The following is a 50,108-nucleotide window of genomic DNA, read 5'->3' as shown; positions in this document are numbered from 1 at the left end:
GATCTCGGGTGGTCAGGTCAAGAGCGTGGAAATCCTCTCCGGCCCACGCGTATTCCATGCGGCTGTACGCCAGGCGATGATGCAGTACAAGTGCACCAACGATGGCTCCGGTGATGTCATTGCCACCCAGGAGTTCAACTTCAAGGTGGAGTAAGCAGCACTGCGTGCCAGCAGGCACTACCAAAAAGGGCCCTCCGAGGGCCCTTTTTTATTGCTTGAAATAAATACCTATTGGTCATTAGGCGGGAAAGCAGATTTCTCCCTTTTTGTGCCGGGCAGACCCGCTTTTAACGGGTGATGTATTTCAGCGACACAACGCCAAAAAAATGGACCCATTGAATGGGTCGCGACCCAAATTTACGGGTTGTTACCTTACAGTTACTGACACGAAATGGAGGCTGCGCACAAGGCTTGTGTTTGGTCGTCGATAACGGCGCAAATTTTGCTCCAATTTCCAATGTTTTAAAGGATCACCATGGAACTGAAATCGCAAAGCAGAGCACTTCTGCTGAAGAAAACAGTAGTTGCGCGAGCATTGACTGTTGCCTTCGGCGCACTGGCTCTGAATGTTGCAGTTGGCACTAACGCTTTCGCACAATCCAATGCTACAGGTACTATCTTCGGACAGGTTGCCCCAGGTACTACGGTTCACATTGAAAACGCATCTGGCGTCAAACGCACTATTACCCCAGACGCAAATGGCCGATTCACTGCTACATCGCTGCCTCCTGGTGTCTACAAGGCACAGTTGGTCAAGGGTGATGCCGTTACCAGCACCACGGAAGTGGAAGTCTTGCTGGGTCAAGGTTCTGAAGTTCGCTTCGCGTCGGCAGGTTTGGCTGCAGTGGAAGTGACTGGCCGTCGTCAGGCGATTGACGTATCTACCGCCAATAGCGGTGCAACCTTCACCGCCAAGCAACTGGAGTCTTTGCCTATTGCGAAGACTGTTGCCTCCATCGTTCAGTTGGCGCCCAACACGACAAAGGCTGATTTCCGCTACGGCGCCAATGCAGCAAGCTTCGGTGGTTCCGGCTCTTCCGAAAACGCCGTGTTCATTAACGGTTTTACCGTTACTAACGGCCTGTACCAAGTCGGTTATCCATCCACCCCGTTTGGCGCCATTGCCCAAGCCCAGGTGATTACCGGTGGCTACGGCGCTGAGTTTGGTCGCTCCACAGGTGGTGTCATCAACTTGACCACCAAGAGCGGATCCAATGAATTCGAAATGAGCACTGGTTTCTCCATTGCTCCGAATAGCTTGCGCTCTGCCCAAAAGAACATCATGTATGCAAATACTGGCGCTGCAAGCAACGCCGGTACGGATGGCAAGGTGTTCTATTACAACCAGGACAACAAGCGTGATGAGAAGTCGATTAATTTCGCAATCAGCGGCCCGATCATCAAGGACACGCTGTTTTTCTATTACGGTGCTGAGAAAAACACTTACACCCAAGAGTCCACCCGTTTGGCGTCTTCTGCGCCGACCGCAGGTAGCTTGGGCTGGTTGGAGCAAGAATCCAATGTTCCTCGCCAGTTGCTGAAGCTGGACTGGAATATTACTGACGATCACCACCTTGAGTTCACAGGTATGCGTGACCGTTCTGAAGTCAATGAGTCGTACTACGGTTTCAATTACGCCACGCTGACCCGCAACAACATCAAGGCTGGCGGAGCTTCTTTCGTTAACTACGGCGCTGGTGTCCCATTCCTGTCTGCTACGGGTGCAGCTGTTGCAGCCGCGCAAGGTGCTGACATCAATATCCTGAAGTACACAGGCTACATCACACCCGACGTTACTGTTCAAGCGCTGATGGGTAAATCCAAGACCCTTCGTTCGCAAATCCCTTCTGGTTATATTCCAGGGCAATACCCGATCACTGCGGCACCAGCCAACCGCGCTCCGGGCTTTAACTACACACCGACATCAGTTCAGGGTTTCACATCCAGCCTGTTGCGTGATGATGCTTACGATTCGAACGACGGTTATCGTTTCGACGTTGAGTGGAAACTCAATGACAAGCACACTTTGCGTGTTGGTATCGACTCCAACCACATCCAGGCAACTAACGGCAGTTCGTCTGCTGGCGGTGGCGGCTGGACCTACCTGAAGGCAGCAAACCCCGGTGAAGTCCTGGCTGGCATGACTGCTGCGCCTAACAGCACAGGCAGCCCGCTGGGTGCACAAGGTTACTACGTGGACGAGACCCACCAAGTGACTGGTGCTACACCACAAGTGCGTCAAGCAGCGCAATACATTGAAGACAAATTCCAGGTCACCAAAGATCTGTTGTTGACATTGGGTCTGCGTAATGAACAGTTCCGCAATACCAACTCGCTGGATCAAACCATCATCGAGAAGACAACCCAAATTGCGCCTCGCGCAGCGATTGCCTGGGACGTGAATGGTGACTCCTCCTTCAAGGTGTTCGGTACAGCAGGCCGTTACCACCTGCCAGTGCCTGCCAATCTGGCAGTTCGCTTCGCTGGTGGTTCTTTGAATACTGAGCGCTACTACACCTATACCGGTGTGGATGCTGCAACTGGTGCACCTACTGGCCTGGTTCCAATCGGCAACCTGTATTCGCCTAACAACGAGTTTGGTGTTCCTCCAAACCCCGCTGCTTTGGCTGCAACCGACATCGAGTCCAATACGCAAGACGAGTTCACCATCGGCTTTGAAAAGGCACTGTCTTCCAAGTGGAATGTTGGTGCGCGATTCAACTACCGCAAGCTGATCAGCTCTATTGATGACGTGTCTGATCCACGTCCGGTCATGGCAAAGCTGACAAGCCAAGCCGAGAAGGACTATGTTGAAGGCCATTGGGCTGGTTCGCTGTTCAACCCAGGTAAGTCTTCCAACACCTTCATCGTCCCAGTGGATGCCGCAGGCACACTGCGTACTGTGACCGTTGATTGGAAGGATTGGGGTTTCCCAGAGACCATGAAGCGTGACTATTTCGCTTTGGATTTCATGGCGGAACACCCATTGGCTGACGGTTGGTACGGCAAGTTCAACTACACGTACTCGAAGAGCGAAGGCAACACTGAAGGTCAGCAAAAGTCTGACAACGGTCAAGCCGACGTGAGCTTCACCTCCGTGTGGGACTTCCCTGAGCTGATGATTAACAGCTCGGGTGCATTGCCTAACCAGCGTACCCATCAGTTCAAGGCATTCGGTTTGCTGGAGCTGAACAAAGAGTGGGCAATTTCCGCAAATGCATTGATTGCATCCGGTCGCCCACGTTCGTGCACGCAGAATCTGCCTACCGCGCAAGACTCGTTCGGTATTGGTGGCGGCTACGGCTCGATTTTCTTTGTCTGCCCAGGTGCAGAAGGCCGTGGCGGCATGGGCTTCCTGCCAACAGAATCCCGTTTCGATCTGGCTTTCATGTACAAGCCAGAGTTGATCAAGGGCCTCTTGGTGAAGGCTGACATCTACAACCTGTTCAATCAACAAACAGTCACTTCTATTAACGAAGAGCTGAATGTTCGTGGCGCTGGTAGTACCGTCAATCCGCTGTCCCAGATGGAACAGAACTTCACTGCACCCCGTGCTGTGACTCTGTCTGTCCAGTACACACGCAAGTTCTAATTCAAGCTGATTTAGCTTGACTCAAAAGCCCGCAGGCGAGAGCCTGCGGGCTTTTTTCTTTGAATTTTGCAGAACGTAATTACTAAAAAAGACAATGAGAATTGTGGTGACGTATTTTCGCAACCAGAGCACAAAAGGCAGGGGATTAACTAATGACCTTCCGGTCATAGTTGGGTAAAGTCATGTCACGACTATGTAACAAACATGTGTTTTTTATGTTGGAACACATGTAACGTGGTCTAAATATTGCTCTTATCCAGAGTGTTCATCTATTTTTTGGAGTTAATGCATGAAAAGTGCTCTACACGCACCCGCAAGGGGCCTGGTAAGCGCGCAAGCTTTGCGCCGTACCTCTTTGTCTATCGCCGTAGGTCTGATGATTTCGTCCGTAGCCTATGCACAAAGTTCTGAGGGCACTCTTTACGGTCAAGCCAAGGCCAATGCCTCGGTCTCTATCACGAACGTTGATAACGGTTCCACCCGTACCGTGCAAACGGATGCAAGCGGCAAGTTCACACTGCCCAAAATGCAACCTGGCCGCTACAAGGTCACCTCTGCTGGGGTGACCCGTGAAGCTACGGTGGCAATCGGCTCCGGTACCCAAGTTGTGCTGGATGGCGCTTCCCTAGGTACAGTGGAAGTTTCCGGCACCCGTACCCGCTCTTCCATCGACGTGGCGAGTGTGGAGTCGAACACCGTGTTCACTCAAGAACAACTGCAAGCACTGCCGGTCCCCCGCAATGTGAACTCCGTGGCTTTGCTGGCTCCTGGTGTCGTCAAGGGTGATGCTGGCTTGGGCGCTGGTGGCGTGCCTTCTTTCGGCGGTGCGTCTGTTGCTGAAAACGGCTACTACATTAACGGCTTCGACGTTACCAACATCCGCAACTTCCTGTCATACGCAGAACTGCCTTTCGACGCGATTGCCGAGCAGCAGATCAAGACCGGTGGTTACGGTGCCGAATACGGCCGTTCGCTGGGTGGCGTGATCAGCTTGTCCACCAAGCGCGGTACCAACGAATGGAAGGGCGGCGCTTCTGTGTACTGGGAGCCAGCAACATTGCGCGCCAAGGGACAGAACGTCAAGGACAACGAACCTGAAGCAGCGGGCAAAGGTTATACGCTGTTCCAACAAGATGACACACGCTCTTCGCTGAGTACCAATGCCTACATTGGCGGCCCGATCATCAAGGACAAGTTGTTCTTCTTCGGTTTGGTGGAAGGGTTTAACGACCAGACCAACGACTTCAAAGAGAACCAAAGCACGGCCACTTCGTCGCGCAAGCCCAAGAGCCTGATCAAGATCGACTTCACGCCGACCGACAACCACCGCTTTGAAGTGACTGCGATTTCCAACAAGAAGGAAGTCGCCATCCTGGATTACACCAACGCATCACCGTACAGCACCAGCAACGATGGCGTGCCTACGGCCAGCCTGCAAACTTCCGGTGGCGACATCTTCATCGGTAAGTACACCGGCTACCTGACTGACAACCTGACCCTGTCGGCATTGATTGGTCAAGTGCGTGACCAACAACTGTTGACTTCTGGCGCGCGTACTTCCGCATCAACGTGCCCTGTGGTTTACGTTCTGCCAGGTACAACCTACGCTGGTTGCTGGGCGCAGCCCTTCCCCGGCGGCGGTGGCCGTGATCCTCTGGCTCCTCCGACCGATGACGACGTCCGCAAGGCGTTCCGTGTTGACGTGGATTACACGATTGGTTCGCACACCATCCGTGCTGGTATCGACAACCAGAAGTTCGATTCCTCCGAAGCAGGCGGCTCACCATATGACGGTGGTCAATACTGGCGTGAACTGCTGTCCACCGGCACCGTTGGCGGCGTTGCCGTTCCGGCTGGCACGCACTACGTGCGTCTGCGGACATCCAACAACACCAGCGGCACCTACGCTGTTGAAAATACTGCCTACTATGTGGAAGACAGCTGGAAGGTTCAAAACTTCACGCTGTATGGTGGTTTGCGTTGGGAGTCGTTCAACAACAAGAACGGCGATGGCGTTAGCTTCATCAAGAAAGACAACTTGCTGGCACCGCGCATTGGTGCTGCCTGGGACGTGAACAGCGATTCCTCATTGAAGGTCTACGCCAACGCCGGCCGTTATTACATCCCTGTGGCTTCCAACACCAACATCCGCGCGACCCGCGGCGAGTCGGTGACCGAATCCTACTGGCTGTTCAATGGCTTCGCACCTGGCACCTCCAGGCCGATCGTGACTTCCCAACTGGGTAGCACAGTTGTGTCCAGCGACGGTTCCCTGGCTCTGCCTGCGACCATCGCCGACACGAGCCTGCAGCCTATGAGCCAGGATGAATACATCCTCGGTTTCCAAAAGGCGATTGCCAAGGGTTGGACCGCTGGTGTGAAGTACACCCACCGTGTGATCAACAATGGTATGGACGATTGGTGCGACCCTGCATCCGTAGGGACCTATGTCAAAGCAAATGGTTACCCCAACTTTGACTATCACACGATGGCTGGCTGCCAACTGGTCAATCCTGGTCGTGACGTGACGCTGATGATGGATCTCAACAACGATGGTGTGTTGAAGTCGTTCACAATTCCGGCTTCAGCTACAAAGCTCGCTTTGTACACTCGCAAGTACGACTCTCTGGAGTTCTCGTTTGAGAAGGCCTTTGACGGCAAATGGGGTCTGGCTGGCTCGTACACCTGGTCGCAAAGCAAGGGTACGGCTGAAGGCTACGTGAACTCCACGATCGACCAAGAAGATGCGGGTGTTAGCCAGGACTTCGATTTCGGTACGTTCACCGATGGTAGCGACGGTTACCTGCCGAATGACCGCACGCACGCGATCAAACTGTTCGGAACCTATGCCATCAACGATACGTTGCGTATTGGCGCCAACCTGAACTCCACTTCGGGTCGTCCAATGAGCCGCATTGGTTTTGTGCCCAGCACAACTCCGGGTGATGCAACAGGGTACACCACTGCTTCCACCTACTATTACGTCAACGCCCAAGGCGTGACCGTTCTAGGTCAGCGTGGTACCGAAGGTCGTTCACCATGGACGCACACGCTGGATTTGCAAGTTGCTTACATGCCCAGAATTGGCAAGGACAAGCTGACACTGCAAGCCGACGTGTTTAACGTGTTCAACGCGCAGCAAGCCACCGAACTGAACGAAATCAACGACTTCAGCCGCGGTACATCCACGGTTGGCACCGTTGGTCGCGTCAGCCAAAACTACGGCAACGCAACCTCGTTCCAAACTCCCCGCACGGTTCGTCTGACCGCTCGCTACGAGTTTTGATAACAAAGTTAGGTAACTGACGATAAAAAGGACCGCCTCGGCGGTCCTTTTTTTGTCTGGGAGATTTAGACAACAAAAAGGGAGCAGAGCTCCCTTTTTATTTGATGCGACAGTGAGCCGCTTTCAGAGTCTTAAACTTTGGCCGGTTTGAAGGCACCCATGCAAGCCGTACGTGACTCATCGCCTTCAGGCAGCTTCGTGCAGATAGCATCAAGTTGTGATGCCAGCTTCTTGACCACCGCACCATGTTGCCCCTTGGCATTCCACGCATTGAGCTTGACGCCAATCTTTTGCAGGCTGCGACGGTTGCGTTCATAGAACGTGTCCGGCTTTGGCTCCAGATCGGCCAGGATGCCAGAAGCTGCTTTAGCAATACGGGCCTCATCCTGCGGTGACATGTCTATCAGTTTGGTCAGGTAGCCCGTACCCCATTGCAAACGCGTGGCGGGGCCTTGTGATTCGGTCCAGGCGCGTTCTGCCCAGTCCAACGACGCCTTGTTGTCGCCGCGTTCTTTCGCGTTGGAAGACAACACCAGCATGTGATAGTAGGGTGAGAGGGCTTTGGGCAACTCTGCTTTCAGCAGTGCATCGGATTCATCGAGCAAACCGGCCTTGCTGAGCAAATCGGCTGCGCCCGGTATCACTGCCTGGCGTTCGTATTGGTTGGTGATGGTTTTGTCGGCGTTGCTGGCAGCTGCGCGCACTTCGGCAAGCAAGGTGGGGGAGGGTGCAAATGGAGAGCCCTTAGAGGCTTCCAGTTTTGCCAGATCCAATTTTGCGTAGACAGCGCTCAGGCGGTCGGAGTTGGACAGAGAGGCATCCTTGGCCAACACATCCAGCGCGGCACTCCATTGTGACGACAACGTGGCACGTTCCGGACCCGCTTTGGGAGTCAATGCTGAAAGCATGTCTGCGCTGTAATTCACCAGGATGTCAAAGCTCTCACGCGCCAGCGCAGCATCACCAAGGATTTTCTGGGTCTGGGCTATAGCCTGTGCAGTGTCGGGCAGAGGGCGCTGCTCTTGCGCACTGGCAACTATGGCTTTGAGCGCAAGACGCGCTTTCGTGCCGTTGAGTTCTTGTGGGCAAGCAGCGGCCAACGCATTCAGCGTGTTCACTTTATCTTTGGCTGCAACCAGTTGGGCTTCATCTTGATCCCAGGAGTAGTAAGCCAATTGGCGCCAAGCCTGTGGCGTCATTTTGGACTTGTCTGCGCCTTGTGCCATTGCGAGAGACTCTTTGACAGAGACTCCAGAAGACACAGCCATGTCCAGCACTTCGACATAACGCTGGGCGTCTACCTCCCCGGGAAGGCGCGTGAGTTCTGTGCGGTCTGGCCGGAACAAAATCATCGTGGGATAGCCCTTCACCTTGAACTGGGCCCCCAACTTTTGCGCACCCGGCGTATCGCCATCCAGATAGACCGGTATCACCAGCTTGCTGCGCTCGATGAAGTCTTGTCGGTTGAAGACCGTGGCTTTCACCTGATTGCAAGGCGGGCACCAGACTGCGCCCCAGTAGAGGAATACAGGTTTATTGCTGGCCTTGGCTTGCGCAAAGATGGCGTCGATATTGGCGCCATCCGGTTTGCTCCATGCAACAGCGCTGGCATGGCTGGTGTTTTGTGCAACGGGTTCTGGCGCTTTGGAGCAGGCTTGCAGTAGCAGCGCAGTCACCGCAACACTGATCAATGTTTTTTTCATGCGTGCAGTCCTTTCGGAATGGCTCCCAGCAATTGTTTGGTGTACGGGTGTTGCGGGTTCGCGTAGATCGCATCTGAGCTGCCGTGCTCAACGATCTCGCCTTTGTTCATCACCAGAATGTCATCGGCCATGTACTTGACCACAGCCAGGTCGTGGCTGATGAAAACGTAGGTCAGACCGAATTCTTCCTGCAGGTCGAGCAAGAGATTCAGTACGGTGGCTTGCACGCTCACATCCAGCGCACTGACGCTTTCATCGCAGACGATGATTTCAGGCTTCATGGTCAGGCAACGCGCAATCGCGATACGCTGGCGCTGGCCACCCGAGAATTCGTGCGGGTACTTGCCAAACGCTTCACGCGGCAGACCTACTTTTTCGATCAATGCCACTGCGCGCTGCGCGCGCTCGTCATCGTTAGCGCCAATCCCGTGAATGCGCATGGGTTCCATCAAAATCTGGCCCACTTTGAAGCGCGGGTTCAGGCTCGCATATGGGTTCTGAAAAATGATTTGGATGCGGCTACGGTAGGCGCGCATTTGTGCAGCACTGAGTTTGGCCAGATCAATGCCTTCGAACATGATGCTACCGGCCGTGGCATCGGTGAGTCGGGTCAGCATCATGCCGATGGTTGTTTTCCCTGAGCCGGATTCACCCACCACGCCGAGCGTCCGTCCCTTGTGCAGGGTGAAGTCTGCATTCTTGACTGCGCTGAAAATATCCCGCTTGAACAATCCCGCTTTCAGCGAGTACTCTTTTTTCAAACCCTTGACTTCAATGAGCGCAGGGCCGGAGGCGGGCAGGGTGACACGCTGTTCCGTGACGACGGGTTTGTTGTTGATGATGTCGTCAATCACGGCCAGGCGGCGCGGCCGGTCGTCCAGTTTGGGGCGGCATGCCAGCAAGGCGCGGGTATAGGCATCCTTCGGCTGGGTAAACAGAGCTTCCGCATCACCGGCCTCGCGCACTTCGCCGTGGCGCATCACCACCACCTGGTCCGAAATCTCGCCCACCAATCCAAGGTCGTGGCTGATAAACAGCATGCTCATTTTGTGCCGCTCTTGCAAGCGGGCCATCAACTCAACCACTTGCCGTTGCACAGTCACGTCGAGTGCGGTGGTCGGCTCATCCGCAATGAGCAGCTTGGGCTCGCAGGCAATCGCAATCGCGATCATCACGCGCTGCTGCTGTCCACCCGATAGCTCGTGCGGATACGACTTCAGGCGCTCTTTGGGATTGGGGATGCCTACTTCGTTCATCAACTCCAGCGCCCGGTCCAGAGCTTGGCGCGCGTTCATGTTTTTGTGGATGCGCAGTACTTCTGCAATTTGCTCTCCGACCGTGAACACCGGGTTGAGCGAGCTCATGGGTTCCTGGAACACTACAGAAATGTCCTTGCCGCGCATGGACCGCAGTTCCTCGATCGGCGCCTTAAGCAGATCGCGGCCGTTGAACAATATCTTGCTGCTCGGGGCGATGACGGCGTTGTCTGGCAAGAGGCCAACGATGCTCATCGCGCTGACGGATTTGCCGCTGCCGGACTCTCCGACCAGAGCCACCGTGCTGTTGGCAGGGATGTCAAAGCTGACACCCTTGACCGCCTCGACGGTTTGGGTTTTGCTGATGCGAAATGCGACCCGCAGGTCTTGTACGCTGATCAATGGGTTCATGGTATTGTGTCCTGAATTAGCGCAACTTGGGGTCCAGCGCATCGCGCAGCGCGTCAGTGAGTAGCGCGAAGGCCATCACAAAGGTCGACATGAACACGGTCGCTGTCGCCATTTGCCACCACTTGCCTTGCACCAGCTCGTTTTGCGTTTCATTCAGCATCGTGCCCCAGCTGACGACCTCCAGCGGTACGCCCAAACCGAGGAAGGACAGGATCACTTCAGTCTTGATGAAGCTCACCACATGCAAGCTCAATTGCACCAGCACGACGTGGCTGATATTGGGCAGGATGTGCACAAACATCCGTGACATATGGGAGGCACCAATGGCCTCGGCCGCGCGTACATACTCGCGCGAACGGTGTTTGATGTACTCGGCGCGCACCAACCGGTAGATGCCAGTCCATCCGACCACGCCCAGAATAATGATCACGGACCAGACGCTGTTGCCGAGCGTAGCAGCCAGCGGGCCGAACTTCAGCACTGCTGCGAGCGCGAACAGCAGCAGGATGTAGGGGATGGACGTGAAGACGTTGTAGACCCACTCCAGAAAATCGCCTACGGGCCCACCGAAATAGCCGCCGACGGCGCCCAGCACGGTGCCGAGAATGGTGGCGAATATCGCCGCCAGAAGGCCGGCGGTGATAGACACCTGTGCGCCCTTGATTGCCTTGCTCAGCACATCGCGTCCCAACTGGTCTCCACCCAGTGCCAGCGTGTCTGATTTGTGGACTTCGACCACCTTCAACTTGGAGGCCGCTTCATCCCATTCCTTGTAGCGAGATGCCAAGGGGTCAATGTCGCTGATGTCGATGTTGGGGCCGCTGGCGCCTTCGACAATTGCGGTTTGTGAACCATCCACGATCTTGCCGACAAAGTGGGGTGGCGCAAACGGTGTGCCGACTTCCTTTTGCCAATCGCGGGCCAGTACACCGGCGTAGGCCAGCAGCACCATCAGAATGAACAGCAGCGTGACGGCCAAGGAGACCATGCCAACACGGTCGGCCTTGAGCCGCTTCCATGCCGACGCCCAGACGCCGGGGGACTGGGGGATTTCTTGCAAAGTAACCGCGCTCATTTCAGCACCACCCGTGGATCAACAAATTTGTACATGACATCGGTGACCAGATTGATCACCATCGTGAGCACGGCCAGATATACCGTGAATGCCTGGATCACCGGGTAGTCACCGCGGCTCACCGCCAAAATTACTTCCCGGCCCAAGCCGGGGATGGAGAAGAAGCTCTCGATCAGGAACGAGCCGACAAACACGCCGGGCAAGAGCGTCGCGATATTGGTAAGGATAGGAATCATCGCGTTGCGCAGCACATGCTTGAACAGAATAGTGTTCTCTGCCACGCCCTTGGCGCGCGCAGTGCGTACATAGTCGTGGCCCAGTTCATCCAGGAAGAAGCTGCGATACAAACGCGTTTGCGGGGCCAGCGCGACGAACACTGCGAGCATCACCGGTAGCGGTGCGTAGGTCACCAGGTTTTTCCAGTAGCTGTTGCTCCATCCCTGCACCGGGAACCAGCCCAGCAGAAAACCAAACACATACTGGCCCAGCACGACGTAGACCAGCAAGCTGATCGACATTGCGATGGTGGTGATCATCATCACCGAACGGTCGGTCAGACTGCCGCGCACGCGCGCTACGGCCATGCCGGCAACGATTGCCAGCCCGACTTCCAGCACCAGTATCGGCACCATGATGGTCAGCGTGGCCGGCAGTCGGCTGTTAAAGATGGAGGAAATTGCTTCCTTGGTGACCCAACTGGTGCCCCAGTTGAACGTGAAGATCTGTTTGACGAAAATCCACAACTGTTCCCAGACCGGGAGGTGCAGGCCGAGTTGCACACGTATGGCCTCGATCTGCGCAGGCGTTGCGTTCATGCCGGCCATGATGTCGGCCGGGTCGCCGCCGAACCATTTGAACAGGAAGAAGATCAGCAAAATGACCCCAATAAGTGTGGGGACCATTTGCAGAATACGCCGCAAAATATAGGAAAGCATGATTTTTGACCGTGTCTAAGGTAAAACGCCCATCGTAAGGGCGTGCCGCGGGATTATGCTTGCAAGTTTTGTGCAAAGCATCAGTGTTTGTCTGAGGGTAAAAATGAAATTCGCGAAGTTGTTGTTGGGGGTAGCGCTATCGGTCCTGGGTGCACAGGCCAGTCAGGCGGCCGATCCGGCCCCCAAGGTGGAGAAGGTGTTTCGCTATTCCTTCCGTTCTGCTGAAACCGGTTTCGATGGGGCCCAGATCAACGATCTCTACTCGCGCACCATTACCGACAACATCTTCGAGTCGCTCTACAAGTACGACTACCTGTCAAAGCCGATTCAGATTGTCCCGGCACTGGCCGACGGTATGCCGGAGATCAAAGACAACTACAAGAGCTACACGATCAAGATCAAAAAGGGCATTTATTTTGCCGACGACGCAGCGTTCTGCGACAGCGAAGGCAAGAACTGCAAGAAGCGCGAAGTCACTGCGCACGATTTTGTTTACACGCTCAAACGCCTCTATGACCCAGTCAACAAGAGCCCTGCGTTCAGCGATTGGACGGAGCTCGGCATCATCGGCATGGCCGCATTGCGGACCCCAGCGGAAAAGCCGGGTGGCAAGTTCAATTACGACACCGAAGTCGAAGGCTTGCGCGCTTTGGACCGCTACACCTTGCAGATCAAGGTTGCGGAAACACGCCCACGCCTGATGTACAGAATTGCCGACGGTAGCGTTGCCGGTGTTGTCGCTCGGGAAGTGGTCGAAAAATACGGTGACAAGATCATGCAGCACCCGGTGGGCACCGGTGCCTTCAAGCTGGACCAATGGACACGCGGCACCAAGATCACATTTGTGCGCAATCCTAATTTCCGGGAAATGTATTACGACCCCAAGCCGGCACCCGACGATAAGGAGGCACAGGCCATCTACGAGCAAATGAAAGGCAAGCGACTGCCGATGGTGGACCGGGTTGAGGTTTCCATCATCGACCAAGAGCAGCCGCGATGGCTGGCCTTCCTCGGCTATGACCACGATTTCTACGAACGTCTGGCACCGACCTACGCCTATGAGGCGATTCCTGGAAACCACCTGGCTCCCAACCTGGTCAAGCGCGGCATCAAGATGAAGCGCACCGCGTCGCCAGACATGACGCTCTTCTATTTCAATATGGAAGATCCCATGGTCGGCGGCTACACGCCTGACAAGATCGCTTTGCGCCGTGCCATCGGTCTGGCTTACAACACCGACGAAGAAATCCGTATTCCGCGGCGCAACCAGGCGACCATGGCGCAAAGCATGGTGCAGCCTGCCGTCTATGGCTATGACCCGCTGTTGAAGACCGAGATGAGCGAATACAACCTGCCCAAGGCGATGGCTTTGCTGGATATGTACGGTTACACCGACAAGGACGGAGACGGTTGGCGCGACATGCCGGATGGCAGCCAGCTACAGCTCGACTACTTCACGATGGATGAAGCCCTCTACCGTGAATTGGCCGAAACGATGCGCAAGTCTATGACTGCGTTGGGCGTCAAGATTAAATTCACGATGCGCAAGTTCCCAGACAACCTCAAGGCCGCCCGCGCCGGCAAGATGCAGATGTGGACCTTGGCCTATAGCGCCAGCGACCCCGATGCCGATGGCGGTTTTGCGATTCTGTACGGCCCCTCCAAAGGTCTGCAGAACCTGCCGCGCTTTGACTTGCCAGCCTACAACGACCTGTATCTGCAGCAGCAAAGCTTGCCTGACGGTCCCGAGCGTTTGGCTGTAATGCGCAAGGCGGTCAAGTTGGCCGTCGCTTATATGCCCATCAAGTTCACAGCGCACCGCGTGATGACGGACATGTCGTATCCGTGGTTCCTGGGGTATCGCAGGCCTGTCGTTGGTCGTGACTTCTGGAAGTACATTGACATCGATACCGACATTCTTGCCAAGTATTCCAAGCAATAAATAGGGCTGTAGACCGCTTTCGATGTGCGTGAGCAGCTATAAAAATAATAGCAACCGGTGTCAAGCTCCGCTCAGTCTGGCGCGTCTTGCCGCGCCGTCACTGCGTTCCAGGTGCTTGAGTGGGAGCACGGTGCTGGACTTGATGCTTTGCAAAACAATGTTGGAGCGAATTGCACTGACGCCTTTTAGCCGCGTCAGCCGCTTCAACACCGAATCTGATAAATCCGTCAGGCTGGCCGCCATGATTTGCAGGATGTAGTCTGACTCACCCGTCACACTGAAACACTCCAATACTTCGGGGAACGCTGCAATGTCACGCTCAAACGCAGCGCCTTCATCGCCGCCATGGCGGGTCAGACTCACATACGTGACAGCCCGCACGCCCAAACCCACCAAAGCAGGGTCCAGCAGCGCAACGTAGCGGCGGATGATGCCGCAGGCCTGAAGGCGCTGGATGCGGCGGCTCACCTGCGATGCGGACAGGTGGATCTGTTCGCCCAGTTGTTGATGGGTCGCATGGGCATCTTGCTGCAATGCAGCCAGCAGGCTCACATCGAACCGATCTAGCAGCAAATCATCATTTTTCTCTTGATTCATGCATAAATTATGCACAAATGGCGTGCGTTCGGGGGAAATATGCATGCACTGTGCATGCGCAAATGCCCACAATCGAGACTTCAATTGTGGTTTTGAGGAGCATTGCTGTGGCGGATCTTTTTGACAATCCCATGGGGTTGATGGGTTTTGAGTTTGTTGAATTTGCGTCACCGACGCCCGGTCTGATCGAGCCCATCCTCGAGCAAATGGGCTTTACGCGTGTCGCCAAGCATCGCTCCAAAGATGTGGACCTGTTTCGTCAGGGCGGTATCAACTTCATCGTCAACCGCGAGCCGAAGAGCTTCGCGGCGTACTTCGCTGCCGAGCACGGCCCGTCGGCTTGCTCGATGGCGTTTCGTGTGAAGGATTCCCACAAGGCCTATGCCCGCGCGCTGGAGCTGGGTGCACAGCCGGTGGAATTTCCGACGGGCCCGATGGAGCTGCGCCTACCGGCGATCAAGGGCATTGGTGGCGCGCCGCTGTACCTGATTGACCGCTTTGAAGAAGGCAAGTCGATCTACGACATCGACTTTGAATTCCTGCCAGGCGTCGATCGCCATCCGGTGGGCCACGGCCTGAAGATCGTCGACCACCTGACACACAACGTCTACCGCGGTCGCATGGCCTATTGGGCTGCGTTCTATGAGCGTCTGTTCAACTTCCGCGAGATTCGCTACTTCGATATCAAGGGCGAATACACGGGCCTGACCAGCAAGGCGCTGACCGCACCGGATGGCATGATCCGCATCCCGCTCAACGAAGAAGCGGGCGGCAAGGGCGGCCAGATCGAAGAGTTTTTGATGCAGTTCAGTGGTGAGGGCATTCAGCACATTGCGATGCTGACCGACGACCTCATCGGCACACTGGACAAGATCAAACAGGCAGGCATTCCGCTGATGACGGCGCCACCCGAGACCTACTACGAAATGCTGTCCGAGCGCCTGCCGGATCATGGCGAAGATGTGGAAGCGCTGAAGTCGCGTGGCATTTTGCTGGACGGTGTGGCCAAGGGCGGTGAACGCCGCTTGTTGCTGCAAATTTTCTCGGCAACGCTGCTGGGCCCCGTGTTCTTCGAGTTCATTCAACGCAAGGGAGACGATGGATTTGGCGAAGGCAATTTCAAGGCTTTGTTCGAATCGATTGAACGCGACCAGGTGCGCCGCGGTGTGTTGGCTACTGCATAAACCCAGCGAAGGAGAAGCGCCATGAAGATTGAAAAAATCCACCATGTGGCCTACCGCTGCAAGGACGCGAAAGAGACCGTGCTGTGGTACCAGAAGATGCTGAAGATGGACTTCGTGCTGGCCATCGCCGAAGACGTCGTGCCTTCAACCAAGGCGCCGGACCCGTACATGCACATCTTTATGGACGCCGGGAACGGCAATGTGCTGGCGTTCTTTGAATTGCCAACCCAACCGCCGATGGGCCGCGACCCGAATACGCCGGAGTGGGTGCAGCACATTGCGTTCCGCGTCAAAGACCGCGCTGAGCTATTGGAGTTCAAGGCTCACCTGGAAGCGGAAGGCGTAGACGTTTTGGGCGTGACCGACCATGGCATGTTTCACTCGATTTATTTCTTTGACCCGAACGGCCACCGCTTGGAACTGGCCTGTCCGGACCCGGAAGAAATAGCACTTATCGCCCGCATGGACGCGGTCAAGTGGGACATGCTGGAAGACTGGAGCAAGACCAAACGCGCACCGCACCACGCGTCCTTTCTGCACGCCAAAGAGCTGGGCTCGCATTGATGCTGCGCGCGCTGGATGAAACCCACGATCCGGCCACACAAAGCTGGGTCGCCTCGGCCCATGCGGCCGACACCGATTTCCCAATCCAGAACCTGCCGTTTGGTCGCTTCCGTCGCCTCAACACCGAGCCCTGGCGCATAGGTGTTGCGATTGGTGATCAGGTGCTGGATCTGCATGCAGCAGGCTTGATTGACCATGCTGATATGCACGCATTGATGTCCGCCTCATCCGCAGCGCGCAAGGCGTTGCGCGTGACTTTGTGGCAAGGCCTGAAAGCTGGCTCCGCATTACAGGGCGTTTGGCAGGCTGCATTGCTGCCCATGAATGCGGTGGAGTTGGGCTTGCCGTGCGAGATCGGTGACTACACGGATTTCTACACCGGCATTCACCATGCGACCACCGTCGGAAAATTGTTCCGCCCTGACAACCCATTGCTACCCAACTACAAGTGGATACCCATCGGATACCACGGTCGCGCGTCCAGCGTGGGCGCAAGCGGGCAAAGCTTTCATCGTCCGCTGGGGCAGACCATGCCGCCCGGTGCCTCAGCGCCGAGTTTCGGCCCCAGCCAACGTATCGACTATGAAATGGAAGTGGCCGCGTGGATGGGCAAAGGCAATGCGGCTGGAACGGCGATTGATATGGAACGCGCCGAAGAACACATATTTGGCATCAGTCTGCTCAATGACTGGAGTGCACGTGATGTGCAGGCTTGGGAATACCAACCGCTTGGCCCGTTTTTATCCAAGAGCTTTGCAACCACCGTGTCCCCTTGGCTGGTGACGATGGAGGCACTGGCGCCGTTCCGTGCTGCGTTTACAAGGCCGGAGGGTGACCCTGCACCTTTGCCGTATCTGGATTCGCCCGCGAACCGCAGCGACGGCGCTATTGCTGTTGCGCTGGAGGTCTGGTTGCAAACTGCAGCGATGCGCGAAGCGGGCTCGCCAGGTCAGCGCCTGTCTACCTCAGGCCTGCAGGATGCCTACTGGACGCTGGCGCAATTGGTGACACACCACACCGTCAATGGCTGCAATCTGCGCACGGGTGACTTACTGGGCACTGGCACGCTGTCAGGTCCAGCACCAGAGCAGGGTGGTTCCCTGTTGGAGCTGACGCAAGGCGGCAAAGTTCCGCTGACTTTGAGCAACGGCGAGACGCGCACTTTCTTGCAGGATGGCGATACCGTGATTCTGCGCGGTAGCTGCAGTGCGCCCGGTGCGCGCCGCATTGGTTTCGGCGAATGCCGGGGTAGCGTGCTTGCAGCGCGCACGTTAAGCTAAAGCGTCATGAACGACTACATCATCGACCAGGGCTGGAAGAATTACAGCCAACAAGAGCACCAAGTCTGGCGCACGCTGTTTGACCGGCAAACACAACTGCTGCCTGAACTGGCCTGCGACGCGTTTGTGCAGGGCATGCAGGATTTGCCTATGGGCCCAGACCAGATTCCCGACTTTTGTGCGTTGAACGAAACGCTCAAACCGCGCACGGGTTGGGAAATTGTTGCCGTGCCAGGGCTGGTGCCCGACGACGTGTTCTTCACCCATCTGGCCAACCGCAGGTTTCCTGCCGGCAATTTCATCCGCAAGCCGCACGAGCTGGACTATCTGGAAGAGCCCGATGTTTTCCATGACGTGTTTGGCCATGTGCCGATGCTGATGCACCCGGTAATGGCGGACTTTATCCAGGCCTATGGCGAGGGCGGCCTGCGTGCGCAAAGCATTGGCAAACTGCAGGAGCTGGCTCGCGTGTATTGGTACACCGTGGAGTTCGGTTTGGTGCAAGAAGCTCAGGGCACGCGCATCTACGGTGCGGGCATTGCGTCTTCGTATTCCGAGAGCAAATTCGCAGTACAGGACGCATCGCCGAACCGCATCGGGTTTGAACTCGAGCGCGTAATGCGGACCAACTACCGCATCGACGACTTCCAGGAAACCTACTTTGTGCTGGACAAGCTGGACGACCTGCTTGCCTTGCAAAGCATTGACTTTGCGCCGGTATACGAGCGACTGAACCATGGGCCGCACTACGTGCCAGGCGACGTACTGCCACAGGACCGCGTTTTGCACCGAGGCACTGGCAGCTACCACCGCGCCAAGAAGGTCTGAAGAGACGGGCAAAATGCAGGAATGTCTGAACTGATTCCTGCTGAAATCGCCGGTCACTTGCTGGTGCAATGTCTGGTCGAACAGGGCGTGACCCACGCCTTTGGGGTGCCTGGCGAAAGTTATCTTGCTGTGCTGGATGGCTTTCACCGCTATCGCGACCACATCCGCTTCATCACAAACCGGCAAGAGGGCGGCGCCGCCTTCATGGCCGAAGCACACGGCAAGCTGACCGGGCGCCCCGGCATCTGCTTTGTGACGCGCGGGCCGGGCGCCACCAACGCCAGCATTGGCTTGCACACGGCATTTCAGGATTCCACACCGATGGTGCTGTTCGTCGGCGATGTGGCCAGCGACACGCGCGACCGCGAGGCGTTTCAAGAGTTGGACTACCGCGTGATGTTTGGCCCCAGCACGGGTGGTATGGCGAAGCGCGTGGAGCGTATTGATGATGCGCGTCGCATTCCGGAATACGTGGCGCGTGCTTTCGCCACCGCGATGAATGGCCGACCCGGCCCGGTGGTGCTGGTGTTGCCGGAAGACATGTTGACGCAAAAGGTAGCTCCGGATTTGCAACCATTGCCGCGCGTAGAGCCGATTGAAGCATGGAGTGACCCGGGAGCCTTGCGCAGATTGCGTGAGCTGCTATTAAAAGCAGAGCGACCGCTGGTCATTGCAGGCGGTGGTGGTTGGACGGTGCAGGCCGCTCAGGCCTTGCAGCGCTTTGCCGAGAACTGGCGTCTGCCCGTGACCAATGCGTTCCGCTTTCAGGACACATTTGACAACCACCACGCGCAGTACGCGGGTGATGTGGGCATAGGCATCAGCCCGGCGCTTGCCAAGCATGTGAAAGACAGCGACTTGATTTTGGCGATTGGGCCACGGCTGGGCGAGATGACAACGGGCGGCTATACGCTGCTACAGGCCCCCAAGGCCCACCAGACCCTGGTGCATATCCACGCCAGCGCGGAAGAGCTGGGCCGGGTCTACCAGGCCGATCTCGCGATCCATGCGTCTATGGCAGCCGCGGCGCGTTCTTTAGAGGTGTTGACGGCACCTATTGATCTGCCATGGGTTAATTGGACGCAGGAGTGCAATGCCGACTACGTGGCTCATTTGCGCCCCAGCGCGATCGCCGATTTGCCAGCGGATTCGCCAGACGGGTTGGTCGACATGCCGCGTGTGATTGCCACATTGCAAAAACATTTGCCTGCAGATGCGGCGCTGACCAATGGCGCCGGCAACTTCGCCAGCTGGTTGCACCGCTACTTTCGCTACAGCGGCCTCGCCAAGGGCCACAAGATCCAACTGGCGCCTACCAATGGCGCAATGGGCTATGGCGTACCCGCAGGCATTGCGGCAGCCATCACTACAGGGCGCTTAGCGTTCACAATCGCAGGCGATGGTGACTTTCTGATGAATGGTCAGGAGCTGGCCACTGCCGTACAGCACGGCGCCAAAACCATCATCCTGCTTTTGAACAACGGCATGTACGGCACGATACGCATGCACCAGGAGCGCGAGTATCCGCAGCATGTGGCGGGCACAGCTTTGCAAAACCCGGACTTCTGCGCACTGGCCCGCGCCTACGGTTATGTGGCGGTACAGATTCGCGATAGCACCATGTTTGAGGTCGAACTATTGGCCGCATTGGCGCGGCCGCAAGGTACGCTGATTGAGGTGCAGCTGAACCCTGAGCTGATCACTACGCGCGGCAGTTTGTCATCCATTACCCAAGCCGCGCTGAAGGCGAAAACCCCATGAGCCAATCGATTCCTCTCGTGTCTTTGCTGGTGCGCGACTACGACGAAGCGATTCGTTTTTTCGTCGACGCCATGCGTTTTGAATTGAAGGAAGACACGCTGCTTGGCCCTGGCAAGCGCTGGGTCGTCGTGGCGCCACGCAATGCAACGGGCGTTGGTCTCTTGTTGGCGCAAGCCAGTGGTGTGGAGCAAATCGCGCGGATTGGTGACCAGACGGGTGGCCGTGTCTTTCTGTTTTTGCAAACGGATGACTTCGAAGCTGACCATGCGCATATGCAGGCTCATGGTGTGTACTTTGAAGAAGCACCACGCCATGAAGCCTACGGAACAGTCGCGGTATTTCGCGACCTGTGCGGCAACAAGTGGGATTTGCTACAGCGCAAAGTTGCGCGGTAGAAAAGACCTGATTAAGGCGCTGGCTTGAGCTGCTTGGCCCAGTACAACAGCACTTCGGTAGCGGGAGCCTCAGAACCTGTGTACAACTGGATTTCTGCATTGATCTTGTCGATCGTTGCGGATCCCGAAATCACCTTGCCAAAGACCGCATAGCCAGGGCTGGTGGCGCTGCTGTAGTCCAGGTTCAGGTTGTCCACGGTATTGAAATAGAACTGGCTGGTGGCCGACACGGGATCGCTGGTACGGGCCATGGCGATCGTTCCACGCAGGTTGGACAGGCCGTTTTGGCTTTCCAGTGCAATTGCGGCACGCGTGCCGGTTTTTGCGATATAGCCTGTGACATAGCCACCGCCCTGCACTACGAAGCCTGGCACTACACGGTGGAAAATCGTGTTGCTATAGAAACCATCTTTAACATATTGTTGGAAATTTTCGACAGTTTTCGGTGCCTTTGCAGGGTCCAGCGCGACCACGATTTCACCATCGCTGGTCAACATACAGACGGTGACTGTCGCGGTGCTGGCAGTGGATGCAGCGATGCCGTCAGCGCTGCAATTCAGCGTAGGCGCTGTGACGATGGGATTTGGCTTGGGCGTGGTGCTGCCGCCGGATGAAGAGTCGCCACCACCTCCGCCGCCACACGCTGCCAGAGAAGCCAGCAGTGCCAGCGCGCAAACACGTTGCGAAATTTGAATCAGGGAAGATTGTTGTGTCATAGAAAAATTGGAGGACATATCGAAAAAAAGGCCGGTAGCAACCGGCCTTTGTACACAAAATCCGGTCTTATTTGATGTCTACACCGTAAAAGGTGTGGCGACCGAAGGGGCTGAGCTTGTAGTCAATGACTTCCTTGCGCACAGGTGCGAGTTGCACTGCGTGGGCCATTGTGAACCAGGGGGCTTGTTCCTTGAAAATGACTTGGGCCTTTTCGTACAGCTTGGTGCGCTCTGCCGGGTTGGATACCACCTTGGCTTTCAGGATCAGGTCTTCGAAAGGTTGGTAACAAAACTTGGCGACGTTGGAGCCATTGCTCTTGGCAGAGGCACAGCCCAGCAGGGAATTCAGGAAGTTGTCCGGATCTCCGTTGTCGCCGGTCCAGCCCATCATGCCCATCTGGTGTTCACCGTTCTGCATGCGCTTGCGGTACTCGCCCCATTCAAAGCTCTTGATTTCTGCCTTGACACCGATCTTGGCGAGGTCGGCTTGCATCAGCTCGGCAATGCGCTTGGCGTTCGGGTTGTAGGGGCGGCTGATCGGCATGGCCCACAGGTCGGTGGTGAAACCATCCTTGTAGCCCGCGGCAGCCAACAACTTCTTGGCTTCGGCCGGGTTGAAGGCATCGTCCTTGATGGACTTGTTGTAAGACCATTGGCCGGGCGGGATTGGGTTGGTAGCCGCCACGCCCGTGCTCAGGTAGACCGCTGCCACCATGGCCTTCTTGTCGATGGCCATGTTCAGTGCCTTGCGCACGCGCACATCGTCAAACGGTTTCTTGGTCGTGTTGTAGGCCAGGTAGCCGATGTTCAGGCCGGGCTGTTCCATCACGGTGACCTTGGCGTCCTTGCGCATGGTGTCCAGGTCGGCCGGGTTGGGGTAGGGCATCACATGGCATTCGCCTTTTTGCACCTTGGCCCAGCGCACTGATGCGTCTGGCGTGATCGCGAAGATCAGGTCGTCAATCTTGGCCTTGCCAGCCCAATACTTGTCAAATGCCTTGAAGCGGATCAAGGCGTCCTTCTGGTACTGCAACAACGAGAATGGGCCGGTGCCGATAGGCTCCTGGTCCAGTTTCTCGGGAGTGCCTGCCTTCATCAGGGCATCTGCGTATTCCTTGGACTGCACGCCGGCAAAGGCCATCGCCAGGTTGGCCAGGAAAGGCGCTTCTGGCTGGTTCAGTGTGAATTTGACGGTATAGGCGTCGACTTTTTCAACCGACTTCAATAGCTTGGCCAAGCCCATGTCGTTGAAGTAAGAGTGGTTGGTGCTGGTGACCTTGTAGTAGGGCTCAGACTCTTTCCACTGGCGCTCGATCATGAACATCACGTCATCGGCGTTGAAATCACGTGTTGGCGTGAATGTCTTGCTGGACTGCCACTTCACGCCCTTGCGCAGGTAAAAAGTGTATTCCAGACCGTCTTTGGAGATATCCCATTTTTCGGCCAATGCGGGGTTCACCTTGGTGCCGCCGCGCTCGAACTGCACGATGTTGTCGTAAATCTGCTCTGTCACGTCAAAGGACGTGCCGGTGGTGTTGATGCCGGGGTAGAAATTCTCCGGACTGCCTTCCGAGCAGTACACCAGGGTCTTGGCGGATGCGCCAGACATTGCCATCAGCGCAGATGCGCCCAACGCACAGAGCAACGCGATCTTGGGCGCGCTTTTGGCGTACCGCTTCGAAACAGGGGAACGGGTCATGGGTGAACTCCTGAAAAAATGGAATGGTACGCGAGACCGCGTGGGATTTTTGCGAATGGCCTCAGGAAATCCCGGCCAATCGTGCGGCTTCAAAGCAGGCCACCTTGCGGCCGGCTAGTTCTTCCAGCTTCGGACGCTCCTGGTGGCAGCGCGCCACCGCATGCGGGCAGCGGGTCGAAAACACGCAGCCCTTGGGTGGATTGAGCGGGGAGGGCAGCTCACCCTTGAGCACGATGCGTTTGCTGGCGCCGTGGCCGGACAAGCCGGGTGTGGAGGCCAGCAGCGCCTGGGTATAGGGGTGCAAGGGCTGGGCAAAGATGGTCTTCTTGTCGCCATGCTCCATCGTATTGCCGAGGTACATCACCAACACGTCGTGGGCGATATGCCGCACGACGCCCAGGTCGTGCGAGATGAACAGATAGGCCAAGCCCATGTCGCGTTGCAAGTCGTCCAGCAGGTTCAGCACTTGCGCCTGAATGGAGACGTCCAATGCGGATACCGGTTCATCTGCCACCACCAGCGCTGGGTTCAGCATCAGGGTGCGCGCGATCGCAATGCGTTGGCGCTGACCGCCGGAGAACATGTGTGGGTAGCGGTCGTAATGCTCGGGGCGCAGGCCGACCTTGGCCAGAATGGCGCGGGCTTTCTCGGCGCGTTGTTCCTTGGTCAGGTCGGTGTTGATTTCCAGCGGGGCTTCCAGAATCTGGCCGATGCGTTTGCGCGGGTTCAGCGAGCCGTAGGGGTTCTGGAACACCAGTTGCACCTTTTGGCGCAGCTCGCGCTTTTGCTCGGCGGTTGCGGTCACGACGTCAATGCCGGCCAATTGCAGACTGCCACCAGTGGGGCTCTCGATCAGCGAGACCATGCGCGCCAGCGTGGACTTGCCGCAACCGGATTCACCGACGATAGCCAGCGTCTTGCCACTTTGGACTTCAAACGACACGCCGCTGACGGCCTGCAAATGATCGGGCTTGCTCAGAAAGCCCTTGCGGATCGTGTAGACCTGCTTGAGGTTGTCTGCGCGAACGACCGTGGTGTTGGCGGCCTGTTTATCAGTGGTGGTGTTCATGCCGTTACTCCCGCAGTCGGGACGGATTGGGCTTTGTGGTTCAGCGGGAAGTGGCATCGCACGGCACCGTCGTCACCCGCTACGAGCGCTGGGCGCTTATTGCAGGCTGTTTCAACGGCATAGGCGCAGCGGGGTGCGAACAGGCAACCCGTGGGGCGGTCGTACAAACCGGGCACCATGCCAGGAATCGTGGCCAGACGCGACGTGCCATCGTTGCGCTCCGGCATCGCCGCCATCAGCGCTTCGGTATAGGGATGGAAGGGCGCGGCGAACAGGCGGTTGGCGGGACGTTGCTCCATCACCTGGCCGGCGTACATCACGGCGACGTTCTGTGCCATCTCTTGCACCACGCCCATGTTGTGCGTGATCAGCACCAGCGCCATACCGCGGTCCTTTTGCAGGCTACGCAGCAGGTCCAGAATTTGCGCCTGGATGGTGACGTCCAGCGCGGTAGTGGGCTCATCAGCGATCAGCAGCTTGGGGTCGCAGGCAATCGCCATCGCAATCATCACGCGCTGGCTCATGCCGCCAGACAGCTGGTGCGGATAGACGTCGAGACGGCTTTCGGGAGCGGGAATGCCTACTTGTTCCAGCAGTTCGATGGAGCGCTTGCGGGCAGCCTTCTTGTCTAGCCCCAAGTGCATCTTCAGTGTTTCGGCCAGCTGGTAGCCCACCGTAAAGCAGGGGTTCAAGCTGGTGGTTGGGTCCTGGAAGATCATCGACAGGTCTTTGCCGATCAGCTTTCTGCGATCACGTTCGGACAGGCCCAGCAGGTCGTGGCCATCGAAGCGCAGCTTGTCGGCGCGCACGCGGCCGGGGTAAGCCACCAGGCCCATCAACGCCATCATCGTGACGCTTTTACCCGAGCCGGACTCACCGACGATGCCCAACACTTCTCCCGTGTTCAGCGACAGGCTGACACCGTCCACGGCGTGCATCGTGCCGTTGTGCGATGGAAATTCCACCGACAGATTTTCAATTTCTAGCAATGCCATAGTGCGTGTCGTTTTGCGTTAGCGTTTCAGCTTGGGGTCGAGCGCATCGCGCAGGCCATCGCCCAGCAAATTGAAGGCCAGTACCGTGATCAGAATGGCCAGACCGGGGAAGGTCACAACCCACCAGGCGCGCAGCACGAACTCGCGTGCATCGGCCAGCATCGTGCCCCACTCGGGTGACGGTGGCTGGGCGCCCAGGCCGAGAAAGCCCAAAGCAGCAGCGTCCAGAATGGCGGCGGAAATACCCAGTGATGCCTGCACGATCAGCGGCGCCGTGCAATTGGGCAGCACTTCGCTGAACATCAAACGCCAGTGGCCAGCGCCACCCATACGGGCTGCGGTGACGTAATCGCGTGAGACTTCGGAGATCACCGCAGCGCGGGTAATACGCACGTAGTGCGGCAGCACGACGATGGACACCGCCAGCATCGCGTTGATCATGCCGGGGCCAAGAATCGCAACGATCACAATGGCCAGCAGCAGGCTGGGCAGCGTCAGGATGATGTCCATCAAACGCATGATGGTGGTTTCAAACACACCGCGGAAATAGCCCGCCAGCAGGCCGAGGAAGACGCCAATCAGCAGCGACATCGTGACCACCGCGACGCCGATGGACAGCGACAGGCGCGAGCCATATATCAGTCGGGACAGGATGTCGCGACCAATCGCGTCGGTGCCCAGCAGGTGTGCGCTTGAGCCACCGGTTTGCCAGGCTGGCGGTACCAGGAACACGCTGTTGTCAGTCAGATCAGGCGCGTAGGGGGCAATCACCTCAGCGAAGATAGCGACCAGCATCACGCCCAACACAATCAGCAGGCCCGCGACGGCCCCCTTGTTGGCTGAAAAATAACGCCAGAAATCGCGCAGCGGGTGCACCGGTGCGGGCGCAGTGGCGGTTTGCACAGAGGGTGTCATGGTCATTTCTGGTGGCGAATGCGGGGATTGATGATGCCGTAGGCCAGATCGACCAACAGGTTGACGGCCATCACGATGCCGCCCAGCAGCAGCATGCCGCCTTGCAAGATGGGGTAGTCACGTCGGCTGATCGCTTCAATCAGCCATTTGCCTACGCCCGGCCAGGAAAAAATGGTTTCGGTCAGGATGGCACCCGTGAACAGCACGCCGATTTGCAGGCCGATGACGGTGACGACGGGAATCAGCGCATTGCGCAGCGCGTGGACGGCGACGACACGCAGTTTGGACAGGCCCTTGGCTTTGGCGGTGCGGATGTAGTCTTCACCCAGCACTTCGAGCATGGCGGAGCGTGTCATACGGGCGATCACTGCCAGTGGCACCGTGCCCAGCACCACGGTCGGCAGAGCCAGATGCAACGCAGCCGAAGCGAAGGCGCCTTGTTCCCCTGACAGCAGTGAATCAATCAGCAGAAAGCCGGTCACCGGTTCAATGAAGTACTGCACCGCGATGCGTCCGGAGACCGGTGTCAGGTCCAGCTGTACCGAGAACAGCAGAATCAGCAGCAAGCCCCACCAGAAGATGGGCATGGAATAGCCGGTCAAGGAAACTCCCATGACGCCATGGTCAAGAAACGAGTTTCGCTTGACTGCCGCCAAGATGCCCGCTGGCAAGCCAATCAGCAGCGCAAAAATGATGGCGCACAGCGCGAGTTCGATGGTGGCGGGGAACAGGGTCTTGAATTCACTCAGGACTGGGGCCTGCGTGATGATGGACTTGCCCAGGTCGCCATGTAGGACCTTGGTGATATAGATGCCGTACTGCGTCAGCAGTGGCTTGTCCAGCCCGTATTCCTTGAGCAATTGCGCATGGCGCACTTCGTCAATGCCGCGCTCTCCGGCCAGGGTTTCAATCGGGTCGCCGGGTACCAGCCGGATCAGGAAAAACGCAAGCAGGGTCATGCCGAAAAAGGTCGGAATGATCAAGCTCAATCGCGTGAGAACAAAGCGCAGCATGGATCGGGGGAGCTAAAGCCAAAGGTCGTGGATGTTACCAATAAAAAAAAGGCCGGTTGCCCGGCCTTTTTCTGCTCAAACGCTACAGGCGTTTTACTTGAGGTGCTTGCCGATCAGGCCAGCCATCTCAAACATCGACACTTGCATCTTGCCGAAGATTTCCTTCAGCTTGGCGTCAGCGTTGATCATGCGCTTGTTAACTGCGTCTTGCAGCTTGTTCTTCTTGATGTAAGCCCACAGCTTGCTCACGACTTCCGTACGTGGCAGAGGAGCGGAACCCACCACAGCAGCCAGAGCGGCGCTAGGTGTCAAAGCCTTCATGAATGCGGCGTTGACGGTGCGCTTCTTGGCAGGAGCCTTCTTGGCGGCTACCTTCTTCGCAGGAGCCTTTTTAGCGACTACCTTCTTCGCAGGTGCTGCCTTCTTGGCTGGAGCCTTCTTCGCAGCTACTTTCTTAGCTGGAGCGGCCTTCTTAGCTGGAGCAGCTTTCTTTGCTGCTACTTTCTTCGCGGGAGCGGCTTTTTTTGCAGCCGGTTTTTTTGCAGTTGCCATGATTGATTGTCCTTCTAGAAGTTGATTAATCACCAGCAGAAAAACTGCTTCTTCGCTGGTAAGGCGGATGCTACTGGAGAAAAAGCAGCTTTCCAAGCGGGAAACTACTTTTTTCACTGGGGAATGTTGTTTTTTTCATTGGAGAATGCATGCTTGTTTGCAAAAAAGCGAGTTTCACCATGCCAATCTCCCTCTCAAAGCCATTCGCCACCTGTGATCTGTGCGACGCCCACAAGGGCGATGTCACTGGCAATTTTCGGGTGCTGCCACCTGTGTTTCTGGATTTTGGCCAAGTGAAAAAGTTCTGTGGCCCAGTAGAAACGGTGAAGTGTTTTGAAGACAACTCGCTCGTGAAAGCCGCAGTGGACGCACCCGGAACCGTCGATACGCCCAATGGAAAAGTCGGCAAGGTGCTGGTCGTGGATGGCGGCGGTTCGCTGCGCCGCGCTCTGCTGGGCGGCAATCTCGGGGCCGCCGCTGCGCGCAATGGCTGGGCCGGTGTGGTGATTGACGGCTGCGTGCGCGATGTTGAGGAGCTTGAGGCACAGGGTGTCGGCATTCGCGCTTTGGCATCCATGCCACTACCTACCGAGAAACGCAACCAGGGACAAGCCAACGTCGTGGTGAAGGTTCAAGGCGTACGCATTGCCCCGGGTGATTGGCTCTATGCCGATGCGGACGGCATCGTGGTGAGCACTACTGCACTCGTGTAGTTTTCTGGGGCAGTGTCGCCAGTACTACGCCCACCAGCGCCAACCCAAACGCCAGCAATTGCATCGCGCTCAAACTTTCGCCGAGCACCAGTACGCCGACCAATGCGGCGGCCACCGGCAGCATCACCGTGAAAACGCCGGCCTGCGTGGCGGGTACCGTCTTCAGACCGGTCATCCAAAGCCAAACTGTCCAGACGCTGGCCGCCAGCGCATAGAACACCAGCAGCGTCCAGGAGCCCACGCCTACGCTGGCGAAGTTGAAGGACCAGGCCGCATACAGCCCAAACGGTGTCATCAGCACGAAGCCCCACAGGTTGATCAGCGCGGTGATGCGTTTAGGCGACAAGGCGTCGGTCAGCTTCTTTCCGATCACTGCATAGGCGGCTTCACAGATCACCGCGGCGAACACCAGTGCATTGCCAAGCCACTGGTGATTGGATGCCAAATCGGCCTCTAGAGCGCTTGCGGATTGCGTAGGCAGCTCACCTTTTGATAGCGCCAGTATCGCGATGCCTAAAGCACCGAAGACGATAGCGCAGGCCACGCGCAGCGTAATGCGCTCGCGCAGGAACACCCAACTCAGCAGCGCAACCACTGCGGGGATGGTTGCCATGATGACGCCCGCCGACACGGCGCTGGTCATGCTGACGCCGTACAACATGCAGATAGAAAACAGAAAGTTGCCCAGCAGCGACTCCAGAAACACCAGTCGTTTGGTGGCACTGCTCATCGGCGGCTCATTGGCTGGTTTCCTCAACCAATGCAGCATCGCCGCGCCGCCAATGCCAAAGCGCAGCCAGGCCAACAGCAGCACCGGCAGCGCTGCGACCAAGGGTTTGGACAGTGCGACATAGCTGCCGACCAGGGACATGCTCAACGCGAGACAGCCGTAGGCTTTGAGTCGTTGCAACGAGGGAGAAGTCATCGGTGAAAGAGTGCGTAACCAGGTGCGGGGGGAGGGCAGAAGCGTACACCACCGAAAATATGCACTCTGAGACTGACTCGCCTGCACGGTGGAGAATGCGCTTACAGATGTGGGCAAGATAATCAAATCTGCTGCAGAGAAGCAGCCAGGAGAGAGCAATGAGTGAACGCAAGACCATGAATTTCAATGACCTGGAGCAATGGCTCAACGCACGTCGTGTGACCGAGGTGGAGTGCCTGGTACCTGATTTGACCGGTGTGGCGCGCGGGAAAATCCTGCCCCGCGCCAAGTTCACCGAAGACCGCGGCATGCGTTTGCCACAGGCTGTCGTGGCGATGGGTGTGACGGGGGAGTTCCCCGAGAGCGGCCCGTATTACGACGTGATTGACCCCACTGACAAGGACATGCAGTTGCGGCCGGATCCATCTACAGTGCGCATCGTGCCCTGGGCGGTCGATCCCACCGCGCAGGTGATTCATGACTGCTTCGACCATGAAGGCAAGCTGGTGCCGTTTGCGCCGCGCAGTGTTTTACGCAAGGTGTGTGACCTGTTTGCTGCAGAGGGCTTGCAGCCTATCGTGGCGCCAGAGCTGGAGTTCTACTTGACTGCCCGCAACACCGATCCCAACACGCTATTGCGTCCGCCGATTGGTCGCAGCGGCCGCGCCGAGACTTCGCGCCAGGCATACAGCATTGACGCGGTGAACGAATTCGATCCCTTGTTCGAAGAAATCTACGACTACAGCGACAAGATGGAGCTGAACGTCGACACGCTGATTCACGAAGTCGGTGCCGGCCAGATGGAGATCAACTTCTTCCATGCCGAGCCGCTGGGGCTTGCCGATGAAGTGTTCTTCTTCAAGCGCACGGTGCGCGAAGCCGCGCTGCGCCACGACATGTACGCCACCTTCATGGCCAAACCGATTGCGAGCGAGCCGGGCAGCGCGATGCATGTGCACCAGAGCTTGTTGGATGTGGCAACCGGAAAAAACGTGTTCAGCAACGAAGACGGCACGCCATCCGAGATGTTCATGCATTACATCGGCGGCTTGCAGCGTTACATCCCTGCCGCAATGGTGTTGGTTGCACCGTATGTGAACAGCTACCGCCGTTTGTCACGCAACACCGCAGCACCTATCAATATCGAATGGGGCTATGACAACCGCACCGTGGGCATTCGTTCACCCATTTCATCTCCCGCCGCGCGCCGTGTTGAAAACCGGGTGATCGGTGCCGACGCCAACCCGTACGTTGCGATGGCCATGACGCTGGCTTGTGGCTACCTCGGTATCAAGAACAAGATCAAACCGAAACCCGAGATGAAGGGCGATGCTTATCTCACGGCCTACGCACTGCCACGCAGTCTGGGGGAGGCACTGGACTGGTTGCGCAAGGAGTCGGACCTGCACGACGTCCTGGGCAAGGAGTTCATCACGGTGTACTCTGAGATCAAGGAGCTGGAGTTTGATGAATTCATGAAGGTGATATCGCCATGGGAACGCGAACATCTTTTGCTGCACGTCTGACTTTTTGCCTTACGGCCCAATATCGGCCCAATACCTGGGCAAAATTTTGCGAAAATCGAGGCTGAAGTAGAAACAAGAATATTTTGGTAGCCATGAACTCGAATTCCAAATCCGCGGCGGCAGTCAATGCCGCACCGTTTCTGCAGATCAAGCGTATCGTCAAGAAGTTTGACGATGTGTTTGCGGTAGACGAAGTCACACTGGATATCCAAAAGGGCGAGATATTCGCGCTGCTGGGCTCATCCGGTTGCGGCAAATCCACGCTTTTGCGCATGCTGGCGGGATTCGAGACACCTACGTCCGGCCAGATCCTGCTGGCAGGCCAGGACATCGTAGGCCTCGCACCCTACGAGCGGCCCATCAACATGATGTTCCAGAGCTACGCCTTGTTTCCGCACTTGACGGTGTGGGACAACATCGCTTTCGGCCTGCACCGCGATGGCATGCCCAAGGCCCAGATCGAAGAGCGCGTGACACAGATGCTGGAGCTGGTTCAGCTCAAACAGTACGCCAAGCGCAAGCCGCACCAGTTGTCAGGCGGTCAGCAGCAGCGTGTGGCGCTGGCGCGCAGCCTGGCCAAGCGGCCCAAGCTTTTGTTACTCGATGAACCACTGGGCGCGCTGGATGCCAAGTTGCGTCAGCGCACCCAGCTCGAATTGGTCGACATCATCGAACAGGTCGGCGTGACCTGCGTGATGGTTACGCACGACCAGGAAGAGGCCATGACCATGGCCACGCGTATCGGTGTGATGAGTGAAGGCAAGATCCTGCAGATCGGTGCGCCCAGCGACATTTACGAAACTCCGAACTGCCGTTTTGTGGCCGATTTCATTGGCACGGTGAATCTGTTCAAGGGCAAGGTCACCAAGGACGAGCCCGACCATGTGGTCATCGAAACGCCGGAGTGCAAACACTATGTGAGCCACGGTATCACCGGCACTGAAGGTATGGAGGTGCATGTTGCGGTGCGGCCAGAGAAGATGTCAATCACGGCGAATCCGCCTGCAGATGGCGAGCGCGAATCGGCTGCCGAAGTGGGCTTCAATATCGCGCCAGGCGTGATCGAAGACCTGGCGTATTTGGGCAGCCTGACGACCTACCACGTCAAGCTGGATACCGGCATGGTTGTCAAGGTAACGCACACCAATGCGGCAAGGCACACCGTGACACCACTGACCTGGGGTGACAAGGTGTATGTGTGGTGGTGCGGCAGCGACGTTGTCGTACTGACCAGCTGAGGCGCAGATGGCCAACTCCATTCCTGCCATTGCGCCCAAGGGGTTCTCCAAGGGCTTTTATCTATACGACAAGCTGACCGGCTCATGGGGCAAGGCCGCCGTCATTGGCGTGCCCATGCTGTTCCTGCTGATCGTCTTCCTGCTGCCATTTCTGGTGGTGTTGAAGATCAGTGTGTCCGAGATGGGCGTGGTGATCTTCAACGACATCCTGACCTGGACGGACGAGGCGGTGACGCTGACCGTCAAGTTCAGCAACTACGTGAGCCTGACGCAGGACTCGCTGTACTTTTCGGCTTACCTGAGTTCTATCAAGTTTGCCGCAATCACCACCGTCATCTGTCTGGCGATTGCCTATCCCTTTGCCTACTTCATGGCCCGAAGCCCGGCCGAGAAGCGGCCTGCGCTGCTGATGCTGGTGATGCTGCCATTCTGGACATCGTTTCTTTTGCGTGTCTACGCCTGGAAGATGCTGCTGTCAGACAGCGGCGTGTTCAACAACGTCATGCTGGCGGTGGGCCTGATCGATGAGCCCATCAAGATGATGAACACACCGTTTTCGCTGGTGCTGGGCATGGTCTATATGTATGTGCCATTCATGATCCTTCCGCTGTATGCCAACTTGGTAAAGATGGATTTGCGCTTACTGGAAGCTGCGCTCGATTTAGGTGCCACGCCTTGGCAAGCCTTCTGGCGCATCACTGTGCCGCTGTCCAAGAACGGCATCATTGCTGGCTCGATGCTGGTGTTCATTCCCTGCATTGGCGAGTACGTGATCCCTGAGCTGCTGGGTGGCCCGGAGACACTGATGATCGGTCGCGTACTGTGGGATGAGTTCTTCAGCAACAACGACTGGCCGATGGCGGCTACGGTTGCTGTGGTGATGATTCTGCTGATCATCGTGCCGCTGGCCTTTTTTAACAAATACCAGGCCGAAAACGTGCAGGGAGGTCGGGCATGAAATTCAACACAGGCGCCCTGACGGCCAGATTCTGGATGACCAGTGTCTTTGTATTCCTGTACCTGCCCATCGTCACGCTGATTGTGCTCAGCTTCAACGAAAGCCCCATGGTGACGACCTGGGGCGGCTGGTCGCTGCGCTGGTACCAGGAACTGGCCGGCGATGACAAGCTGATCTCAGGCTTCAAGTTGTCGCTGGAAATTGCTTTCCTGACCGCTTGTGGTTCCGTGGTGCTCGGAACCTTGGCGGCACTGTCGCTGCACCGGTTCAAGCGCTTCCCGGGGCGCACGCTGTTTGCCGGCATGGTCAATTCACCGCTGGTGATGCCGGAAGTCATCATCGGTCTGTCCTTGCTCCTGATGGTGGTGTCTGCCCAGCGTCTGCTTGGATTTCCGGAAAAGGGCTTTGGCACGATCTGGATGGGTCACACTTTGCTGGGCATGGCCTATGCGACGGTCGTGGTGTTGTCACGCCTGCAGGAGATGAGTCCTTCTCTGGAAGAAGCCGCGCAAGACCTAGGGTGCCGTCCTTTGCAGGTGTTCTTCCTGGTCACGCTGCCGCTGATTGTTCAGGCGATTGGCTCTGCTTGGCTGTTGACTTTCACGCTGTCTCTGGACGACGTGGTGTTGACGCAATTTCTGAACGCACCTGGCTACAACACCATGCCCATCGAGATTTTCGGCCGTGCACGCTTGGGGCTAAATCCCAGCGTGAACACCGTGGCGACGCTGACCGTGGCGGTGGTGAGCCTGGGGATCTTTGCCATAAGTATCTGGATGTCACGCGCCGAGAAGCGCCGTGCGCAGGAAATGAACGCGGCCTACCGCAATGGTTGAGCGACAAGTGCCAAGTGTTGCGATATTTGTGGATTCTCTGGTGGTGGCGTTCTGATCCAACTTCTTCTAGAATCGCCTGAAACGGGGTCGGCAGCAATGCCGTCCCCGTTTGTACTTTGTGGGTCTGAATAGTGCCAATTTCGAATGCATTGATGCGTCCAGTTCATACATGGCAATGGCTTGAAATAAGGAAACCGATATGTCTACTCCCTCCAGCACGCTGACATTCGACGGCCGCGCGATGGTCAACGGCAAACGCGTTGCCGCGCACGACGGCCGGTTGTTTGATTGCATATCCCCGGTCGACGGTCGCATCCTCACGCAAGTCGCGCGTTGTAGTGAAGCCGATATCAGCGCCGCCGTGTCTGCTGCGCGCCAGGCGTTTGAAGACCGACGCTGGTCCGGCATGGCCCCTGCTGCGCGCAAACGCGTGATGATCCGCTTTGCCGATCTGGTGCTGGCACATGCCGATGAACTGGCGATGACCGAAACGCTGGATATGGGCAAGCCGGTGCAGTACGCCAAGTCGGTAGACGTCAACAGCGCGGCGAATTGCCTGCGCTGGTACGGTGAGGCGGTCGACAAGGTATACGACGAGATTGCTCCAACGCCCCGCACCGCGCTGGCACTGATCACGCGCGAGCCGGTCGGTGTGGTCGGCGTCATCGTGCCATGGAACTACCCGATGATCATGGCGAGCTGGAAGATTGCGCCTGCGTTGGCAGCGGGTAACTCCGTCGTGCTCAAGCCCAGCGAAAAATCGCCGCTAACCGCATTGCGTTTTGCTGACCTGGCGCTGGAAGCCGGTATTCCCGAAGGTGTGTTCAACGTCGTTACTGGCTTTGGCCCGGAGGCTGGCTCGCCGCTGGCCTTGCATATGGATGTGGACTGCATCGCCTTCACCGGCTCCACCCGCGTGGGCAAGCAGATCCACGTGATGGCCGGTCAGAGCAATTTGAAACGTGCCTGGACCGAGCTGGGTGGCAAGTCGCCCAACATCGTGTTTGCCGATTGCCCGAATCTGGACAAGGCGGTGGAGGCCGCAGTGGGCAGTATCTTCTTCAACCAGGGCGAGAGCTGCAACGCACCGTCGCGTCTGTTTGTCGAAGCCAGCATCAAAGAGCGCTTTCTGGAGAAGGCGCTCAAGCTGGTTCCCGGATACGCACCTGCCAACCCAACTTTGCCCACGACGGTGATGGGTGCGCTGGTCGACAAGGTGCAAATGGATACCGTTTTGCGTTACATCGAAAGCGGCAAGTCCGAAGGCGCCAAAGTGCTGGCGGGTGGCGAGCAGGCATTGACCGAGACTGGTGGTTGCTATGTGCAGCCCACGATCTTTGACGGCGTGACACCCGACATGACCATTTGCCGCGAAGAAATCTTCGGGCCGGTGTTGTCGGTGCTGTCGTTCACGGACACGGCCGAGGTCTTGAAACAAGCCAACGCCAGCGTCTACGGTTTGCAGGCTGGCGTCTGGACCAGCGACCTGAACAAGGCACATGGCGTGGCACGTGCGCTGCGCGCCGGCACCGTGCACGTGAACCAGTACGACGAAGACGACATCACTGTGCCATTCGGCGGCTACAAGCAAAGCGGTGTGGGGCGCGACAAATCCCTGCACGCTTTCGATAAATACACAGAGACCAAGACCACCTGGATTCGTATTGATTCTCCCGTCTGACATGACCATACTGAAACTGAAGACTTTTTTGAGGACGACACCATGAACGCCATCCTGAAACCCACCGCGCAAGCCGCAGGCGCCAGCGCCGGTACCAACGCTGAATGGCATGCTCGCCGTCTGGCCGCCACGCCGCGCGGTGTTGCTGTATTCGGTGATTTTTTTATCGATCACGCGAAGAACGCCGAACTATGGGACATCGAAGGCCGTCGCTTTATCGATTTCGCCGGCGGTATTGCGGTGCTGAACACCGGCCACGTGCATCCCAAAGTGCAAGCTGCGATCGCAGCCCAGTTGCAGCGTTTCACGCACACCTGCTACCAGGTCGTGCCGTACGCAGAATATGTGCTGCTTGCCGAGCGCATCAACGCGATTGCGCCGATAGCAGGCACTGTGAAATCAGCTTTCTTCTCGACCGGTGCGGAAGCCGTCGAAAACGCGATCAAGATCGCGCGCTCGTACACCAAGCGCGCTGGTGTGATTGCCTTTGGCGGCGCCTTCCATGGCCGCAGCCTCTTTGCAGTGGGCCTGACTGGCAAAGTGCAACCTTACAAGGCAGGCTTTGGCCCGTTTGCGCCTGAGACGTACCACGCACCGTTCCCTATGGATGCGGAAAGCTTTGCTGCTTGCAAGGCCGGTATCGAGCAGCTGTTCAAGTGCGATATCGAACCGGCCCGGGTCGCGGCCATTATTTTCGAGCCGGTGCAGGGTGAGGGCGGTTTCAACCCGATCACGAAGGAGGCCGCAAAGTGGCTGCGCTCGCTGTGCGATGAGCACGGCATTTTGCTGATTGCAGATGAAGTGCAAACCGGCTTCGCGCGCACCGGCAAGATGTTTGCGATGGAGCACCTCGGTGTGTCGCCCGACATCATGACCATGGCCAAGAGCATGGCGGGCGGCACCACGCTGTCGGCTGTTGTCGGCCGCGCTGATGTGATGGACGCGCCGCACCCTGGCGGTCTGGGCGGCACCTACGCCGGCAATCCGTTGGCGGTGGCTGCCGCGCATGCGGTGCTGGATGTGATGGCAGAAGAAAAACTGCCTGAACGCGCGCAACTGCTGGGCGACCGTTTGAAAGTCAAACTGGAAATTGCAAAAACCAAGAACAAGACCATGGGCGATATCCGCGCATTGGGCGCGATGGTGGCAGTCGAATTTGTCAATCCGACCACCGGCGCACCTGATGCTGACAAGACCAAAGAAGTGCAAATGGCCGCATTGAAGAAAGGCCTGTTGTTGCTGACGTGCGGTGTCTATGGCAACGTTGTCCGCTTCCTGTTCCCGCTGACGATTGAAGACGCGGTGTTCGACGAAGCGATGGGCATTCTGGACTCCGTGCTGGTCTGATTGCTTCTGCCGCGATAGGTGATGGCGGTGGCTTGGCTGACACCGCCATTTTTATGGTGCTATACCTTTGATAGCTGCTCACGCCTATTCTACGGGCGCTAGAGGCCAATTTGGTTATAAAAATCCCCCAAGAGCGGATGGCCGAACCGCGTTCCGCCTGCAAAGCGCACCTCAGAAATGCGGCGCTATGCCGCTGCTTTTTGAGATGCATTATTTGTTTTCATAATGCGAAACAAAGAATCTTGCACACCAATCCCATTTTTTCAAATGACAGATAGATGATTCCATATTGAGAAATTGAAACTATAAGTCGTTGATTTAATTGGTGAAAAATATAGTCTTATATAAGACACAAGATTGAAAATATGTCTTATATAAGACTAGAATTCAATCATGGGCACCGGAATTGCATGGCAATCGGCGCCCCGCTGATTTAACCAACCTAGGAGTGTTCTCATGCCGCAATCATTCACCGAGCAACTGAGCCGCGAGCAGCAAATCGCTGCCCTCGAAAAAGACTGGGCCACTAATCCCCGCTGGAAGGGGATCAAGCGCGGATACACCGCTGCTGATGTCGTGCGTCTGCGTGGTTCTTTCCAGGTCGAGCACACGTTGGCTCGCCGCGGTGCAGAGAAACTGTGGGATCTGGTGAACAACGAGCCCTATGTGAACTGTCTGGGCGCGCTGACCGGTGGTCAAGCGATGCAACAGGTCAAGGCCGGCGTGAAGGCCATCTACCTGTCGGGCTGGCAAGTCGCCGCCGACAACAACGAATACTCCGCGATGTACCCCGACCAGTCTTTGTACCCCGTGGACTCGGTGCCAAAGGTGGTCGAGCGCATCAACAACTCGTTCACCCGTGCCGATGAAATCCAGTGGTCCAAAGGCGTTGGCCCTGGCGACGCTGGCTACATCGACTATCACGCACCTATCGTCGCTGATGCCGAAGCCGGTTTCGGGGGCGTGTTGAACGCATACGAACTGATGAAGGCCATGATTCGCGCTGGCGCAGGCGGCGTGCACTTCGAAGACCAACTGGCCTCCGTGAAGAAATGTGGTCACATGGGTGGCAAGGTATTGGTTCCTACGACCGAAGCCTGCCAGAAGCTGATCGCTGCCCGTATGGCTGCCGACGTCTACGGCGTGCCAACTCTGGTGATCGCCCGTACTGATGCCGAAGCTGCAGATCTGTTGACCAGCGACTACGACGAAAACGACAAGCCATTCCTGACCGGCGAGCGCACTGCCGAAGGCTTCTACAAGACCAAGAAGGGTATGGACCAGGCTATCAGCCGCGCAGTGGCTTACGCCGAGTACGCCGATCTGGTGTGGTGCGAAACCGGTACGCCCGATCTGGAATTTGCCCGCAAGTTCGCAGAAGCCGTGCACGCCAAGCACCCCGGCAAGATGCTGGCCTACAACTGCTCGCCATCGTTCAACTGGAAGAAGAACCTGGACGATGCAACCATCGCCAAGTTCCAGAAGGAACTCGGCGCAATGGGCTACAAGTACCAGTTCATCACGCTGGCTGGCATCCACAACATGTGGTACCACATGTTCGACCTGGCGCAAGACTACGTGAAGCGCGGCATGTCTGCCTACGTGGAAAAGGTACAAGAACCCGAATTCGCAGCCCGCGAGCGCGGCTACAGCTTCGTGTCACACCAACAGGAAGTGGGCACGGGTTACTTCGACGAAATCACCACGGTGATCCAGGGCGGCAAGTCCAGCGTGACGGCGCTGACCGGCTCCACCGAAGAAGAGCAGTTCCACTAAATACAGCCCTAAAGGCGTCCCTCTAAAAAGCCCGGCACTTGCGTGCCGGGCTTTTTTTATAGGCTGGGCTCTTGCAGGATCAGGTTGTTCCAGGCGGCCAGCATTTGTTGCTTTTCCTGGGGCGAGATATCGTGCCCGTCTTCCCGGTCTCGCAACTCGCGGATCCGCGGCATCAAGTCTGTCGACTTCGGTTGTGGGCTTTTGGTTTCACTGGTCTCTTCCTGAAGCTTGTCGTTTTCAATCTTCTGGGTGCGCAGGGACTGTGTGACGAATTGGGTCAGGCTGGCGGCTATCAGTCTGTTCTTGTCGTCGAATTGGAGCTGTACCTCGATCACAGTGCTCTCTTCCAATTGCTTGTAATAGTAATTTTGCGATTCGGGGCTGTCGTCCAGCGTCGGTGGTGCCTGCGAGAACAGTTGCTCGTGCCAGGCTGCGCTGAGGTGCGCATTTTGCGTTTGGGCCACGGTACGGCTGCTGCCTGCTGAGCCTGCATTTGTCGTGGTCTGGTCCACGGTGTATTGGAACCGGTCCAGTTCCCAGCGCCTGCGTGGGTTGATGGCCTTTGATGTGGCTGTCAGCTGCGCCTTGAAGTCGGCCAGCCCGGTCAGCAAGCTTGCATCTTCTGCGCGCATCGCATTGATGGAGGAGCCGGGGTTTTGGGTATCCAGCGCTCCGTACGAGGCGGTAAGCGCTGAGAACGTGGACTTGAACAACTCCACCGCATTGCGGTCGGCGTGTCCGCGCGCGGCGGCTTTGTCCATGCGCGCCAGGTAGACGTCAACGGCCTTGGCTTTTTGCGCAGCGCTGCCCCAGAACGCGGGTTGCCGCAGGTCGACCGACATACTGACCTCGCCCTCCGGGCGCGCCAGCTTGATCTCGCGCAGGTTGGCGTTGGCGCTAAAACTGATGCCCAGTTTCTGGGAGCGGCTGCCGAATTGATCGACTTTGTAGAAGTTGGCCTTCAGGTCAATCTGTGTGATCAAACTGCTGTCGAATTGGCCGAGCTTCTCCAGATCTACTTGCGGATCATCACTGGCCAGGCCTTGCAGCGTGCGCTCGAATCCTTCCGCCAGCGCCTGCACGGCAGTTCTCTCGGCAGCGCTGAGCGGGCCTTCCACCTGTAGCTCGGCAGTGAGGCCGGTGGTGCCGGCATCCCCGTTTTGTTGATCTACGATGCGCAGCGTGACGGTCGCACCCGAACGCGTCTGGATTTGCATTTCTAAGCGCCCGCTGGGTTGGCTTTGCACACTGTTCAGGGCATAACTCGCCTTGGCCTGGATCTGGCTGCGCGAGGACGGGGCGGTAGTGTTTGCGAGCGTTTGCCGGTAATTGACGGCGCCGTTGCCAAGATTGTCCAGCAACGCGCTGCCTACGCCGGATAGCCGTACAGAGGAGGTGTTGCTACCGGCATTGCGGGCCAAAAGCTGACTTACAGCATCGTCGGGTGACTGCTCCCAGACTTGAAGCTGATTGCCGGTCAGGCGCACCTTGCCCAGCGCATCGTAGGTCAGATCTTCGTCCGCCATGTCGTTGGGCATTTGCGTGACGTAGGCAGCGCCTGTGCTGAAAGCGGAGGCCAGTGTGAGCTGGGTTTGCGGGAGCAAAGCAGCACGGGTGCTTGCAGACGAAGTCGTGCCCGACGTGGTGGCATTGCTCTGCGGCCGGGAAGAGGCGAGGAGGGCGGTGGTGCTGGAAATTTGCATTGAAAGAGCGGGGCCTTGTTTAATATCGGCCGTGGCGGGCCAAAACTGATGGCTGGATCCCATTTTTAATTGGAGGAGTAACCATGGATGGACAGATTTCTTTCCCCGGTTTTGGCGAATCGCCACCACCGCCCGCGCCGAAGAGCAAGTCGAAACTGAAAGGCGAGCACGAGCCCTATTCGCTGTTCTTGTCGATCTTTCCCATGCCAGATGATTCCGTGGAGATTTCCCACTTCGCCGGCATGTTGCTCAAAGCACATGGGCTCACCGGTAAGCCGCTGTTGCCACACCGGCTGTATGTGACGCTGCATGATTTAGGCAATTTCACAGAGGTGCCGCAACACTTGGTGGACGCGGCAATCCGGGCCGGCGACGCGCTGGCTTGCAATGCATTTGACGTGGTGCTCGATCGTGCGCTGAGCTACCCCAGCAGCGGGACCTATGTATTGACGGGCGTTGAGGGAGCGCGACAACTGACTGCCTTTCGAGAGGAATTGGGCGAGGCATTACAGAGCCAAGGCCTGCGCGTCAAGCGAAGCTTCACACCGCACATGACACTGGCATACGACAAGCATGTTGTCGCTGAACACGCTGTCGAACCGGTGCGTTGGACGGCGCATGAGTTTGTGTTGATCAGGAGCCACAGAGGTGAAGGCATTTACGATGTGTTGGGTCGTTGGCCATTGCAGCCCTGACTGCGGTTAAAATCCCGTATCCACTTTTATATAAGAGCGAGAAAGGCAATCTGGTTATGACACCGCGAACTACACCGGCGACTTCTTCTTTGCGATAAGGCCGTAGTCCGCGCGCCTTGTGCGCAGCCAGCTACCAAATTCATAGTAAAGCGCGGACCTCTCCGCGCTTTTTGCTTTTCTGATTCACTCTTTCTCGGTATTCACCATGATCAACATCACGCTTCCCGACGGTTCCAAACGCGAATTCCCCGGCCCGGTCACCGTGGCCGAAGTGGCTGCCTCCATTGGCGCAGGACTTGCCAAAGCCGCTCTGGCTGGCAAGGTGGATGGCAAGGTCGTGGACACCAGCTTCCAGATGCAGGCCGACAGCGCGCTGTCCATCATCACCGCGAAAGACGCCGACGGCCTGGAAGTCATCCGCCACTCGACAGCCCACTTGTTGGCGTATGCGGTAAAAGACTTGTTCCCGGATGCGCAAGTGACGATTGGCCCGGTGATCGAGCACGGCTTCTTCTACGACTTCTCGTACAAGCGCCCGTTCACGCCGGAAGATCTGGCGGCGATTGAGAAAAAAATGACGCAATTGGCGTCTCTGGACGAGCCAGTCTCCCGCCGCGTGTTGCCACGTGATGAAGCGGTGGCCTATTTCAAGAGCCTGGGCGAGCACTACAAGGCCGAGATCATTGAGAGCATTCCGGCTGATCAAGACGTGTCGCTGTACCGCGAAGGCAAGTTCGAAGACCTGTGCCGCGGCCCGCACGTGCCCAGCACCGGCAAGCTGAAGTTCTTCAAGTTGATGAAGGTGGCCGGCGCCTACTGGCGCGGCGACCACAAGAACGAAATGTTGCAACGCATTTACGGCACAGCCTGGGCCACCAAGGACGAGCTGCAGCAGCATTTGACGATGCTCGAGGAGGCCGAAAAACGCGACCATCGCAAGCTGGGCCGCGAACTGGACCTGTTCCACATCGACGAGCATTCGCCCGGCACCGTGTTCTGGCACCCCAAGGGCTGGACGCTGTGGCAGGGCGTGGAACAGTACATGCGTAAGGTCTACCAGGACAACGGTTACCTGGAAGTCAAAGGCCCGCAGATCATCGACAAGAGCCTGTGGGAGAAGACCGGCCACTGGGACAAATACCGCGAGAACATGTTCATTACGGAATCAGAAAAGCGCGATTACGCGCTAAAGCCGATGAACTGCCCTGGCCACATCCTGATTTACAAGCAAGGGCTGAAGAGCTACCGTGACCTTCCGCTGCGCTTTGGTGAGTTTGGCGCCTGCCACCGCAATGAGCCTTCGGGCGGTCTGCACGGCATCATGCGCGTGCGCGCCTTCACACAGGACGACGGCCACATCTTCTGTACCGAAGACCAGATCCAGGCTGAAGTGGTGGCGTTCACGACCCTGCTGCAAAAGGTCTATGCGGACTTTGGTTTCCACAATATCATCTACAAGCTGTCGACCCGCCCGGAGAAGCGCATTGGCACCGAAGAGAGCTGGGATCGGGCTGAAAACGCTTTGGCTGAAGGCTTGCGTGCCTCGGGTTGCGATTTCGAGTACCTGCCCGGCGAGGGTGCGTTCTACGGCCCCAAAATCGAATACACACTGAAAGATGCCTTGGGTCGTCCGTGGCAGTGCGGCACGATTCAGGTGGATCCGAACATGCCGGAGCGTCTGGATGCAGACTTTGTGGGTGAAGATGGTGCACGCCACCGCCCCATCATGCTGCACCGAGCCATCGTCGGCAGCCTGGAGCGTTTCATCGGAATCTTGATCGAGGAGAGCGCCGGAGCCCTGCCTGCTTGGCTGGCGCCCATCCAGATTGCGGTGCTGAATATCACCGACGCCCAGGCCGAATATGCCAAGAAAGTGGCCAAAACACTGCAAAATCAAGGGCTTAGGGTCAATTTAGACCTGCGCAACGAGAAGATTACGTATAAAATACGGGAGCATTCGATGCAAAAGCTGCCGTACTTGCTTGTCGTGGGTGACAAGGAGATGGCAGCTGGCGCCGTCGCAGTGCGCGCCCGGGGTGGAGAAGACCTCGGAGCAATGTCCCTGGAAGCGTTTACGCAAAAAGTCCTGGGTGATGTTGCCAACAAGTCGGCTAACTAAGGAGAGTAACTTCGGTTTAATCCAAGGAAACGTTGGTTTGCCCGCGTGTACTGTGCGGTATTAGCTACTATTTTTGTAGCAAACCATTGTGAAGGATTGAGCCATCGCTACTGAACCTCGTGACCGCCGTCAGCGTGAAGAACGCAAACACCGCCTGAACCGTGAAATCATGGCCCCAGAGGTCCGCCTCTCTGGTCCTGAAAACGAACCTCTCGGTGTCGTTAGCTTGATGGAAGCCCTGCGACAAGCGGGCGAGCTGGATGTGGATCTGGTTGAAATTTCTGCCACGGCGAATCCGCCGGTCTGTCGTTTGATGGATTACGGCAAGTTCAAGTACCAGGAACAGAAGAAAGCTGCGGAAGCAAAGTCCAAGCAGACGGTTATTGAGATCAAAGAGATCAAGTTCCGCCCGGGTACGGATGACGGCGACTACAACATCAAGATGCGCAATATCAAGCGTTTCTTGGCCGAAGGCGACAAGTGCAAGATCACTTTGCGTTTCCGGGGTCGCGAAATCACCCACCAGGAAATTGGTCTGGCGATGTTGCAGCGTATGCGCGACGAGTTGGGTGACACGATCATTGTTGAGCAGTTTCCCAAGTTGGAAGGCCGCCAGATGATCATGATGATTGCACCGGGCCGTAAGAAGCCAGGCGCAGTTGCCAAGCCGGTAGCGGAAACGCAGTCGGCAACGTAAGGAATTCTTTCTGCCAGTACGGTCACTGGCAGGAATGAAGTAGTAGATCGAAAGGTCTGCTGCAAAGTGAAGAGCCTCAAAACTCAACACTAAAAAGTGGCTCGGGGCCAACAAGGCTGGGAGTAGTTTCCCAGACGCCTCACGAGCACAAAGTAGAAGGAGCATTACTATGCCCAAAATGAAGACCAAGAGCGCGGCGAAGAAACGCTTCCGCGTCCGTCCAGGTGGAACCGTCAAGCGCGGTCAAGCCTTCAAACGTCACATCTTGACCAAGAAGACCACCAAAAATAAACGCCACTTGCGCGGATCGACTGGAGTTCATGCGACCAATATGGGTCACATGGCACAGATGCTCCCGGGCCAGGGTATTTAATTAACGACGAACAAGGAGTAATCACATGCCTCGCGTCAAACGTGGTGTAACGGCTCGCGCCCGCCACAAAAAAGTTCTGGCCCTTGCAAAAGGTTTTCGCGGTCGCCGCGGTAATGTCTTCCGTGTCGCTAAAGAAGCGGTAATGAAGGCTGGGCAATATGCCTACCGTGACCGTCGTACGAAGAAACGTGTGTTCCGCCAATTGTGGATCGCCCGTATCAATGCTGCTGCGCGTCAGTGCGGTATGACATACAGCCAGTTCGCCAATGGCATCAAGAAGGCTGGTATCGAGATCGACCGTAAGGTTCTGTCCGACATCGCTATTCATGACATGGCAGCTTTTGCTGGCATCGTGGAGCAAGTCAAGGCCAAGCTGGCTGCTTGATTCGCGATCGACTGCTACTTTTTTAGTAGCGGTCTACGCACCAAGAACAAGGGCTAGGGCTTGAAAGAGCACTAGCCCTTTTTCATTCAAACCAAATATCTCTCCTGCATTCATGAACGACCTCCAGCCCATCGTCGACGCCGCCCAGGCCGCATTTGCACAGGCCACCACGCCTGCAGACCTGGAAAACGCCAAGGCCCTGTTTCTGGGCAAGTCCGGGCGTATGACCGAACTGATGAAGGGCATGGCTGCTCTGAGTGTGGAAGAAAAGAAAACCCGCGGCGCGGCGATCAACCTCGCCAAGCAGGCGATTGAAGCAGCGCTGAATGGTGCGCGCCAGGGACTCGCCGACGCCGAACTCGCCGCACAACTCCAAGCCGAAGCACTGGACGTGACTTTGCCAGGCCGCCAGCGCGGGCAGGGCGGTTTGCACCCGGTGTCCCTCGCCCAAGAGCGCATCGAAGCCATCTTCGGCTCGATGGGTTTTGATGTGGCCCAAGGCCCCGAGATTGAAGCCGACTGGTTCAACTTCACTGCGCTCAATACGCCAGAAGACCACCCCGCGCGCTCGATGCACGACACCTTCTATGTCGAAGGCGGCTCGGCCACGGCGCCCAACCTGCTGCGCACACACACCAGCCCGATGCAAATTCGCTACGCGGTACAGCACGTCAAGAAGCACCGCGCCGCCGCTGGCGACACCGGCACTGGCCCGTTCAGCGGGGCGATGCCCGAGATTCGCGTGATCGCGCCCGGCCGTACTTACCGTGTGGATAGCGATGCGACGCACTCTCCGATGTTCCACCAGGTCGAAGGCCTGTGGGTTGGCGAGAACATCAGCTTCAAGGATTTGAAGTCGGTCTACCTGAACTTCATCACCACGTTCTTCGAGACGGACGATTTGCAATTGCGCTTTCGCCCGAGCTACTTCCCGTTCACCGAGCCCAGCGCTGAGATCGACATCATGTTCGAATCCGGCCCTCTCAAAGGCCGCTGGCTAGAGGTGTCTGGCTCCGGCCAGGTGCACCCGCAAGTGATCCGCAATATGGGTCTGGACCCTGAGCGCTACATCGGCTTTGCGTTCGGCTCAGGCATCGACCGTCTGGCCATGCTGCGCTATGGCGTGAACGACCTGCGCCTGTTCTTTGATGGCGACATTCGCTTCCTGTCGCAATTCCAGTAATCCCATCAGAACAAATTCGTCAGTCCGAACATGCAATTCCCTGAATCCTGGCTCCGCGCCTTCTGCAATCCTCCGATCTCGACCACTGTGCTGGCTGAGACGCTCACCATGGCTGGTCTGGAAGTGGAGGAACTCAAACCGGTAGCGCCCCCGTTTACCAAGATCGTGGTCGGCGAGATCAAGACTGCCGAGCAACACCCGAATGCGGACCGCCTGCGCGTCTGCACGGTTGATGTCGGTCAAGCCGAACTGCTGAATATCGTCTGCGGCGCACCCAATGCGCGCGTCGGCATTCGTGTGCCGTGCGCGCTGGTAGGCGCCGAGTTGCCTCCGGGCGAAGACGGTAAGCCTTTCCTGATCAAGGTCGGCAAGCTGCGTGGCGTGGAAAGCCAGGGCATGCTGTGCTCGGCCAAAGAGCTGCAATTGGCGGACGACCATGGTGGCCTGCTGGAGTTGGCTGCTGATGCACCTTTGGGCCAGAACATCCGCGAACACCTGAATCTGGATGACACGCTCATTACTCTGAAGCTCACGCCCAATCTGGCACATTGCCTGAGTGTTTACGGCGTGGCGCGTGAAGTGTCTGCGTTGACCGGTTCGCCCTTGTTGACACCAGTCATCGCACCCGTCGCCGTGACCAATCAGGGCAAAGTGCCGGTGAAGATCAGCGCGCCCGATTTGTGTGGCCGTTTCTCTGGCCGTGTGGTGCGCAATGTCAACACCAAAGCCAAGACGCCGCAGTGGATGGTCGACCGCCTGGCGCGTTGCGGCCAGCGCAGCGTGACCGCGCTGGTGGACATCTCCAACTATGTGATGTTTGAGCTGGGCCGCCCAAGCCACATTTTTGATCTGGACAAGATCCATGGCACGCTGGATGTGCGCTGGGGCAAAGCCGGTGAAGAACTCAAGCTGCTCAATGGCAATACTGTCACCGTAGACGACAAGGTCGGCGTGATTGCCGATGATGTGCAAGTCGAGTCGCTCGCCGGCATCATGGGTGGCGACGCGACTGCCGTGTCCGATGACACGAAACATGTCTACGTCGAAGCTGCTTTCTGGTGGCCCAAGTCCATCGCAGGCCGCTCGCGTCGCTACAACTTCTCTACCGATGCCGGTCACCGCTTTGAACGTGGCGTGGACCCCAGCCTGACCGTCGAACACATCGAACGCATCACCCAGCTGATCCTGGACATCTGCGGAACGCCTGAGTCCTCTTGTGGCGTGATCGACGACCTGCAGCCCAATGTGCCCAAGCCTGCGTCGGTGAGCTTGCGCGTGGCCCGCGCTGCCAAGGTGATTGGCATGCCGGTCACGCAAGCGCAGTGCGTGGACGTATTGCAGCGTCTCGGCCTGCCGTTGACGCAGACGGATGGCGTGATCACCGTCACGCCGCCGGCCTATCGCTTTGACATCCAGATCGAAGAAGACCTGATTGAAGAAGTCGTGCGCATCGTTGGCTACAACAACCTGCCGAACACGCCGCCGCTGGCGCCTATCTCGGCCAAGGTGCGTACCGAGTCGCAGCGCAGCCCGTTTGCCGTGCGCCGTGCGCTGGCCGCGCTGGGTTACCAGGAAACCATCAACTACAGCTTCGTCGAAGACCGCTGGGAGCATGAGCTGGCGGGCAACCCCAACCCGATCAAGCTGATGAACCCGATTGCAAGCCAGATGAACGTAATGCGCACATCGCTGCTGGGTTCCTTGCTACAAGTTTTGAAGTTCAACCAGGCCCGCAAGGCGCCGCGCGTGCGTGTGTTCGAGATCGGCCGCGTGTTCCTGCGCGATGCGTCGGTGCCCGAGTCCGACAGCACGGTTCAGGGCTTTGATCAGCCCATGCGCATCGCAGCGCTCGCCAGTGGAAGTGCCAATGCACAGCAGTGGGGCCACAAAGAGCAGGGCGTTGATTTCTTCGACGCCAAGGGTGATGTGGAAGCGTTGCTGGCGCCGTTGAAAGCCGAGTTCAAGCCCGGCACTCATCCCGCGATGCACCCTGGCCGTTGCGCCCAGGTTCTGGTGGGTGGCAAGGTGATTGGCCATGTTGGCGAACTGCACCCCAAATGGCGCCAAGGCTACGAGTTGCCCCAGGCACCCATGCTGTTTGAGCTGGAGCTGGAACCCGTACTGGCACGTCAGTTGCCCGAATTTGCGCCTGTAGCCAAGTTCCAGCCCGTGCAGCGCGATATCGCAGTGGTCGTCGCAGACGATGTGACCCACTCCGCCCTGATGGCTGCCGTGTGGGCGGCACCGACTGCTGGTTTGCTGCGCGATGCCCAGTTGTTTGACGTCTACCGCCCCAAGCTGGCAAAAGATGCTGTGGCCGAAGCCGGTGCGACTGATCGCAGTCTGGCCGTACGCCTGACGCTCAATAGCGAAGAAGGTACGCTCAACGATGAGCAGATTGAAGCGGCGGTCAAAGCCGTGGTGGAGCAGTTGCAGTCGGCTGTTGGCGCGCGCCAGCGGGTCTGAGCTTAGTGGTCTGAGGAGGAACTATGGATTTTTCTGTTGAAAGCCTGGAAACCCCGGCGCTGACCAAAGCGCAGCTGGCGGATCTGCTGTTTGAGCAGATCGGCCTGAACAAGCGCGAGTCCAAGGACATGATCGACGCCTTCTTTGACCTGATCGCCGCCAGCTTGGTGGACGGTACAGACGTCAAGATTTCCGGCTTTGGCAACTTCCAGATCCGCACCAAAGCCCCCCGGCCGGGCCGAAACCCGCGTACCGGCGAGGCGATTCCGATCGAAGCACGCCGGGTGGTGACCTTCCATGCCAGCCACAAGCTCAAAGAGCAAATCCAGATTGAAGGCAAAACGCCAAGCGCCGTTTAGCAACATCTTGTAACCGTTTGGCGACTTGTTCCCAAATGGTCTTTGCATACCGGGGAAACTTAGAGTAACCTCTACGCTTTCCCCCGTATCGCATTGATTTCAATGGAGAAAACTCTCCCCCCCATTCCAGCCAAACGCTACTTCACCATCGGTGAGGTCGGCGATTTATGTGGTGTCAAACCCCACGTGCTACGGTATTGGGAGCAGGAATTCACGCAACTACGCCCTATGAAGCGGCGTGGCAATCGCCGCTACTACCAGCACCATGAGGTGCTGATGATCCGCAGAATCCGTGATTTGCTGTACGACCAGGGCTTCACCATCAGCGGTGCGCGCAACAAGATGCAGGAGCTGCTGCAAAGCGAGCGCGACAAGAAGCGCAACGGTGAGGTCATGCTCGACGGCGTCGAAGTGCTGGAAGTGGACGATGTTGACCTTGAAGACTTTACCGATAGCGAGCCCGTGGATGACCCTGAGATGGGCTCCGAGCAACTGAATCTGGTGCGCCGCGAATTGTTCGAGATTCGCGAATTACTCACCGCCGCACTCTGAAACGGCCTCTTCGGGAGGCTATAATTCAGGGCTTGATCGGTGTGTGGCGCAGCCTGGTAGCGCACTTGCATGGGGTGCAAGGGGTCGAAGGTTCGAATCCTTTCACACCGACCATTAGATTGTACAAGGGCCTCCAAGTAGTTATACTTGGAGGCCTTTTTTCTTTATGAATCAATGGGTTACGCTACAAGGACCTACAACAAGATTCACTGACTGCCAACCCATATACGGGGCACAAAACGGGGCACAAAACAGTCAAAATCCGTTAAAATATAGACCGTTCCCCGGTTGAGGCTGTTCCCTGTGTGGAGGCGCAAATGTTGACAGATGCCGAATGCAGAAATGCACTTTGCCCCGCAGACAAGAAGCGGCACAGACTCACGGATGCGAACGGTCTCTACCTAGAAATCAGCCCAGGCGGATCCAAGCGTTGGTTCTGGAAGACCTATGCTGATGGCAAAGAAAGTCGAATGGCATTGGGTAGCTACCCCGCAGTACCTCTCACAGCAGCAAGAAAAGCTCGGGACACCGCAAGATTGCAAAAATCGAATGGGGTAGATTGTTGATTTCCGTTGAAAACTGACCCACTTGAAGCAGTAATTTCCACCAAAAATTGACCCACGTAGGCCTTACCCTGCTAGTTTTTAAAGCAGGGGAATATTAGGAGTGATAGACGTGGCGACATTGAATGTCATCAGACGTTGGGCACTGCGAGAACAGATGTCCATCCGTGAGATTTCCAGGCGTACAGGCCTGGCTCGCAACACCGTGAAGAAGTACCTGCGATCCGACGAGAGTGAGCCTAAGT

The 50,108-nt window shown here is 57.2% G+C and carries 42 protein-coding genes and 1 tRNA gene; 29 read left to right on the top strand and 14 right to left on the bottom strand.

All coding sequences use genetic code 11. The features are described from left to right. Positions 1-475 precede the first annotated feature (475 nt). Both AC1DV6_RS18355 and AC1DV6_RS18350 read left to right on the top strand, forming a co-directional pair. Entirely contained in the window at positions 476-3,592 is a 3,117-nt protein-coding gene (locus AC1DV6_RS18355) for a TonB-dependent receptor (protein WP_477980011.1), read from the top strand. A 289-nt stretch (positions 3,593-3,881) separates the two neighbouring features. Further along, positions 3,882-6,878 (top strand): TonB-dependent receptor, encoded by a 2,997-nt coding sequence (locus AC1DV6_RS18350; RefSeq protein ID WP_477980009.1) that lies wholly within the window; start codon positions 3,882-3,884, stop codon positions 6,876-6,878. A gap of 131 nt (positions 6,879-7,009) precedes the next feature. On the opposite strand, the gene AC1DV6_RS18345 is transcribed toward AC1DV6_RS18350, so the two are convergent. The 4 genes from AC1DV6_RS18345 to AC1DV6_RS18330 are packed head-to-tail and all read right to left on the bottom strand — an operon-like array spanning position 7,010 to position 12,258. Next, positions 7,010-8,581 carry a thioredoxin family protein gene (locus AC1DV6_RS18345; RefSeq protein ID WP_477980007.1) on the bottom strand — a complete coding sequence of 524 codons (1,572 nt, stop codon included), beginning with the start codon at positions 8,579-8,581 and terminating at the stop codon, positions 7,010-7,012. Further along, the gene (locus tag AC1DV6_RS18340) at positions 8,578-10,248 is read right to left on the bottom strand and encodes an ABC transporter ATP-binding protein (RefSeq protein WP_477980005.1); all 1,671 of its coding nucleotides are present in this window, start codon (positions 10,246-10,248) and stop codon (positions 8,578-8,580) included. The genes AC1DV6_RS18345 and AC1DV6_RS18340 overlap by 4 nt, the downstream gene beginning before the upstream one ends. 16 nt (positions 10,249-10,264) lie before the next feature. Then, positions 10,265-11,323, bottom strand: a complete 1,059-nt coding sequence (locus AC1DV6_RS18335; RefSeq protein WP_477980003.1) for an ABC transporter permease — start codon at positions 11,321-11,323, stop codon at positions 10,265-10,267. Further along, positions 11,320-12,258 carry an ABC transporter permease gene (locus AC1DV6_RS18330; protein WP_477980001.1) on the bottom strand — a complete coding sequence of 313 codons (939 nt, stop codon included), beginning with the start codon at positions 12,256-12,258 and terminating at the stop codon, positions 11,320-11,322. Before AC1DV6_RS18330 ends, AC1DV6_RS18335 begins: the two co-directional genes overlap by 4 nt. Positions 12,259-12,361: 103 nt before the next feature. Between AC1DV6_RS18330 and AC1DV6_RS18325 the strand changes: the two genes are divergently transcribed. Further along, positions 12,362-14,200, top strand: coding sequence for an ABC transporter substrate-binding protein (locus tag AC1DV6_RS18325; protein WP_477979999.1), 1,839 nt, complete (start codon positions 12,362-12,364; stop codon positions 14,198-14,200). A gap of 60 nt (positions 14,201-14,260) precedes the next feature. Here the strand turns inward: AC1DV6_RS18325 and AC1DV6_RS18320 are convergent, their stop codons facing one another. Next, positions 14,261-14,797, bottom strand: a complete 537-nt coding sequence (locus AC1DV6_RS18320) for an Lrp/AsnC family transcriptional regulator (RefSeq protein WP_477979997.1) — start codon at positions 14,795-14,797, stop codon at positions 14,261-14,263. Between the two features lie 107 nt (positions 14,798-14,904). Between AC1DV6_RS18320 and hppD the strand changes: the two genes are divergently transcribed. Genes hppD through AC1DV6_RS18290 form a run of 6 tightly spaced genes read left to right on the top strand, consistent with a single transcriptional unit; the run spans position 14,905 to position 20,809 of the window. After that, entirely contained in the window at positions 14,905-15,981 is a 1,077-nt protein-coding gene (hppD, locus tag AC1DV6_RS18315; RefSeq protein ID WP_477979995.1) for a 4-hydroxyphenylpyruvate dioxygenase, read from the top strand. A gap of 21 nt (positions 15,982-16,002) precedes the next feature. Next, entirely contained in the window at positions 16,003-16,545 is a 543-nt protein-coding gene (locus AC1DV6_RS18310; RefSeq protein ID WP_477979993.1) for a VOC family protein, read from the top strand. Continuing rightward, entirely contained in the window at positions 16,545-17,825 is a 1,281-nt protein-coding gene (gene fahA / locus AC1DV6_RS18305; RefSeq protein WP_477979991.1) for a fumarylacetoacetase, read from the top strand. Before AC1DV6_RS18310 ends, fahA begins: the two co-directional genes overlap by 1 nt. A gap of 6 nt (positions 17,826-17,831) precedes the next feature. Further along, positions 17,832-18,653, top strand: coding sequence for a phenylalanine 4-monooxygenase (gene phhA / locus AC1DV6_RS18300; protein WP_477979989.1), 822 nt, complete (start codon positions 17,832-17,834; stop codon positions 18,651-18,653). A gap of 21 nt (positions 18,654-18,674) precedes the next feature. Continuing rightward, positions 18,675-20,414, top strand: a complete 1,740-nt coding sequence (locus tag AC1DV6_RS18295; RefSeq protein WP_477979988.1) for a thiamine pyrophosphate-binding protein — start codon at positions 18,675-18,677, stop codon at positions 20,412-20,414. Continuing rightward, positions 20,411-20,809 (top strand): VOC family protein, encoded by a 399-nt coding sequence (locus AC1DV6_RS18290; protein ID WP_477979986.1) that lies wholly within the window; start codon positions 20,411-20,413, stop codon positions 20,807-20,809. The genes AC1DV6_RS18295 and AC1DV6_RS18290 overlap by 4 nt, the downstream gene beginning before the upstream one ends. A gap of 11 nt (positions 20,810-20,820) precedes the next feature. Here the strand turns inward: AC1DV6_RS18290 and AC1DV6_RS18285 are convergent, their stop codons facing one another. The 7 genes from AC1DV6_RS18285 to AC1DV6_RS18255 all read right to left on the bottom strand — a co-directional run bounded on the left by AC1DV6_RS18285 (position 20,821) and on the right by AC1DV6_RS18255 (position 27,768). Beyond that, positions 20,821-21,525 (bottom strand): peptidylprolyl isomerase, encoded by a 705-nt coding sequence (locus tag AC1DV6_RS18285; RefSeq protein WP_477979984.1) that lies wholly within the window; start codon positions 21,523-21,525, stop codon positions 20,821-20,823. 67 nt (positions 21,526-21,592) lie between these two features. Next, entirely contained in the window at positions 21,593-23,224 is a 1,632-nt protein-coding gene (locus AC1DV6_RS18280; protein WP_477979982.1) for an ABC transporter substrate-binding protein, read from the bottom strand. A gap of 61 nt (positions 23,225-23,285) precedes the next feature. Further along, positions 23,286-24,293 carry a peptide ABC transporter ATP-binding protein gene (locus AC1DV6_RS18275; protein ID WP_477979980.1) on the bottom strand — a complete coding sequence of 336 codons (1,008 nt, stop codon included), beginning with the start codon at positions 24,291-24,293 and terminating at the stop codon, positions 23,286-23,288. Beyond that, on the bottom strand, positions 24,290-25,288 hold the full coding sequence (locus AC1DV6_RS18270; protein WP_477979978.1) for an ABC transporter ATP-binding protein: 999 nt from the start codon (positions 25,286-25,288) through the stop codon (positions 24,290-24,292). The genes AC1DV6_RS18275 and AC1DV6_RS18270 overlap by 4 nt, the downstream gene beginning before the upstream one ends. An 18-nt stretch (positions 25,289-25,306) precedes the next feature. Then, complete coding sequence (locus AC1DV6_RS18265) at positions 25,307-26,203, bottom strand: ABC transporter permease subunit (protein WP_477979976.1); 897 nt, start codon at positions 26,201-26,203, stop codon at positions 25,307-25,309. A gap of 2 nt (positions 26,204-26,205) precedes the next feature. Then, positions 26,206-27,216: an ABC transporter permease subunit gene (locus tag AC1DV6_RS18260; RefSeq protein ID WP_477979974.1), complete on the bottom strand. Its 1,011-nt coding sequence runs from the start codon at positions 27,214-27,216 to the stop codon at positions 26,206-26,208. Between the two features lie 93 nt (positions 27,217-27,309). Next, entirely contained in the window at positions 27,310-27,768 is a 459-nt protein-coding gene (locus tag AC1DV6_RS18255) for an SWIB/MDM2 domain-containing protein (RefSeq protein WP_477979972.1), read from the bottom strand. 179 nt (positions 27,769-27,947) lie between these two features. Between AC1DV6_RS18255 and rraA the strand changes: the two genes are divergently transcribed. Further along, on the top strand, positions 27,948-28,481 hold the full coding sequence (rraA, locus tag AC1DV6_RS18250; protein ID WP_477979970.1) for a ribonuclease E activity regulator RraA: 534 nt from the start codon (positions 27,948-27,950) through the stop codon (positions 28,479-28,481). On the opposite strand, the gene AC1DV6_RS18245 is transcribed toward rraA, so the two are convergent. Continuing rightward, positions 28,465-29,406 (bottom strand): DMT family transporter, encoded by a 942-nt coding sequence (locus AC1DV6_RS18245; RefSeq protein ID WP_477979968.1) that lies wholly within the window; start codon positions 29,404-29,406, stop codon positions 28,465-28,467. The two genes, rraA and AC1DV6_RS18245, sit on opposite strands and share 17 nt — an antisense overlap. A gap of 158 nt (positions 29,407-29,564) precedes the next feature. Here AC1DV6_RS18245 and AC1DV6_RS18240 point away from each other — a divergent pair, with 158 nt between their 5' ends. The 7 genes from AC1DV6_RS18240 (at position 29,565) to aceA (ending at position 38,768) form a co-directional block, all read left to right on the top strand. Further along, positions 29,565-30,932, top strand: a complete 1,368-nt coding sequence (locus tag AC1DV6_RS18240) for a glutamine synthetase family protein (RefSeq protein WP_477979966.1) — start codon at positions 29,565-29,567, stop codon at positions 30,930-30,932. Positions 30,933-31,024: 92 nt separating this feature from the next. Next, entirely contained in the window at positions 31,025-32,170 is a 1,146-nt protein-coding gene (locus AC1DV6_RS18235) for an ABC transporter ATP-binding protein (RefSeq protein ID WP_477979964.1), read from the top strand. Between the two features lie 7 nt (positions 32,171-32,177). After that, positions 32,178-33,128 carry an ABC transporter permease subunit gene (locus AC1DV6_RS18230; RefSeq protein ID WP_477979963.1) on the top strand — a complete coding sequence of 317 codons (951 nt, stop codon included), beginning with the start codon at positions 32,178-32,180 and terminating at the stop codon, positions 33,126-33,128. Next, positions 33,125-33,964: an ABC transporter permease gene (locus AC1DV6_RS18225; protein WP_477979962.1), complete on the top strand. Its 840-nt coding sequence runs from the start codon at positions 33,125-33,127 to the stop codon at positions 33,962-33,964. Before AC1DV6_RS18230 ends, AC1DV6_RS18225 begins: the two co-directional genes overlap by 4 nt. Before the next feature lie 199 nt (positions 33,965-34,163). Continuing rightward, positions 34,164-35,645, top strand: a complete 1,482-nt coding sequence (locus tag AC1DV6_RS18220; protein WP_477979961.1) for an aldehyde dehydrogenase — start codon at positions 34,164-34,166, stop codon at positions 35,643-35,645. A gap of 42 nt (positions 35,646-35,687) precedes the next feature. Then, positions 35,688-36,992 carry a 4-aminobutyrate--2-oxoglutarate transaminase gene (gene gabT, locus AC1DV6_RS18215; RefSeq protein ID WP_477979960.1) on the top strand — a complete coding sequence of 435 codons (1,305 nt, stop codon included), beginning with the start codon at positions 35,688-35,690 and terminating at the stop codon, positions 36,990-36,992. Positions 36,993-37,448: 456 nt separating this feature from the next. After that, entirely contained in the window at positions 37,449-38,768 is a 1,320-nt protein-coding gene (aceA, locus tag AC1DV6_RS18210; RefSeq protein ID WP_477979959.1) for an isocitrate lyase, read from the top strand. Positions 38,769-38,824: 56 nt separating this feature from the next. On the opposite strand, the gene AC1DV6_RS18205 is transcribed toward aceA, so the two are convergent. Then, positions 38,825-40,471 carry a hypothetical protein gene (locus AC1DV6_RS18205; protein WP_477979958.1) on the bottom strand — a complete coding sequence of 549 codons (1,647 nt, stop codon included), beginning with the start codon at positions 40,469-40,471 and terminating at the stop codon, positions 38,825-38,827. An 83-nt stretch (positions 40,472-40,554) separates the two neighbouring features. Here AC1DV6_RS18205 and AC1DV6_RS18200 point away from each other — a divergent pair, with 83 nt between their 5' ends. The 12 genes from AC1DV6_RS18200 to AC1DV6_RS18145 all read left to right on the top strand — a co-directional run. Next, on the top strand, positions 40,555-41,166 hold the full coding sequence (locus tag AC1DV6_RS18200; protein WP_477979957.1) for a 2'-5' RNA ligase family protein: 612 nt from the start codon (positions 40,555-40,557) through the stop codon (positions 41,164-41,166). A gap of 205 nt (positions 41,167-41,371) precedes the next feature. Then, positions 41,372-43,285, top strand: coding sequence for a threonine--tRNA ligase (gene thrS, locus AC1DV6_RS18195; RefSeq protein ID WP_477979956.1), 1,914 nt, complete (start codon positions 41,372-41,374; stop codon positions 43,283-43,285). 103 nt (positions 43,286-43,388) lie between these two features. Next, positions 43,389-43,982, top strand: a complete 594-nt coding sequence (gene infC, locus AC1DV6_RS18190) for a translation initiation factor IF-3 (RefSeq protein ID WP_477980013.1) — start codon at positions 43,389-43,391, stop codon at positions 43,980-43,982. A gap of 169 nt (positions 43,983-44,151) precedes the next feature. Beyond that, a complete protein-coding gene (rpmI, locus tag AC1DV6_RS18185) occupies positions 44,152-44,355 on the top strand; it encodes a 50S ribosomal protein L35 (protein ID WP_477979955.1) in 204 nt (67 codons plus the stop codon). Positions 44,356-44,380: 25 nt separating this feature from the next. Continuing rightward, on the top strand, positions 44,381-44,740 hold the full coding sequence (rplT, locus tag AC1DV6_RS18180; RefSeq protein ID WP_029707659.1) for a 50S ribosomal protein L20: 360 nt from the start codon (positions 44,381-44,383) through the stop codon (positions 44,738-44,740). A gap of 112 nt (positions 44,741-44,852) precedes the next feature. Beyond that, on the top strand, positions 44,853-45,923 hold the full coding sequence (gene pheS, locus AC1DV6_RS18175) for a phenylalanine--tRNA ligase subunit alpha (protein WP_477979954.1): 1,071 nt from the start codon (positions 44,853-44,855) through the stop codon (positions 45,921-45,923). A 30-nt stretch (positions 45,924-45,953) separates the two neighbouring features. Beyond that, positions 45,954-48,389: a phenylalanine--tRNA ligase subunit beta gene (gene pheT / locus AC1DV6_RS18170; protein WP_477979953.1), complete on the top strand. Its 2,436-nt coding sequence runs from the start codon at positions 45,954-45,956 to the stop codon at positions 48,387-48,389. A gap of 23 nt (positions 48,390-48,412) precedes the next feature. Beyond that, a complete protein-coding gene (locus tag AC1DV6_RS18165) occupies positions 48,413-48,748 on the top strand; it encodes an integration host factor subunit alpha (protein ID WP_477979952.1) in 336 nt (111 codons plus the stop codon). Between the two features lie 102 nt (positions 48,749-48,850). Beyond that, complete coding sequence (locus tag AC1DV6_RS18160; RefSeq protein WP_477979951.1) at positions 48,851-49,300, top strand: MerR family transcriptional regulator; 450 nt, start codon at positions 48,851-48,853, stop codon at positions 49,298-49,300. A 37-nt stretch (positions 49,301-49,337) separates the two neighbouring features. Further along, positions 49,338-49,414 (top strand) — tRNA-Pro (locus tag AC1DV6_RS18155). Positions 49,415-49,617: 203 nt separating this feature from the next. After that, positions 49,618-49,866, top strand: coding sequence for an Arm DNA-binding domain-containing protein (locus AC1DV6_RS18150; protein WP_477979950.1), 249 nt, complete (start codon positions 49,618-49,620; stop codon positions 49,864-49,866). Between the two features lie 100 nt (positions 49,867-49,966). After that, the coding region (locus AC1DV6_RS18145) for a helix-turn-helix domain-containing protein (RefSeq protein WP_477977693.1) at positions 49,967-50,108 on the top strand (142 nt) is incomplete at its 3' end.

The sequence above is a fragment of the Rhodoferax sp. P2_H8_2 genome (genome assembly GCF_056403235.1).
The sequence above is the reverse complement of the archived record's forward strand: the minus strand, read 5'-3'. Positions and strand labels throughout refer to the sequence as shown.

Excerpts from the sequence above, each read along its gene's own strand:
- AC1DV6_RS18355 (WP_477980011.1), top strand. The coding sequence starts at position 476 with ATGGAACTGAAATCGCAAAGCAGAGCACTTCTGCTGAAGAAAACAGTA.
- AC1DV6_RS18350 (WP_477980009.1), top strand. The coding sequence starts at position 3,882 with ATGAAAAGTGCTCTACACGCACCCGCAAGGGGCCTGGTAAGCGCGCAA.
- AC1DV6_RS18345 (WP_477980007.1), bottom strand. The coding sequence starts at position 8,581 with ATGAAAAAAACATTGATCAGTGTTGCGGTGACTGCGCTGCTACTGCAA.
- AC1DV6_RS18340 (WP_477980005.1), bottom strand. The coding sequence starts at position 10,248 with ATGAACCCATTGATCAGCGTACAAGACCTGCGGGTCGCATTTCGCATC.
- AC1DV6_RS18335 (WP_477980003.1), bottom strand. The coding sequence starts at position 11,323 with ATGAGCGCGGTTACTTTGCAAGAAATCCCCCAGTCCCCCGGCGTCTGG.
- AC1DV6_RS18330 (WP_477980001.1), bottom strand. The coding sequence starts at position 12,258 with ATGCTTTCCTATATTTTGCGGCGTATTCTGCAAATGGTCCCCACACTT.
- AC1DV6_RS18325 (WP_477979999.1), top strand. The coding sequence starts at position 12,362 with ATGAAATTCGCGAAGTTGTTGTTGGGGGTAGCGCTATCGGTCCTGGGT.
- AC1DV6_RS18320 (WP_477979997.1), bottom strand. The coding sequence starts at position 14,797 with ATGAATCAAGAGAAAAATGATGATTTGCTGCTAGATCGGTTCGATGTG.
- AC1DV6_RS18310 (WP_477979993.1), top strand. The coding sequence starts at position 16,003 with ATGAAGATTGAAAAAATCCACCATGTGGCCTACCGCTGCAAGGACGCG.
- fahA (WP_477979991.1), top strand. The coding sequence starts at position 16,545 with ATGCTGCGCGCGCTGGATGAAACCCACGATCCGGCCACACAAAGCTGG.
- phhA (WP_477979989.1), top strand. The coding sequence starts at position 17,832 with ATGAACGACTACATCATCGACCAGGGCTGGAAGAATTACAGCCAACAA.
- AC1DV6_RS18295 (WP_477979988.1), top strand. The coding sequence starts at position 18,675 with ATGTCTGAACTGATTCCTGCTGAAATCGCCGGTCACTTGCTGGTGCAA.
- AC1DV6_RS18290 (WP_477979986.1), top strand. The coding sequence starts at position 20,411 with ATGAGCCAATCGATTCCTCTCGTGTCTTTGCTGGTGCGCGACTACGAC.
- AC1DV6_RS18285 (WP_477979984.1), bottom strand. The coding sequence starts at position 21,525 with ATGACACAACAATCTTCCCTGATTCAAATTTCGCAACGTGTTTGCGCG.
- AC1DV6_RS18280 (WP_477979982.1), bottom strand. The coding sequence starts at position 23,224 with ATGACCCGTTCCCCTGTTTCGAAGCGGTACGCCAAAAGCGCGCCCAAG.
- AC1DV6_RS18275 (WP_477979980.1), bottom strand. The coding sequence starts at position 24,293 with ATGAACACCACCACTGATAAACAGGCCGCCAACACCACGGTCGTTCGC.
- AC1DV6_RS18270 (WP_477979978.1), bottom strand. The coding sequence starts at position 25,288 with ATGGCATTGCTAGAAATTGAAAATCTGTCGGTGGAATTTCCATCGCAC.
- AC1DV6_RS18265 (WP_477979976.1), bottom strand. The coding sequence starts at position 26,203 with ATGACACCCTCTGTGCAAACCGCCACTGCGCCCGCACCGGTGCACCCG.
- AC1DV6_RS18260 (WP_477979974.1), bottom strand. The coding sequence starts at position 27,216 with ATGCTGCGCTTTGTTCTCACGCGATTGAGCTTGATCATTCCGACCTTT.
- AC1DV6_RS18255 (WP_477979972.1), bottom strand. The coding sequence starts at position 27,768 with ATGGCAACTGCAAAAAAACCGGCTGCAAAAAAAGCCGCTCCCGCGAAG.
- rraA (WP_477979970.1), top strand. The coding sequence starts at position 27,948 with ATGCCAATCTCCCTCTCAAAGCCATTCGCCACCTGTGATCTGTGCGAC.
- AC1DV6_RS18245 (WP_477979968.1), bottom strand. The coding sequence starts at position 29,406 with ATGACTTCTCCCTCGTTGCAACGACTCAAAGCCTACGGCTGTCTCGCG.
- AC1DV6_RS18240 (WP_477979966.1), top strand. The coding sequence starts at position 29,565 with ATGAGTGAACGCAAGACCATGAATTTCAATGACCTGGAGCAATGGCTC.
- AC1DV6_RS18235 (WP_477979964.1), top strand. The coding sequence starts at position 31,025 with ATGAACTCGAATTCCAAATCCGCGGCGGCAGTCAATGCCGCACCGTTT.
- AC1DV6_RS18230 (WP_477979963.1), top strand. The coding sequence starts at position 32,178 with ATGGCCAACTCCATTCCTGCCATTGCGCCCAAGGGGTTCTCCAAGGGC.
- AC1DV6_RS18225 (WP_477979962.1), top strand. The coding sequence starts at position 33,125 with ATGAAATTCAACACAGGCGCCCTGACGGCCAGATTCTGGATGACCAGT.
- AC1DV6_RS18220 (WP_477979961.1), top strand. The coding sequence starts at position 34,164 with ATGTCTACTCCCTCCAGCACGCTGACATTCGACGGCCGCGCGATGGTC.
- gabT (WP_477979960.1), top strand. The coding sequence starts at position 35,688 with ATGAACGCCATCCTGAAACCCACCGCGCAAGCCGCAGGCGCCAGCGCC.
- aceA (WP_477979959.1), top strand. The coding sequence starts at position 37,449 with ATGCCGCAATCATTCACCGAGCAACTGAGCCGCGAGCAGCAAATCGCT.
- AC1DV6_RS18205 (WP_477979958.1), bottom strand. The coding sequence starts at position 40,471 with ATGCAAATTTCCAGCACCACCGCCCTCCTCGCCTCTTCCCGGCCGCAG.
- AC1DV6_RS18200 (WP_477979957.1), top strand. The coding sequence starts at position 40,555 with ATGGATGGACAGATTTCTTTCCCCGGTTTTGGCGAATCGCCACCACCG.
- thrS (WP_477979956.1), top strand. The coding sequence starts at position 41,372 with ATGATCAACATCACGCTTCCCGACGGTTCCAAACGCGAATTCCCCGGC.
- rpmI (WP_477979955.1), top strand. The coding sequence starts at position 44,152 with ATGCCCAAAATGAAGACCAAGAGCGCGGCGAAGAAACGCTTCCGCGTC.
- rplT (WP_029707659.1), top strand. The coding sequence starts at position 44,381 with ATGCCTCGCGTCAAACGTGGTGTAACGGCTCGCGCCCGCCACAAAAAA.
- pheS (WP_477979954.1), top strand. The coding sequence starts at position 44,853 with ATGAACGACCTCCAGCCCATCGTCGACGCCGCCCAGGCCGCATTTGCA.
- pheT (WP_477979953.1), top strand. The coding sequence starts at position 45,954 with ATGCAATTCCCTGAATCCTGGCTCCGCGCCTTCTGCAATCCTCCGATC.
- AC1DV6_RS18165 (WP_477979952.1), top strand. The coding sequence starts at position 48,413 with ATGGATTTTTCTGTTGAAAGCCTGGAAACCCCGGCGCTGACCAAAGCG.
- AC1DV6_RS18160 (WP_477979951.1), top strand. The coding sequence starts at position 48,851 with ATGGAGAAAACTCTCCCCCCCATTCCAGCCAAACGCTACTTCACCATC.
- AC1DV6_RS18150 (WP_477979950.1), top strand. The coding sequence starts at position 49,618 with ATGTTGACAGATGCCGAATGCAGAAATGCACTTTGCCCCGCAGACAAG.